Below are 56,208 nucleotides of genomic sequence, written 5' to 3'. Positions count from 1 at the left end.
GCGCGGGAAGCACGCATAATTTAGGCTGGAGGAGGCCGTCTTGAAAGCCTCGTTCCCCAACAATTCCGGAGAACGCCGTGTGAAATCTTTGAACGGCAATGGAACGGTTCATGCTCGGTCGGCAGGGCGGCCTCCGGTGTTGGCCGCATGGCTGCTGTTCGGCGAGGTGCTAGGCGCGATACAATGAAGCTGCTAACCATTGCCGCTTCGTTTGACGCAGGCATCACGGACCGAAGCATGGACAACCGCAGCGACATCTGGCGTGGCATCGACACGATCAAGGCGCGTTTCATCGACCTCAGCGACAAAGTCTGGGGCATGCCCGAGGTGTGCTACACCGAGGCGCGGTCAGCCGCAGAGCATCTCGCCGAGTTGCGTCATCAGGGCTTTCGCATCACCGAGAACGTCGCGGACATTCCGACCGCGGTGTTGGGCGAGTGGGGTGAGGGCGGACCGGTCATTGCCTTCATGGGGGAATATGACGCGCTGCCGGGCCTGAGCCAGGAGGCGGGCGTCGCGGAACATCGGCCAATTGAGACCGGTGGCCATGGCCATGGCTGCGGTCATAATCTGCTCGGCTCGGCGGCGCTGCTGGCCGCGACCGCGGTGAAGGACTGGCTCGCCGAGAACAAGTTGCCGGGCCGCGTGCGTTATTACGGCTGCCCGGCGGAAGAAGGCGGCGCAGCAAAAGCATTCATGGTCCGCTCCGGCGCGTTCGAGGACGCTGATGTCGCCATCACCTGGCACCCGAGCAGCTTATGGGAGGTGGCGGTGACGCCGTCCCTCGCTAACACGCGCGCCGATTTCATCTTCACCGGCCGTACCTCGCATGCGGCAGCCTCGCCGCATCTCGGCCGCTCCGCGCTCGACGCGGTGGAGCTGATGAATGTCGGCGTGAACTATATGCGCGAGCACATGCCGAGCGATGCTCGCGTCCACTACGCGGTGCTCGATACCGGCGGGATCGCGCCGAACGTGGTGCAGGCCCACGCGCGTGTGCGCTATTCGATCCGCGCCCGCGACCTGTCCGGCATGAACGAGCTGGTCGGGCGCGTGAACAAGATCGCGCAGGGCGCAGCTCTGATGACAGAGACCAAGATGGAGATGAAGATCATTTCCGCGGTCTCCAACATACTGCCCAATGCTCCCTTGGAGCAGGCGCTGCACCGGGTCATGGAAGAGCTCGGCCCGCCGCATTTCGACGACGCCGACAAGAACTTCGCGACCCAAATCCGCGCGACGCTGAGCGACAAGGACATCGCCGCGGTCTATTATGCGATCGGCATGGAGCCTACCGATCGGCCGCTGGCCGACTTTCTGGTGCCGCTCGATGCCAAGCGTAACCCGCAGGTCGGCTCGACCGATGTGGGTGATGTGAGCTGGGTGGTGCCGACCGTGCAGGTCCATTCACCCACGGTTGCAATCGGCACGCCTTTCCATACCTGGCAGGTGGTTGCGCAGGGCAAGAGCGCGCATGCGCACAAGGCCATGGTGCAGGCCGCCAAGGCGATGGCCGGCATCGGCATCAAGGCGTTGACGGAGCCGGAGCTGATCAAGGCCGCCAAGGCTGACCTCGAGAAGCGGACGGCCAAGACGCCTTACGTGTGTCCGCTGCCGGACCACGTCGCGCCGCCGCTCGACATGTCCGTGGCGTAGAATTTCGCCTCGATACTTCGTCTGATCCGGCGAACAAATTTTCTGCAGTGCAGCGCGGAATTCAGCTTGTTTTTTGGCGCTGGATTGCCGAACGGATGGGCTGCGGAATATGGTTTTGCCCAACAGACAGTCAGAAGACCGTTTGCATACACACGCTCGCTGTTGACGCGCACCCCATTCGGTGTGCCATCTACCGCCAGCCAAGCCCGGTGGTCGCCTCGCGCGACCGCCTGCATCCATACGGGAACCAGACGGGGGACAACCATGCTGGATAAAGAACTACGTTCGATGATCGGTGACGTGAAGGACGGGCGGATGGATCGCCGCGGCTTCATTCAGCGCCTGGCTGCCGTGGGTCTCACCGCGCCTCTGGCCAACCAGATTCTCGCGCTTGGCGGTGTCGCGATGGCTGAGGGCGTCTCGACCTACAAGCCGACCAAGCGCGGCGGCGGTGGTGCGCTCAAGCTGCTGTGGTGGCAGGGGCCGACCCTGCTCAATCCGCATTTTGCCACCGGCACCAAGGACCAGGACGGCGCGCGCCTGTTCTATGAGCCGCTCGCCTGTTGGGATCCCGACGGCAACATGAAGCTGGTTCTGGCCGCCGAAATTCCCTCGATCCAGAACGGCGGCCTCGCCGCCGACGGCAAGTCGGTGACCTGGAAGCTCAAACCCGGCGTCAAATGGCATGACGGCACGCCGTTCACAGCCGACGACGTCGTGTTCAACTGGGAATATGGCAAGGATCCGGCGACCTCCGCGCTGACGATCGGGACGCTCCGCGACATCACGGTCGAGAAGGTGGACGACCTCACGGTCCGCATCGTCTTCAACAAGCCGACGCCGTTCTGGGCCGACGCCTTTGTCGGGGCTCCCAATACCCTCATCCCGAAACATCTGTTCAAGGACTATATGGGGTCCAAATCGCGGGAGGCGCCGAGCAACCTCTCGCCGGTCGGCACCGGACCCTACAAGTTCGTCGAGTTCAAGCCGGGCGATGTTGTCCGCGGCGTGATCAATCCCGATTATCACATGGCGAACCGCCCCTATTTCGATTCGATCGAGATGAAGGGCGGCGGCGATGCCGTCTCTGCCGCACGCGCGGTGATCCAGACCGGCGAGTATGATTTCGGCTGGAACATTCAGGTCGAGGATGACGTGCTGCTGCGCCTGGAGAAGGGCGGCAAGGGAAAGACCGTCTACGCAGTCGGCGGCGACACTGAATTCATCGCACTGAACTTCACCGATCCCAACACCGAGGTCGATGGCGAACGCTCTTCGATGAAGACCAAGCACCCGCTGTTTTCCGATCCGGCGGTGCGCAAGGCGCTCTCGTTGCTGATCGATCGCGAGTCGGTCAAGAAGGCGATCTACGGCCGCGCCGGCCGCACCTCCGCCAACTTCCTCAACGGGCCGGAAAAATTCGTCTCCAAGAACACCTCATGGGAGTTCAGCGTGGAGAAGGCCTCGAAGATCCTCGACGATGCCGGCTGGAAGCCGGGCGCCGACGGCATCCGCGAGAAGGACGGCAAGAAGCTGAAGCTCGTCTACCAGACCTCGATCAACGGCCCGCGCCAGAAGACCCAGGCGATCGTCAAGCAGGCCTGCCAGAAGGCGGGCATCGACGTCGAGCTGAAATCTGTCGTCGCCTCCGTGTTCTTCTCCTCCGACGTCGGCAATCCCGATACCTACTCCAAGTTCTACGCCGACATGGAGATGTTCCAGATCCCGCTGAGCCAGCCCGATCCGTCGCAACACATGCGTCGCTACCTTTCGAACCTTGTCGCCACCAAGGAGAACAAGTGGCAGGGCACCAACTTCCCGCGCTGGGTCAACAAGGACTACGACGCGACCATCCAGGCCGCCGACGGCGAGATGGATCCGGTCAAGCGCGCGGCGCTCTACATCAAGGCCAATGACCTCATGTACCAGGACACCGTGTTCATCCCGGTGCAGCACCGCCTGAAGGTCGAGGCGGCCGCCACCAATCTGCGCCCGGTCATTTCCGGCTGGGCCAACGAGACCGACAATTTGTTCGACTGGTATCGCGAGGAATGATCACGCGCGCCTAGAGCGGGTCCTTCTCTCATGAGTCAGTATGTCCTGCGTCGCCTCCTGATCGCGATTCCGAGCCTGCTCGGAATTTCGCTCGTGCTCTTCGTCGTGCTCGCACTAGCGCCGGGCGATCCGTTCTCGGAACTGGCGACCAATCCGAACGTGCCGCCCGAAGTGCAAGCCGCGCTTCGGGCGAGGTTCGGCCTCGACGATCCGATCTACCTTCGTTACCTGCACTGGCTCAACGCCATGCTGCACGGCGACTGGGGTTTCTCCTTCGTCAGCCGGATGAACGTCGAAACGCTCATTCTCCAGCGACTGCCTACGACGCTTTACGTGATCGGCTCGGCGCAGATTCTGGCGCTCCTGATCGCGATCCCGGTCGGGGTCTATGCCGCGACGAAACCTTATTCGCTGTTCGACCAGGTCGCCAACACGCTCGCCTTTGTCGGCTTCTCGCTGCCGACCTTCTTCACCGGCATCCTGTTCATCCTGATCTTCTCGGTCACGCTGGACTGGCTGCCTTTCGTCTACACGACCGACATCAAGGGCACGGGGATTCACTGGGTGCTGGAGATGATCCGTCAGGCGATCATGCCGGTAGCGGTGCTCGGCCTGTTCCAGGCTGCGTCGATGACGCGCTTCGTGCGCTCGGCGATGCTCGACGTCATTCGGCTGGATTACGTCACCACCGCGCGCGCCAAGGGCATCGGCCAGCGACGGGTGATCGTCAAGCACGTGATGCGCAACGCGATGATCCCGGTCGTCACGCTTATCGCGTTACAAATCCCGGCGGTGTTCGGCGGCGCCATCGTCACCGAGCAGATTTTCCGCATCCCCGGCATCGGCTCGCTGCTGATCTCCTCCATCCTTTCAAACGACACGCCGGTGGTGATGGCCGTCACCTTCGTCTTTGCGTGCCTCGTCGTGCTGTTCAATCTCATCGCGGACGTTCTTTATGGCTGGCTTGACCCTCGCATCTCCCTCCGCTGAGCGGCGGGTCTACTCGCCCTGGCGCGAGACGTGGCGGCGCTATAGCCGCCACAAGCTTGCCGTGGTCAGTGCGTTCCTGCTCCTCATTCTGATCCTGGCGGTGGTGGCCGGCCCCTTTGTCTGGCGGGTCAAGATCGACGACATCGATATCGTGGCGGGCATGCAGGGGCCGTCGCTGGTCCATCCCTTCGGCACCGACGATCTCGGACAGGACATCCTCGCCCGCATGATCTATGGCGGGCGCATCTCGCTCGCGGTCGGCCTCGCCGCGATGCTGGTCTCGGTCTTTGTCGGTGTGCTGATCGGCTCGCTTGCCGGCATGTCGCGCGGTGCGCTCGGCCATGGGCTGATGTGGCTCACCGATCTCTTTTTGTCACTGCCGCAATTGCCCCTGCTGTTGTTGCTGATCTATCTGTTCCGCGACGGGCTAAAGGCCGCGTTCGGCCCGGAGGGCGGCATTTTCATCCTGATCGTGCTCGTGATCGGTGGCTTGCGCTGGATGCCGGTCGCCCGGCTCGTTCGCGCGCAGTTCCTGTCGATCCGTGAGAAGGAATTCGTCGAAGCCGCGCGCGCGCTCGGGGCGAGCCCGGTGCGGCAAGTGGTCCGCCACATCCTGCCCAATGCGCTCGGTCCGGTGATCATCGCCGGCACCATCGACGTCGCCGCCGCCATCATCGCGGAATCGACACTGTCCTTCCTCGGCCTCGGCTTCCCTCCGGATACACCGACCTGGGGTCGGCTGCTCTATGACGCCAAGGATTTCCTCGACATCGGGCCGCACTGGGCTCTGTTTCCGGGCGGCGCGATCTTCATCGCGGTGGTCGCCATCAACTTCATCGGCGATGGCCTGCGTGATGCGCTCGATGCGCGGCGGGTGATCTGATGGCGCCGCTGCTCGAGATCAAGGGACTGAAGACCCACTTCTCGACCGACGACGGCATCCTCCAGGCCGTCGACGGCGTCGACATCTCCATCAACAGGGGTGAGACGCTTTGTGTCGTCGGCGAATCCGGCTGCGGCAAGACCGTCACCGCGATGTCGATCCTGAAGCTGATCGCGATGCCGCCGGGCCGCATCGCTGCGGGCGAGATCATCTTCGAGGGCCGCGATCTGGTGCCGCTGACGAGCCGTCAGCTCGACGAGATCCGCGCCAAGGAAATCGGCTTCATCTTCCAGGAGCCGATGACTTCGCTCAATCCGGTGCTCACCATCGGCGAGCAGATCGCCGAGAGCCTGCGCCGCCACGAAGCGGTGACCAGGAAGCAGGCGCTCGAGCGCACCATCGAGATGTTGAAGCTGGTGCAGATTCCCAACGCCGAAGGCCGCGTGCACAACTATCCGCACCAGTTCTCCGGCGGCATGCGCCAGCGCGTGATGATCGCGATGGCGCTCGCCTGCAAGCCGAAGCTGATCATCGCCGACGAGCCCACCACGGCCCTCGACGTCACCATCCAGGCGCAGATCCTCGACCTGCTCCAGGACATGAAGGAACGCTTCGGCATGGCGGTGATGCTGATCACCCATGCGATGGGCGTCGTCGCCGAGACCGCGCAGCGGGTCGTCGTGATGTATGCCGGCAAGGTGGTGGAGGAGGCGCCTGTCGACGATCTCTTCAGCAATCCCGGCCATCCCTATACGCAAGGACTCATCCGCTCGATCCCGCGCATCGATCTCGACAGCGAGCACAAGACGCGCCTGGAGGCGATTGGCGGCTCGGTGCCGATCCTGATCAATCCGCCGGTCGGCTGCCGCTTCGCCCCGCGCTGCCGCCACGCCATGAACGTCTGCACCGAGAAGGAGCCGCTGCTGCGCCAGATCGCGCCCGGCCACCGCATGGCCTGTCATCTCGGCGATACGCAGTTGGAAGGTGCGGCATGAGCGAACCCTTGCTGCGCGTCAGCGGCCTGAAGAAATATTTCCCCGTACACGGCGGGCTGTTGTCGCGCCAGGTCGGCAGCGTCTACGCGGTCGACGGCGTCTCGTTCTCGGTCAATCGCGGCGAGACGCTCGGCCTCGTCGGCGAATCCGGCTGCGGCAAGTCGACGACGGGACGCTGCGTGCTGCGCCTGATCGAACCGACCGACGGCGAGGTGGTGTTCGACGGCCAGGACGTCCGCCAGCTCGGCGGCACTGATTTGCGCGCGATGCGGCGGAACATGCAGCTCGTGTTCCAGGATCCCTTCGCCTCACTCAACCCGCGCATGACGATCGGCGCGATCCTCGGCGAGGCGCTGATCATCCATAAGCTTGGCTCATCGGCCAAGGAGCGTGAGGATCGCGTCGCGAGCCTGCTGGTGAAGGTCGGGCTCAAAGCCGAGCATATGCGCCGCTATCCGCACGAATTCTCCGGCGGCCAGCGCCAGCGCATCGTGATCGCGCGTGCGCTCGCGGTCGAGCCGAAGCTGATCGTCTGCGACGAACCGGTGTCGGCGCTCGACGTGTCGATTCAGGCCCAGGTCATCAACCTGCTGGAAGATCTTCAGGCCGAGTTGAACCTCACCTATCTCTTCGTCGCGCATGATTTGTCGGTGGTCGAGCACATCTCCGACCGCGTCGCGGTGATGTATCTCGGCCGCATCGTCGAGCTTGCCAAGGCCAGCGACCTCTATCGTAACCCGCAGCATCCCTACACCAGGGCGCTGTTGTCCGCCGTGCCGGTGCCCGATCCCAGGCTCAAGCGCGAGCGCATCCGTCTCAAGGGCGACGTCCCGAGCCCGATGAAGCCGCCGTCAGGCTGCCACTTCCATACCCGCTGTCCGATCGCCCAGCCGCGCTGTTCGGAGAGCGCCCCTGAGCTGAGGGAAGGCGCAGGGGGGCATTTTGTGGCGTGCCATCTGGCGTGAGGCCGAGGAAAGCGAAGCGCGCATTCATGCATGAAGCAGGCCGTACTCCGAAAGGGCCAGCCTGAAAGTCTCCACCGAGGTGTGGTGATGCGCGAACAGACCCGCTTCGCGCGCGCCGGCGACATTGGCCACGAGATCGTCGACGAACAGAACGTTCTCCGGCCTCACGTCGAGCTCCGACAGACAGAGGCGGTAGCAGCGCGGGTCCGGCTTCGCCGTCTTGAACCGGGCCGACGTGTAGATTCGCGCGCCGAACAGCGGCGGCAATTCCGGCAGCAGCATATTGATATGGTCGGCGACCAGCGTGGTGTTGTTGGTCAGGACGGCAATGTCGACGGCTTTACATAAGCTGCCGGCAATCTCCAGCATCTCAGGATCGGCTTGCATTGAACGGCGTCGCGCCGCGATCCACTCGTCCAGTGACAGCGGATAGCCGATGCGCTCGCCGAAACCCCGCAAATAGTCCCCGGCATCGAGAGTGCCGGAATCTCCGAGCAGTTCGAAGCCGCTGTCCCAGATCGCCTTGTGGACGAATTCGCTCGTGGCCCCCGCAAGCTTCGCCAGCCATGCGACACGCTTTCCCCTGTCGTAGTCGCAGAGGACATTGTCCATGTCGAAGAGGACGAGTTTGATCCCACCAGTCACAGCAGCACGCTCGGATTGGCCGAACATCCGGCCGTGATCCTTAGTCATATCTTGCCCGAACCCAGGAGACAAATGCGAGACAGCGCCGGATTGCTGAGCGCCCAGAGTTCCGTCTTTATGGCCGCCGCGTGCGTCGCGAACGTCATCCGCAGCTGCGGCGGTCAGGACAGGGTGCACGACGCCTGGCGTTGCCGTGTATCATCCATCCAGCGTGAAGCCGACGCGCAGCGTGACCTGGTAGTGGCGCACGGCACCGTTCTCGATGTGGCCGCGCGTCTGCACCACCTCGAACCATTTCATCTCGCGAAGAGTCTTGGCGGCACGGCTGATCGCGTTCTTGATCGCATCCTCGATCGAGGTCTCCGACGATCCGACCAGTTCCAGGATTTTGTAGACGTGATCCGTCTCGCTTGTAGGCATAACGATTCTCCCCTTTTTGCTGTAGCGAGGCCGGAAATGTCTGTCGCGGACAGTCGGCGCTCGCAAGACATCCAGCCTCGACTCTGAACGGATGCCGGCGCTTCGGGTTCCGTCCCCCGGCGCTCGCCCCGCTAGACCCTGTCCATGGCCGTGGCTTCTTTTTTTAAGCGCACGGAAATGTGGGTCGCGCCTGCGCACTGCGCTCCCGAATTGGTGCACGGTCGCGGGGCTGCTCTTGCCCGTTCCGATGTACCGGGTCGATTTCGAAACGCAGGCGCGCGTGCCCAAACTCAGTGCGGCGTTCTATCGCGACGTGGTGGCAAGGAATGCGATCGGGGTGTGAGGCGCTGCCTCTGAACCCTACGGATCCAGCTCCGTGTCCCAGTAGAGATAATCCAGCCAGCTATCATGCAGATAGTTTGGCGGAAACAGCCGGCCGTTGCGGTGGAGCTGGTGCACGGTCGGCGCGAAGGCGTGCTGGCGCGGAAACATTTTTGCCTGGACCGGCGTGAGATTGCCCTTGCGCAAATTACAAGGCGAGCAGGCCGCGACCACGTTCTGCCAAGTGGTCTGGCCGCCTTTGCTGCGCGGGATGATGTGGTCGAAGGTGAGGTCTTCGCATTCGGGCGAGCCGCAATATTGGCAGTTGAAGCGATCGCGCAGGAAGACGTTGAACCGGGTGAAGGCGGGGTGGGTGGTCGGCTTGACGAAGGATTTGAGTGAGACGACGCTCGGCAGCTGCATTTGCAGCGTGGGACTATGCACCGCCTGATCGTAATGCGCGACGATGTTGACGCGGTCGAGGAACACCGCCTTGATCGCGTCCTGCCACGACCACAAAGACAGTGGATAGTAACTCAGCGGCCGGAAGTCCGCATTCAGCACCAACACCGGCCAATGACCTTGCGAGACATGTGCGTTCAAGTAACGCTCCTGGCCTCCAATGTACGCTGCGAAGCAGCATGTACTGACATACTACATGCAGCGTGACGGGATTGTGAAGCCCGTTGAGCGAGTTATTCCGGCGCAAAGCAATGCGGCCGGGGAGTGGCAAAGCGCTCAAAAACGCCGTGATTTGCGGGAATGAGGACGACGTCGGGGGAGCCGGCGTCGTCCTGACAGCGCGTCGCGGCGTTGCTGGGGCAGCTACTCCCGCACCCGCTCCAGCTTCTGCAAACATCGCGTCCCGCGCACCGCCGCCGGCATCTCCTCGTCCGGAAAGCTGGTCTTCCAGTCGGTGACGCCGACCTCGCCGACATAGATGTCGCCTCTAGAATCCAGCGCGATGCCGTGCGGGGCCAAGAACTTTCCGCTCGCAACGCCGGGGCCTTCCTCGCCGCCGAGCCGCGCGATGCGGTTGCCCTTCGCATCCACGATTGACAGCCGCGGGCCGAGATTGGGCACCTTGCGGTTGACGGCGAGGCCGGGGCCGAGTTCCCCGATGACGAAGGTCGGGGTTTTGCCGCCGCCGCAACAGCACAGCGCGCAGGGGCGGTGCAGATTGTTCCACTGCGTCTCGTACCTGCCGTTGCCGTCGAACACCTGCACGCGGTGGTTCTCACGGTCGGCGACATAGACAAAACCGTCGGAGTCGGTGGCGATGTTGTGCACGATGTTGAACTGGCCGGGATCGGTGCCGGGCTCACCCCAGCTCTTCATCAGCTTGCCATCGGGCGTGAACTTGTGCACGCGCGCATTGCCATAGCCGTCGGAGACATAGATTTCGCCCTTCGGCGACAGCGCGGTGTGGGTGCAGCGGTGGAAGGGATCGCCGCTCATGAACGGTGATGGTTTTTCGGGAATGCCGATCGTCAGGAGCACCTTGCCGTCGGTGGTGCATTTGCGCACGGTGTGGTCGCCGTCGTCGGTGCAATAGAGATTGTCGTCGGCATCGATGTGCAGGCCATGGGCGCGCGAGAACAGACCTTCGCCCCAACCGCCGAGAAAACTGCCCTCGCGGTCCAGTACGACCATCGGATGGGCCCCGCGATTGAAGACGTAGATGCGGTCCTTGCTGTCGACCGCGACCGAAGCGACGTCGGTGAGCTGCCATCCGTCGGGAAGTTTCGCGAAATTTTCGACGACGCGGTAGCGGTGTTCGCCGGTGCCGAGAATGGCTGGCATGGGTAGTCCCTTCCTATGGCTATTTCTGTCGTGCTCGTTTGCATCCGCAATGACGGAGAGGCTCAAGTTGCGCCCGCCTCACGCGCCAAAATCCCTTCCTCGATCGCCTTGATCTGGAGTGCGAGATATTTCGAGTTGATCCGGCATTGTGCGAGGCTGCCGGCGATGAACCAGAGGCCGGGCTGCCTGGTGCGCGCATACATGTTGCGCAGCTCGAGGCCGTCGCCAAAGCCCCAGATCGGGCCGACCCGGTCGGCGACGTCGTCGCCGAACAGTTTCCGCACCAGATATTCCTGCGTCTTGTAACCGGTCGAGAGCACGATCAAGTCGGCCGGAAGGGTCGTGCCGTCCTTCATTCGCGCGCCCTCGGTGACGAAACTCTCGATATCGGAAAACTGCCTGAGCTTGATCGCGCCTTCGGCGATCAGGTTGGAGCAGCCGACGTTGAAGTAATAGCCGCCGCCGCGGGTGAGGTATTTGAACTGCCAGCCGGTGCCGGCCTCGCCGAAATCGAGCCTGAAGCCGACGCGGGAGAGTCCGTCGAGCAGCTCCTTGTCGAGCTCCTTCGACTGCTCCGTCAGCATCACATGGGTCTTCTTCGCGAGCGGCGTCGGCATCGAGGTCGCGATCAGATCATTGTCCTCGAGCGTGCCTTCGTTGTAGGTGGCATAAGCAAGTTGGGCCGACGGCTCGATATTGGTGACGAGCGTGGGTGAACGCTGCACCAGCGTCACTTCCGCGCCACTGGAGTGGAGATCCTGCGCGATGTCGTGGCCGCTGTTGCCGGTGCCGATGACGATGGCGCGCCTGCCTGTCCAGTTCTCGCCGTCCTCGTAGCGGCTCGAATGCAGCAGCGTGCCCTTGAAGTTATCGAGGGTCGGAATAACAGGCACATTTGCGATGCCGCTGACGCCGGTCGCCATCACCACATGGCGCGGATGCATGATGCGCTTGCTGCCGTTGGCGTGCCGCAGTGTGACCGTCCAGTGGCCTTTTGCATCCGTCGTAGGCGCCGCCCTCGAATTCGGTGCCGGTCCAGAAGTTCAGCTCCATCGCATCGACGTAAGCTTCGAACCAGTTGGCGAGCTTGTCCTTGGGGATATAGGTCGGCCAGCTCGGCGGAAACGGCATGTAGGGCAAATGATTGACCTGCACCTGGTTATGCAGGGTCAGCGCGTGATAGCGCTTGCGCCAATTGTCCCCGATCCGCGCCTCGCGATCGACGATCAGGGTGTCGACCCCCAACTGCTTCAACCTTGCCGCAATCGCGAGCCCGGCCTGGCCGCCGCCGACCACCAGCACGATGGGATCGCGATTAGTGTAGTCACACGAGGCGTTGCGCAGGTCGAGCCAGTTCGGCCCGCGGAAGTCGCGCGAATAGGCCTGGCCGCGCGGCCGCGAGGTGCCGAGCTGTTCCTCGAACCCTTTGAGCTCGTCGAGCGCGGTGAGCAGCGTCCACGCTTTCAACCGGTCGCCGTCGGCAGCGTCGGGCATAAGCCTGACGATGCCGCTGCCGCGTCCCAGTACGGTTTCGAAATTGAAGATTGCTTCGATATTGCTGGTGCCGGCGCGCGTCACCCAGCGCGGCGGCGCACGGTTCGGCGCGATCTTGAAGCTGCCCGGCGCGACCTTTGCCGCAAGCGTTGTCAGCTCCCGCTTGATCGAGTCGCGGCCGGCGATAGTTTGTAAGTTCCAGCTCAGTGCCAGCACGTCGCGCCAATAGCTTTCGACCAGGAACAGCCCATCCAGCGTGCCGGCCTCACCCAGCGTGCGCTCGAACTGATCAAGCCAGGCTTGCGCAGATGCATAAATATCCTTGGTCTTGTCGAGCATGCGCGACCTCTTGCCGTCTTCGCGGCGTTTCCTCTGAGGTCGACGCTATACTGGATAAGCCTACGCCAAAAGCGCTTTACCCGAGCAGCGAGAGCATGTGGCCCTGCTCAGGCGGAATACGGCCCTTCAGCGTGTCGAGGTAGATTTGCCGCACCGCCTCGGGGCCGTGGCTATCGACCACGGTCAGGCTTCTCTCCAGGAGCGACGCAAAGCCGGACCATGCCGTACCAAAACGTTGCTCGATGCCGCCCGGGCCCCATTCCTTGGCGCGCTTGCGGATCTGGTCGGGCGCGAAGAACCAGCGCGGTTTGGCACCGGGTAATTCGCCTTCGTCGGCGTCAGTGGCGCGATGCGTCAATCCGACGCGCACCGAGCATTTCATCCGCTCACCGAAATGTCGGTGCAGTCCGGCGCGCAAGGCGCTGTTGCCGGCCATGTCGACAAAGGCGACGGGAACGTCCGGCGGCAGCGACGTCACGCGGTCATAGGTGACGATCTGGTCATAGCGGCCGAGCGACGTGACAAAGTCCGTGTTCCCGGCCGAGGTCAGTCCGATCACCCTACGGCCGCGCGTGTGCAGGAGATGTGCGAGCCCGAACGCGGTCTTGCTTGAAGCGCTCGACAGCAGCACGGTCCGCGCGCCGAAATCGTCGTTCTCGGCGAGAAAATCGTCGACCAGGAACGACAGCATGAATAGCGGCCGCAGCAGCACCTGAAGGTCGCCCTGATGGCCGGCAAAGGCAGGATCGCCCGTAACGCGGGAATAGAGATTGTAGACCGGCGACACCTGCTTGCGATGCTCGGCGCCGTCACGAAGAGCGCGCTTGTTGACGTCCGCGGCCTCAATGACGAGATGCGTCGCCATCGGGAAATAGCCGAACAGCCGCTCGCCCACGGCGACGTTCGGATGCCTGGAGGCAATCACCTCGCCAAAGCCCCACACCGGAATGTTGCCAAAACCGTTCGGCGCGGGAAAGAGCTGCCAGTATTTCAACTCGTCGCCCATCACCGCATAAGTAATGTTGTTGGCGGTGAAGGCGAAGCGCTCGACCTTCACGAGCAGGGCGTCAGGCGGCAGCGCATCCGCGCCGGGAAGCTCGGTCGCGATCACCTTGCACTGGTCGAGGTCATCTTTCGCAACGACGAAGTCGATCGATGTCATGGCTTTGATCCCGACTCTGTTCGTCGGCATCTCATCATTCACCGATGATGCTTTTGCAACAGCAACATAGTTTAAAACGCCGTTCGGCTGCTCAGGCCGTCAGCACGCCCTCGCGCTTTTTCACCGCGCGGTAGTAGCTCCACCACAGATGCGCGGCGGCGCCGCGCAGGGGACGCCAGGGTTCGGCGAGCGGCACCATCTGCTTCTCCGTCGGCCGCGCCGGCAAACCCAGCCCGATGCGGATGCCTTCCTGCACGGCGAGGTCGCCGGCCGGCCAGGCGTCGCCATGGCCGAGGCAGAACAGCAGATACACGTCTGCGGTCCAGGGGCCGATGCCGGGCAGCGAAATCAGCGTGTGATGCGCGGCGTCGGCATCTTCCTCCGCCAGCACGTCGAGGTTCACGCGCTCCGCGATGATCTCGCGCGCAAGATGTTTCAGCGTCTTGATCTTGGCGGCGGACAGACCGAGCCGCCCTAGCCGGTCGGTGCGGGCGCGGCGCACCGCCTCATGATCGAACGGATCAAACGCTGTGGACAGCCGCCCCCAGATCGCCCCGGCGCTCGCGGTCGAGAGCTGCTGCCCGCAGATGATATGCGCGATCCCGGCAAAACCCGGCTCGCGCCGCCGCAATGCCGGCATGCCGGCCGTCGCGAGCACCGGCTTGAGCCGCGGATCGCGCTTGATCAGCGCGTGGACGGCCTCTTCGAGATCGGACTGGGTTTCGAGGTGGATGGTCATTGCTTGCTCAACTCGTCATGCGCGGGCTTGACCCGCGCATCCATCTCCTATCGTAACAGAGTCTTGGAAGATGGATGATCGGGTAAGCCCGGCCATGACGAGATCTGTGCATATGTCGCCACCCGTTTTCCGATTTGCCCCCAGTCCGAACGGCTACCTGCACCTCGGCCACGCCTATTCGGCGCTGTTGAATTCCGACCGCGCGCGCGACGCCGGCGGGCGGCTGTTGCTGCGGATCGAGGATATCGATGCGACGCGCTGCCGGCCGGAGTTCGAGACGGCGATCTACGAGGACCTCGCCTGGCTCGACATCGCCTGGGAGACGCCGGTGCGGCGGCAGTCGGAGCATCTCGGCGAGTATCGCGCGGCGCTGGACAGGCTCTCGGCGCTCGGCGTGGTCTATCCCGCCTTCGAAAGCCGCGCCGAGATCGCAAGGCGGGTTGCGGCCCGCGAAGCGGATGGGCCATGGCCGCGCGATCCCGACGGCGCGCCGCTTTATCCCGGCGACGGAAAATCGCTGTCCGCCGGCGAGCGCGAGCGGCTCATCGACATCGGTGCGCCTTATGCGCTTCGGCTCGACATGGCGGCCGCCTGCCGCCGCGCCGCCGGCCTGACCTGGAACGAGCTGGGCGCGGGGCCCGATGGTGAGCGCGGCATCGTCCCGGCGCGGCCAGAAGCCTGGGGCGACGTCATTCTGGCCCGCAAGGAGACCCCGACCAGCTACCATCTGTCGGTGGTCGTCGACGACGCGCTCCAGGGCGTCAGCGAGATCGTACGGGGCCAGGACCTGTTTCAACCCACCTCGGTGCACCGCCTGCTTCAGATACTGCTCAGCCTGCCGGAGCCCGCCTACCACCATCACCGGCTGATTTGCGACGAGATGGGGCGGAAGCTGTCGAAATCGACCCGGGCGACCGGTCTGCGCGAGTTGCGCGCGGCAGACGTCACGCCGGCCGGTATCCGCCGGTTGGTGGGATTAGGTTAAGTTTCTCTGGGGGTTAGCCAAACGCCGCCGTGACTCCGGGCGTTCCGCCATGCCATGCTCGCGCGACGGCCCGGGGTTCGAAGGGGATACTTCGAAGGGGAGTTATGGCGGCGAAAACGCGCGCAGCGCGCACTACGCGGACGTCCAAGCGAGTGGCTCGGAAGCGGTCAGGGCCGGCCGCCCGGCTGCCTAAGCGCAGCACCAAGGCGGCCAAGCCGGACGTAGTCCAGGCCGCGCTTGCCGCCTTTGCCCATGAAGTCCGCACCCCCCTGACCGGTATTCTCGCGATCAGCGACCTGCTCGCGACCTCCGATCTCGGCGAGCGGGAACGGCGCTGGGCCGACACGATCAAGGCCGGTGCCGAGCATCTGGCGAGCCTTGCCACTCTGTTCGTGGATGCGGCCAGATCCAGCAAGGGGGCCGGCAAGGGGGTCGGGGGTGGAAGCACGCTGCGGCAGGATTTGTTCGACCTGCGGACGCTGGCCCGCAACGCCGGCGATTCGCTGGCCGGTCGCGCTGCGGCCAAGGGCCTCCATGCCGAGGTCGACATCTCCGAGAAGCTGCCGGGGCTGGTGGTCGGTGATCCCGTCCGCCTTCGGGCAGCGCTCGAGAATCTGATCGACAATGCCGTGAAATTCACCGAGCACGGCGGCGTGGCGCTCGCGGTCGCGCCTTGGCGTTCCGCCAAGAGCAAGGACAAGAGCAAGGACAAAGCAAAGCGCAAAGGCAGGGTCGGTGTCGTCTTCGCGGTGTCCGACAGCGGCATCGGCCTCACCATGGCCCGAGATCAAGCGACTGTTCCGCCCGTTCACCCAGGCCAATGTCACCATCGCCTCGCGCTTCGGCGGCGCCGGCTTGGGCCTGTCCTCGGTGAAGCAACTGGCGCGCGCGATGGGCGGCGACATCACCGTCGCCCCACGTCGCGGTGGCGGCGCCACCTTCACGCTGACATTGTCACTGGACGCGACGGGATCGGGCAAGCCCCGCGGCTCGAAGGGCGAAGCCGAGGCGGATGCGGTCGCGGCGCTGCGCGTGCTCAGCGTCGAGGACAATCCGTTCGGCCGCGTCGTGCTCAACACCATTTTGACAGAGCTCGGCCATCATGCCGAGTTCATCGGGCGCGGCGAAGACGCGGTGAACCGGCTCGCGCAGGGTGCGTTCGACGCGGTGCTGATGGATATGGTGTTGCCTGGCATCAATGGCGTCGAGGCGATCAGACGGATCCGCACCATGGCAACGCCGCTGGCTCAGATCCCCATCATCGGGGTGTCCGGTCGCGGCGAGGACGAAGTCGCCTCACGCGAGGCCGGCGCCGACGCTTTTCTGGTCAAGCCTGTGTCTCCGCGGGCTTTAGCGACTGCGCTGCTTGAAGCGACACGCCGTGAGGAAGCCGCGACTTGATGATCGCGGCGTTGAGCTCGCCGCCGAAAACGAAGATCGCGGCGATGAAGTACAGGAACACCAGCGCGATGATCACCGAGGCGAGCCCCGCATACATCGTCACGTAATTGTTGGCGAAGCGCGCCAGATATTGCCCGAACACGATGCCTGATATCAGCGACGCCACGATGGTGAACACGATGCCGGGCAGGATCTGGAGGAAGCCGCGCCGCCCCGCCGGCAGCCAGGCGTGCAGGATGAGCAGCGCCACCACCAGCGCGCCCACGGTGATGCCGTAGCGCAGCCAGGTGAGGATGCTCTCGTTGGACTCGACGAACAGCGGAATGTGGCGCCGCGCCGCCTCGATGAGGAGCGGGCCGAGCACGATCAGGAACGCCATGGCAAGTGCTGTGAAGGCGGCGACCAGCGTGTAGCCGATCGACTCCAGACGTAGCCAGTACCAGCGCCGCATCTCGACCACCGCATAGGCGCGGTTCAACGCGACCCTGAGTGCCTCGACGCCGTTCGACGCGAAGTAGACCGACAGCACTGCGCCGACGGTCAGTACGCCGGAGCGGGTCGTGGTGAGAACGTCGTGCACCTCGCCCGAGATCGAATCGGAGACTTGCTTGGGCCAGACCTGAAGCATCAGGCTTGCGGCCTGGTCCGCGAGTTCCTTGGAGCCGAAGAAGCCGGCCAGCGAGGTCAGCACGATCAGGAACGGGAACAGCGCCATCAGCGTCGACAGTGCGATGTGGCTCGCGATCGCCCAGCCATCGTCGGCCAGGAACGTGTAGAACGCGTCCATCACGACGACGTAGATGGTGCGGATCGCCTTCACGCGCCACCTACACTGCTGTTGCCACTTCTTCTTGCCGCGCGCGGGGAGCGCATTCCGGCCTCGCCCCGCAAGCGGGGATCGGCGAGGAGGATGGGCAATTCGCGCAAATCCAGATTCATCCAGCTAGCTTCTGATATTATTGGCTTAAAAGCCAGATCGGGAACGCCATGGCGGACCGGCGCGCAGGGTGTTATCTACCCTCGGATGGCATCCCTCCTGAGTACTTTCATCCTGCCGATCGCGGTCGGCGCCGTGGCGTTGGTGCTGCTGCTCGGTCTCATCAACATGATGCGCGGCGGCTCGCCCAACACCTCGCAGAAGCTGATGCGCTGGCGCGTGCTGCTTCAGTTCGTGGCGATCGTCATCGCGATGCTCGCCGTGTGGGCGATGGGGCGTTAACATGGTCGTGCTCAACCGCATCTATACGAAAACCGGTGACGACGGCACGACAGCGCTCGGCTCGGGCGAGCGCCGGCCGAAATACGATCTGCGCATCGAGGCCTATGGCACGGTCGACGAGACCAATGCTGCGATCGGCGTCGTTCGTCTGTACACAAAGGACGCGTCCGAGCTCGACGCGATGCTCGGGCGGATCCAGAACGATTTGTTCGATCTCGGCGCCGACCTTGCGGTCCCGGAGCGTGAAGGCAAAGCCGAGCGGCTGCGGGTGGTGGCGAGCCAGGTTGAGCGGCTGGAGCGCGACATCGACGCGCTCAACGACAAGCTGATGCCGCTGACTTCCTTCGTGCTGCCGGGCGGGACGCCGGTCGCCGCCTACCTACACGTGGCCCGCACGATTTGCCGCAGGGCGGAACGCGTGATGGTGGAACTGGCAGCCCGGCCCGGCGAGCCCGTCGGCGCGGCTGGCATCCAGTATATGAACCGTTTGTCCGACTTTCTGTTCGTGGCCAGCCGTGCTGCCAACCATGACGGCGCCGGCGACGTGCTCTGGGTTCCCGGGCAGAATCGCTGACCCATTGAGGGGCATACTTCTGGGGGCAAAATTAGCCCCCTTCGCGCGTTGACCGGGCCTGATCAGGCCTTTAGGTTCCGCGCCAGTTGATAACCCCCTCCTGAATTGAGTGAAAGAGGATCGATGAAGGTCTTGGTGCCGGTAAAGCGGGTGGTCGATTACAACGTCAAGGTTCGCGTCAAGAGCGATGGATCGGGCGTTGAACTCGCCAACGTCAAAATGTCGATGAACCCGTTCGACGAAATCGCAGTCGAGGAAGCGCTGCGCCTGAAGGAAGCCGGCAAGGCGACCGAAGTCGTGGTGGTCTCCATCGGACCGGCGCAGGCGTCGGAAACGATCCGCACTGGTCTCGCCATGGGCGCCGATCGGGGCATCCTGGTGAAGGCCGACGGCGCGGTCGAGCCGCTCGCGGTCGCCAAGATACTGAAGAAGATCGCTGACGAAGAGCAGCCGGGCCTGATCATTCTCGGCAAGCAGGCGATCGACGACGACAGCAATCAGACCGGCCAGATGCTGGCCGCGCTGCTCGGCTGGTCGCAGGCGACCTTTGCCTCGAAGCTCGAGGTCGATGGTTCGGACTTCAAGGTCACCCGCGAAGTCGACGGCGGCTTGCAGACAGTGAAGCTGAAGGGACCGGCGATCGTCACCACCGATCTCCGTCTCAACGAGCCGCGCTACGCCTCGCTGCCCAACATCATGAAGGCCAAGAAGAAGCCGATCGCGGACAAGAGCGTCGCCGACTACGGCGTCGACGTCACCGCACGCCTCGAAGTTCTCAAGACGACGGAGCCCGCGGGCCGCAAGGCCGGCGTCAAGGTCAAGGACGTCGCCGAGCTGGTGTCGAAGCTCAAGAACGAAGCCGGGGTGCTCTGATGACGACGTTGCTGATTGCCGAACACGAACACGAGGTCCTCAAGGACTCCACCAACAAGGCGCTGACCGCAGCTTCCCAGCTCGGCGGTGACGTCCACGTGCTGGTTGCCGGCGGCGGGCCGGGCACCAAGACTGCGGCGGATACTGCCGCGAAGCTTGCCGGTGTCGCCAAGGTGCTCGTCGCCGAGGGCGACCTCTACGCGCACGATCTTGCCGAGCCGCTGGCCGCTCTGATCGTCTCGCTGGCCCCGTCCTATGACGCGTTCGTCGCTCCCGCGACCTCGCGCTTCAAGAACGTGATGCCGCGCGTCGCCGCGCTGCTCGACGTCATGCAGGTCTCGGAGATCACCAAGGTGGTCGCCCCCGACACCTATGAGCGGCCGATCTATGCCGGCAACGCCATCCAGACGGTGAAGTCGAAGGACGCCAAGAAGGTCATCACGGTGCGCACCTCCACCTTCGCTGCGGCGGGTGAAGGCGGCAGCGCGTCGGTCGAAAGCGTCGCAGCGGCCGCCGATCCGGGCCTGTCGTCCTTCGTCGGCGAGGAAGTCGCCAAGAGCGACCGTCCGGAGCTGACCTCGGCCAAGATCATCGTTTCCGGTGGTCGTGCCATGCAGAGCCGTGAGAACTTCGCAAAGTACATCGAGCCGCTCGCCGACAAGCTCGGCGCCGGCGTCGGCGCTTCGCGGGCGGCGGTGGATGCCGGCTATGCGCCCGAACGACTGGCAGGTCGGCCAGACCGGCAAGGTCGTGGCCCCCGAGCTCTATGTCGCGATCGGCATTTCAGGCGCGATCCAGCATCTGGCCGGCATGAAAGACTCCAAGGTGATCGTCGCGATCAACAAGGACGAGGACGCGCCAATCTTCCAGGTTGCCGATTACGGCCTGGTCGCTGACCTCTACCAGGCGGTTCCGGAGCTGACGGCCGAACTCGGCAAGCTCGGCAAGTAAAACGCGTAAAAACACCGGCCGGAGGTATAAACTCCGGCCGGTGTTGCTTTTTGAGGCGTTTTCTTTGGCGTGGGGCACGCCTTCGAAGCGATCCAATCTAGGTTTCGAGGCAGGATTCTGATCTAATCGAGTTTCTGATTAAATCAGACTTCCCGGCTCAGGGGATAGGCAGGCGCGGTTAGCAGCGCGCCGTTCCGGTGGATGATATTATGGCGGCAGTAATCAAGAAGGTCGGCGTGATCGGCGCTGGGCAGATGGGCAGTGGCATCGCGCATGTCGCTGCGCTGGCCGGCTTCGACGTCGTGCTCAACGACATTTCGGCCGACCGCCTCAAGTCAGGCATGGCCACGATCAACGGCAATTTGGCGCGCCAGGTCTCCAAGAAGGCCGTCAGCGAGGACGACAAAGCCACGGCGATGGCGCTTATCGTGGCTGGCGAGAAGCTGGACGATCTCGCGGACTGCGATCTCGTGATCGAGACCGCGGTCGAGAAGGAAGAGGTCAAGCGCAAGATTTTCCACGAGCTCTGTGCGGTGTTGAAGCCGGAGGCGATCGTCGCCTCCGATACCTCCTCGATCTCGATCACGCGGCTTGCCGCCGCCACCGACCGGCCCGAGCGCTTCATCGGCATTCACTTCATGAATCCGGTGCCGCTGATGGAGCTGGTGGAGCTGATCCGCGGCATCGCCACCGACGACCACACCTTCGAGGCGTCCAAGGAATTCGTCGCCAAGCTCGGCAAGCAGGTCGCGGTCTCCGAAGATTTCCCGGCCTTCATCGTCAACCGCATCCTGCTGCCGATGATCAACGAGGCGATCTACACGCTGTACGAAGGCGTGGGTAACGTCGAGGCGATCGACGCGGCGATGAAGCTCGGGGCGCACCATCCGATGGGCCCGCTGGAGCTCGCCGATTTCATCGGCCTCGATACCTGTCTGTCCATCATGCAGGTGCTGCATGAGGGCCTCGCCGACTCCAAATACCGTCCTTGCCCGCTGCTGGTGAAATACGTCGAGGCGGGCTGGCTCGGCCGCAAGACCCAGCGCGGCTTCTACGACTACCGCGGCGCTAAGCCGGTTCCGACAAGGTAGAGGGGTCTTGTGCCCTGGACGCAGCGCGAAGCGCTGCAGGCCGGGAGCCCAGAGGCCGCGTGCAGGCTGAAGCATGGATCCCGGCTCTGCGTCGCGTCATAGCATGCCGCGCCGCGTCCGGGACACGGGCACCGCCCATCCTGCCTGCATCCGCTTCGTGACAATTCATGTCGCGTTAACCGCTCGCCTCTAGGTTACGCCCAGTACGAGGGTTCGCGTAATGGACATGATGGCAATGGTCAGCAGCATGCTGGCCGCTCAGCAAGGCGCGCTGCAGTCGAATATCTCGGCGACGCTGATGAAGCAGAGCGCGGATGCAGAGAAATCCACCGTCCTGACGCTGCTCGGCGCCGGACAACCTTCGCTCGCCAATGTCGGTGCCGGCGTCGGCGGCAATCTCAATATTTCCGCCTAGAATGCCGCGGCCGCCTTGCCCGTCGCTGCCCGGATCAGCTTGAGCGCGTCCTCGCTTGCCCATTCCGCCGGTCCCGCGATCGTCGCGATCTCGCAACCTTGCGGGTCGACCAACACCGAGGTTGGCATGCCCAGCGCCCGGCCTATCGCCTTAAGATCCTGAAAAACCTTGGCTTTCTGATCGTTGAAATAGCCGAGCCGGGTCAGGCTGGCCTCCTTCAGGAAGGTCTTGGGCTTCTCGGAGTCGCGGGTGTCGATATTGATCGCCACCACCTCGAAATTGGGGCCCGAAAGCTTACCCTGAAGCTCGTCCAGCGCCGGCATCTCCTTGCGGCAGGGCACACACCAGGTGGCCCAGAGATTTACCAGAAGCGTCTTGCCGCGGAAGTCGGACAGCTTCTTCGGCTTGCCGTCGGCGTCTTCGAAGGCGAGGTCCGGCAGTTTCAACGGCGCGCTCGCCATGGTCAGGGCCGCCAGCTCGCCATGGGCGAGGGGGGCGATCCTCGAGGCCGTCGCCACGGCCGCCCGACAGGCCGGATCGCCGGATGGAGCCCGGCTCAGGCCCAGCCCGTACAGCGCAGCAAAGCCTGCCAGGCCCCCGACCACCACGGTGGCGATGACGACGGGGATCCGGCGCGTGGCTAACCGCGCTTTCCTTGAGTCGAGCATGTCGTTGGGGTCGAGCATATCGTTTGTCATCCGGTCGCAGATATGGCTATCAGAGGCCTCTTAATACGGCTGGCAGCAGTCAGCAAACGTGCGGCGGCGACAGGCAAGGCGTGAGCAGGCGATCATGAGCAACAAGATGTGGGGCGGCCGGTTCTCGGAACGTCCCGACGAGATCATGGAAGAGATCAACGTCTCCATAGACGTCGATCGTCACCTCTTTGCCCAGGACATTGCCGCGTCCAAGGCCCACGCCGCGATGCTTGCCGCACAGGGCATCATCACGGCCTCTGATGCGAAAAATATCGGCAAGGGTCTAGACACGATTTTGTCAGAGATCGGCAAGGGCAGCTTCGAATTCAAGCGTGCGCTCGAGGACATTCACATGAATGTCGAGAGCCGCCTGTCCGAGCTGATTGGCCCGGCCGCCGGCCGTCTCCACACCGCGCGCTCGCGCAACGATCAGGTCGCGACTGATTTCCGTCTCTATGTCCGCGATGTTCTCGATGCGACCGACGCCGCGCTCGCCGCGTTCCAACAGGCGCTGGTGGAGCGCGCGCTGGAGCATGCCGGAACGGTCATGCCCGGCTTCACTCATCTGCAGACCGCGCAGCCCGTGACCTTCGGTCATCATCTGCTCGCTTATGTCGAGATGGCCGCGCGCGATCGCGGCCGTTTCCAGGATGCGCGCAAGCGGCTCAACGAATCTCCGCTCGGAGCTGCCGCGCTCGCCGGCACCTCATTCCCGATCGATCGGCACGCCACGGCGAAGGCGCTCGGTTTTGATCGTCCGATGGCGAATTCGCTCGATGCGGTTTCCGATCGCGACTTCGTGCTGGAGACGCTGTCGGCGGCCTCGATCTGCGCCGTGCACATGTCGCGCTTTGCCGAGGAGATCGTGATCTGGACCTCGCCGCTGGTGGGCATGATCCGCCTCAGCGACAAGTTCACCACCGGATCTTCGATCATGCCGCAGAAGCGGAATCCTGACGCCGCCGAGCTGGTGCGCGCCAAGACCGGCCGCGTCATCGGCGCGCTCAACGGCCTGCTGATCGTGATGAAGGGTCTGCCGCTCGCCTATCAAAAGGACATGGCAGGAGGACAAGCAAGGCGCCATGGAAGGCTTCGCCGCGCTGTCGCTCGCGATCCGCGCCATGACCGGCATGGTCCGCGATCTCGTCCCCGATGAAGCGAAGATGAAGCTTGCTGCAGGCGAAGGCTACGCCACCGCGACCGACCTTGCCGACTGGCTGGTGCGGACGCTGAAGATGCCGTTCCGCGAGGCCCACCACGTCACCGGCCGCATCGTCGCGAAAGCCGCCGAGGGCGGCGTGGCGCTGCACGAACTGCCGCTGAGGGAGATGCAGGCGATCGAACCTGACATCACGAAAGACGTGCTCGGCGTGCTCTCGGTCGAATCGTCGGTGAAGAGCCGGACCAGCTTTGGCGGCACCGCGCCGAAGAACGTGGCATCGCAGGCCAAGGCCTGGCTGAAGCGGTTGGAAAAAGAGCGAAAATTGGACTGAGGGGCAAAATTTCGCTTATGTTTCATGGTCATCCGGCTCTCGCCAGAGCGCGCCAATCTCTGTATGGTGCGCCGCATAGTGGGGATTTCGTCGTGACGTCAAAGTTTCGCCCGGCCGGCTCGGGGTGGGCCATCATTGTCTTGAGCCTGACGGCGCTCGCGCTTGCCGGCTGTGGCCGCAAGGGCCCGCTGGATCTGCCGCCGACCGCCTCCAGCGCGTCCACGGCCAACGTCGCGCCGCCGACCGACACCGAGACCGAAGCCCAGAAGACGCCGAGCGTGTTCAATCCCACCTACGGCGCGGACGCCGCGCCGGCGGCGACCAAGGGCAAAAAGAGACCGTTCATCCTCGACCCGCTCCTGGACGAAAGACCCAGCCGATAGGCTGGAGCAACCGAGCCAACGCCATGAACCATTTCGACTATCGCAACGGCGTGCTGCACGCCGAGGCGGTGAACCTGTCCGAGCTGGCTGCAACCGTCGGCACGCCGTTCTATTGCTATTCGACCGCAACGCTTGAGCGGCACTATCGCGTCTTCACCGACGCCTTCGCCGGCGAGAAGGTGCTGGTCTGTTACGCCATGAAGGCGAACTCCAACCAGTCGGTGCTGCGCACGCTGGCCAAGCTGGGGGCCGGCGCGGACGTGGTCTCCGGCGGCGAATTGAAGCGCGCGCTGGCCGCCGGCATCCCGGCAAGCAAGATCCTGTTCTCCGGCGTCGGCAAGACGGAAGACGAGCTGCGAGCGGCGCTGGCCGCCAACATCCTCTGCCTCAACGTCGAATCCGAGCCCGAGCTCGAGCTGCTGTCGCGGCTCGCGACCGAGGCGGGCAAGACCGCGCGCATCTCGATCCGCGTCAATCCTGATGTCGATGCCGGCACGCACGCAAAGATTTCGACCGGCAAGTCCGAGAACAAGTTCGGCATCCCCATCGCCTATGCCCGCGAGGTCTATGCGCGCGCCGCGAAGCTGCCGGGCATCGAGGTCACAGGCACCGACGTGCATATCGGCAGCCAGATCACCGACCTCTCCAAGATGGAGATCGCGTTCCGCATCCTCTCCGAATTCGTGCAGACGCTGCGCGCAGACGGCCACAACATCTCGCATGTCGATTTCGGCGGCGGTCTCGGCATTCCTTATTACATGGATCGCGAGGCGCCGCCGGCGCCGGACGTCTATGCCGCCATGGTCAAGCGCGTCAGCCACAATCTCGGCTGCACGCTGATGTTCGAGCCGGGCCGGATGATCGTCGGCAATGCCGGCATCCTCGTCGCCAAGGTCATTTATGTGAAGCACGGTGACGGCAAGAACTTCGTCATCATCGACGCCGCCATGAACGATTTGATCCGTCCGACGCTGTATGAAGCCCATCACGACATTTTGCCGGTGACACAGCCGGCGAAGGGCGCGGCCACGATCGCGGCTGACGTCGTCGGCCCGGTCTGTGAGACCGGCGACTACATCGCCCTCGATCGCACTTTGCCGACGCCGAAGCCTGGCGATCTCCTCGCCATCATGACCGCAGGCGCCTACGGCGCGGTGCAGGCCGGCACCTACAACACGCGGCCGCCTGGTGCCCGAGGTGCTGGTGAAGGGCGATCAATTCGCCGTCGTGCGTCCGCGCATCGAGGTCGAGCAGCTGATCGCGATGGATACGCCGGCGCCGTGGCTGTGAGCATCACGTCGGCGCCTTGCGCCCGATGAACGCGGACACCGTCCGCGCTCATCCAGCCGGTCGGGTGTCCGGCCTATTTCTTGAACTTGTCCCTGATCGAGGCGAGGCCGGAATCGTAGACGCCGCTCAGGGCGTCGATCGCGTCCTTCTCCTTGCCGGGAACGGGCGTATAGATTCCGGTCCAGGTCACCACCGATACCGCCTCGCCCCTCGCGGTGACTTTGATGGTCGACTTGTACTGGCTCACCGGCAACGGGCTGGTCAGGAATGCGTAGGAATAGCTGTAGCTTCTGTCGTCGCGCCCGGTCTGCGCCTCGACGAACGCGGCCTTTCCGTCCTTGGTCACGAGCGTTCGGGTCGGCGGCGATTTGCCGTCCTCGATGCACATGCCGACCCGGCGGCAGCCAGTCCTTGATCGCGCAGAATGGACCGATGACAGACCACACCTCGGCCGCTGCGCCGCTGACCTCAATGCTGCGCGTCAGGTTGGCTGCGGAAGCCGGCATCACGGCGGCGCTAAGGCCGATCACGCAAATCGCCGCCTTGCTTAGCGAGGCAAGGGGTCTGAACGCCGCTGAAACGTGCTTCTTCATATCAATCTCCGTTGTCTGATGGACCGCGACGGCGGCCGGTCTGGATTGCAATGCCGGTCGGATAGACGATGCCCGCCGTCCGCGGCCAGTTCAGCAAATGAACCGAGCGCAATACAGAATCTGAACTAGGAAGCCGCGCGCATCGGCCCTAAGGTTCCGCTCTCGCTTGTCACGGAGGCCCGCATGACCATCGGCAGCTACAGGCAGTTCTGTCCGGTCGCGATGGCGGCCGAGATATTATGCACGCGCTGGACCGTCGTGCTGCTACGTGAGCTCGTCGCCGGCTCGACCCGGTTCAACGAGTTGCGCCGCGGCGTTCCGCGCATGTCGCCTGCGCTGCTTTCGCAGCGCCTGAAGGAGCTCGAAGCCGCAGGCATCGTCATCCGCCAGCCGTCGGCTTCCGAGCGCGGCGTGATCGAGTATCAGCTGACCGCCGCCGGACGCGAACTCGGTCCCATCGTCGAGGCGTTCGGCATCTGGGGGCAGCGCCGCATCGAATCGGATCTGTCGCTTCAGCATCTCGATGTCCAGCTGCTGATGTGGGACATGCGGCGGAATCTGAACACGACTCCGATGCCGAGCCGCCGCAGCGTGCTGCAGTTCGCCTATCCGGAATTGCCCTCAACGCAGCGATTGTGGTGGCTGATTGTCGATCCCGACGACAGCGTCGACCTCTGCTCGATTGATCCCGGTTTCGACGTCGATCTTTACGTGTCGGTTGATCTGCGCACCATGACGGCGATCTGGATGGGGCTCGATACCGTGCGCGCGGCCATCGCCAGCCGGCGGATGCTGCTTACCGGGCGAACGGCAGCTTGCCGCAGCCATGCAAAGCTGGCTGGGCCTCAGCCCGTTCGCCAAGGAACGCAAGCTGGCGAGCTGATGCAGGGCGGCTCGATTCAGTATTTGTATCGCCCCGCTACAGTTCCCGTACTGGCGAGCCGCCGCCGTGTTCTGGCACCCAAGTCATGCCCGCCCCTATCAAGGCGGAGCTGAACTCGAGCCAGGAGACACGACATGACAGCGTATCTGATCGCGGACATTAAAGTGACTGACGGAAAGTGGGTGCCGGATTACGCTGCGTCCGTCCACGAACTGGTGCACAAGCACGGCGGCAAATATCTTTCCCGCAGCGGCAACGTGAAAACCCTCGAAGGTGCTCCCCTCGACACCTCCCTGATTGCCATCATGTCGTTTCCCACGGCGAAGGCAGCGGAATCCTTCGTGACCGATCCGGCCTATGGCCGCTTCGCCGCGGCGCGCCGGGGCGGCAGCGAGAGCCGCTTCCAGCTGATCGACGACACCGATCTGGCCGGCACGATTCCCTACCTCGCCAAGGCTTGAACCGCATCTTCGTAAGATATCGGACCCGGGCGCAGGCGCACACTATGCCCGGCCCACACATAGGCTTCCTTCCACGCTCGATCGACCGAGCCAAGCAGCGCAGCGCAGTGCCAGTCACCAGCGCTGCGCTTGCGCCGGCGCTAGCTGCGGGCAATTGTCCCGCCAACCACAACACCCGCCTTCTTCTCGATCGGCTTGATCGCCGCGGTGAAATCGGACTCGGCGCCTTCGGCGCTGATCACGGTCTCCCACAACCGGCCGACCGCATCCGCGACCTCCATCGACAGGCCGAGCTGCTTCATCTCCTCCAGCGCCAGCCGCACGTCCTTCACCATCAGTCCGGTGGCGAAACCGAAGTCGAACGTTCGCGGCAGCACCGCGCGCGGAAATTTGTCGCGGCTCGCGGTGTTCATGCCGGACCCGGCATTGATGACGTCGATCATCACGGCGGGATCGAGCCCCGGCTTTCACGCCCATCACAACGGCTTCCGACGTCGCCACCATCGCGGTTGCCGATAGGAAGTTGTTGGCGAGCTTCATGGTCTGCGCCGCGCCTGGCTTCTCGCCGATGAAGAACACCTTCCCGATGACGTCGAGCGCGGGCTTGAGCAGTTCGAAGTCTGCTTTCGGCCCCGAGACCATCACCGCCAGCGTGCCCTTCTCGGCACCACCGACGCCGCCGGAGACAGGGCAGTCGATCTGCACGATGTCATGCTTGGCGAGCAGGCCGTGAATCTTCGCCGCCATCTGCGAGCCGACGGTGGAGAGATCGATGAAGCGTTTTGCGCGGCTTCCCTCGATCACGCCGTTCGGCCCCGTCGCAACCGCGAGCGAAGCCTGCAGCGAGGGCAGGCTTGCCATGACTGTCTCGACCTGGTCGGCCACGTCTTTCGGTGATGTCGCAGCGCTGGCGCCGCGCGCCACCAGCTTGTCGAGGACCTCTTGGCGCGTGTCGAACACGATCAGCTTGTGTCCCGCCTCGATCAGCCGCCGCGCCATCGGGAAACCCATGTTTCCGAGGCCGATGAATCCGATGTCCATGGTGTTTTCCTTCCCGTCGTCATTGCGAGGAGCGAAGCGACGAAGCTTCGCTTCGCTCGCAACGACGGAGCAATAGAGTTGAGAGCGGTTTAGTCTAGCTCACGCCTTCCCGTCGATCTCCGCGAACACCTCGCGCGCGATGCGAAAACTGTCGACCGCCGCCGGCATGCCGCCATAGATTGCGACCTGCATCAGAATCTCGCGGATCTCGTCCCGGCTGACGCCGTTGGTCAGTGCGCCCTTCAGATGCGCGCGGAATTCGTGCTGGCGGTTGAGGATCGCGATCATCGCGATGTTGAGCATGCTGCGGGTCTTGCGCGGCAGCTCCTCGCGGCCCCACACCGTGCCCCAGCAATATTCGTTGAGCATCTCCTGGAACGGACGGTTGAAATCATCGACGCTCTTCAGGGCGTTGTTGACATAGGCCTCGCCCAGCACCGCTTTGCGGACTTCCAGGCCCTTGTCGTGCATCTTCTTGTCCATGGCGTTTCCTTCGGTTTCCTTGGATGGCGGCGCGGAAATTAGGGGGTTGCGGCGGGGCAGTCACGTCCTCGTGTTATGCGGGAAAAGGGGTGTCTCCCGCACAGGAACGGATGCCTCAGTGCTGCCGTTGTGGTAGCTTCTCTACCGGGCAACCTGGAGAGTTGATTGAACGGCGTCATCCCCGAGCCGTCAGACCCGATCCGCGATGGCGACGCTCTGTCGCGGCTGAAGCTGGCGCAGGCCCTGAAGCGGGCCACTTATGCCATCGCGTGGGAGCGTGGCTGGCCGAATCTGGCACGGCTTCTCACCGTCGTCGGCCTGTTCCTGGTGGTGTCCTGGGCCGGCCTCTGGATGGTGCTGCCGTTCGTTGCCCGCGCTATCGGTCTCGTCGTTTTCGCCGGAATGGCGATTGCCGTCCTGTTCCCGGTGCGTCGCTTTCCGCTGGCCGAGCCGCGAGGAGGCGCTTGCCCGGCTCGACCGCGGCTCCGGCATCCGTCATCGGCCGGCCACCACCCTCACGGACACGTTGAGCTCGCGGGATCCGGTTGCGCAGGCGTTGTGGCAGGCACAGCGCGAGCGCACGCTGGCTTCGATCAAGCGCATCCGCGCCGGTCTGCCGAACCCGCGGCTCGCTCTGCATGATCCCTGGGCGCTCCGCGCGCTGGTCATGGTGATGCTGGTAGCGACCTTCTTCGCCGCCGGCGACGAGCGTGCGATGCGGCTGGGCGCAGCCTTCGACTGGAACGGCGTGCTGGCGCCGACCAACGTTCGCGTTGACGCCTGGGTCACGCCGCCGCTCTACACCGGCAAGCCGCCGGTCATCCTGTCGGCCGCCAACAAGGAGGCCGCGGCGCTGCCCGCCAGCGGCCCGCTTGCCGTTCCCGCCGGCTCGACCCTGATCGTGCGCTCCTCCGGCGGCAGCCTCGATGTCGTGATCTCCGGCGGCCTCAAGGAGGTCGCCCCCGCTGAAGCCACGCCCAAGGGCACCAACGAGAAGCATTTTGCCATCACCGGTGACGGCACCGCGCATGTCCGCGCGCCCTCCGGCAAGCCGCAATGGGCGTTTGCGGCAACGCCGGACCGCGCGCCGACGATCGCCCTTGCGAAGGATCCCGAGCGTCAGGCCCGCGGTGGGCTCCAGCTCTCCTACAAGATCGAGGACGATTACGGCGTCACCGGCGCCGCCGCGCAAATCGGCCTGCGCCCCGCCGAAGCCAAAGACGGTAGCAGGGATGCCGACACCAAGGATGCCGACACCAAGGTCGCCGCACGGCCGCTATTCCAGCCGCCCCAATTCCCGCTCGTACTGCCGAATGCGCGCACCCGCAACGGCGTCGGCCAGACGGTGAAGGACCTCAGCGAGGACCCCTATGCCGGCGCCGACGTCACGCTGACCCTCACCGCCAAGGACGAGGCCGGCAACGAGGCCAAAAGCGAACCCTTCAACATGCGCCTGCCCGAGCGGCTGTTCACCAACTCGCTCGCGCGCGCGCTGATCGAGCAGCGCCGCATCCTCGCGCTCGACGCCAACAAGAACTCGGACGTCTATGCCGCGCTCGACGCGCTGATGATCGCGCCTGAATTGTTCACGCCGGATGCAGGCTGCTATCTCGGCCTGCGCAGCCTGGCGCTCCAGGTGGAAGCCGCCCGCACCGACGACGCGCTGCGCGAGGTGGTGGGAAGCATGTGGGCGTTCGCGGTCACGATCGAGGACGACGGTGTCGCCGGCAGCGTCAACGCCGCGCTGCGCTCGGCGCAGGACGCGCTCAAGCGGGCGCTGGAACGCGGCGCCAGCGAGGAGGAGATCAAGGCGCTGACGCAAAAGCTGCGCGAGGCGATGGCCGGCAAGGTGCGGGATCTCGCGCGGCGCGCCGAGCAGAATCCGCTTGGACCCCGGCAGCCGTTCCCCGCAGAGGTTCAGCTCATTCTCGACAAGTCGGTCGAGCTGCGACAAAAGACCCAGCATGCCACGCCCGAGCAGCTCGAAGAGCTGGCGCAGCAGCAGGACGTCTTGCGCCAGCAGCTGCAGGCCTATCGGAAGTCGGCGGGCAGCCGGGCGAAGGGGGGCGAGGACGGGGCCAATCAGTTTACGCGGGACCGGAAATGCGGAAGCTAGCGCGCGTGCCAGCCTTGAAGGCGATGTCGATCGCCTGTCTCGCCCTCCTCCTGGGAGGCTTTCCCGCTGCGGTCTCGGCGCAGCAGGATCAGGATCCCGACGCGCTGCTCGACAGCGCGGAAAAGGCGATGCAGGAGTCCGGCGACAGTCTCAGGCAAAAGGAGTCCGGACGCAGCCTGAACAACCAATCCGATGCGATTCAGAAGCTCGAGGACTACAAGCGCGCGACGGAAAAAAGCCAATCCTCCAATCGCGATCGTTCCGTCATCACGCAACGCGACCTGGACGAGCTCTTGAAACAGATCGAGAAGGCAGCGCGCGAAGGCAATCGCGAGGCGGCCCAGCGCATGCTCGAGCAGCTCGCGCAGATCATGGAAAATCTCCAGATGGCGCAGCCCGGGCAATCCGGCGACAGCGACATGGAGCAGGCGCTGAACGAGCTCAGCGACATGATCCGCAAGCAGCAGCAATTGCGCGACAAGACTTTCAAGCAGGGCCAGGACTCCCGGCGTGAGCGCTCGCGCGGCAAGCAGCAGGGCGACCAGTCGATGTCGGACCTCCAGCAGGATCAGCAGTCGCTGCGCGACCGCCTGAAGAAGCTGCAGGACGAGCTCGCCAAGCGCGGCCTCGCGCAGAAGGGGCAAAAGGGTCAGAATCAGAAAGGCCAGAAGGGTCAGCAAGGTGAGCAGGGACAGCCGGGCCAGGATGGCGATCAGGACGGCGACCAGGGTGATGACGACGGCAGTCTGGACGCCGCCGACGGGGCCATGGGCGATGCCGGCTCGCAGCTCGGCGAGGGCAATTCCGACGGTGCCGTGGACGCGCAAGGGAAAGCTCTCGACGCCTTGCGCAAGGGCGCGCAGAAGATGGCCGAGGCGATGCAGCAGGGCGATGGCGACGGGCAGGGCGATGGTCCCGGCAATCGTGCCGGTCGCCAGCAGAGCGGCGGCAATCAGACCGATCCGCTCGGCCGCCCCCTTCACGGCCGCGATCTGAGCGACGACTACACGGTCAAGATCCCCGGCGAGATCGACGCCCAGCGCGTCCGCCGCATCCTCGAAGAGCTCCGCCGCCGCTTAGGGGATAGCTCGCGCCCGCAGATCGAGCTCGACTATATCGAGCGGCTGCTGAAGGATTTTTAGAGGCTGCCGCAGCTTTCGTCGCCCGGATGAGCGCAGCGATATCCGGGGCCGCCGGTCCCGCATGTCGCCGCGCTCATGCGGGCTACAATCCTGCCCGCCGCTATGCTTTCTTCGCCGCCAGCGCATCTGCCACCGCCGTGCGGATGTCGGCGACCGAGAACGGCTTGGTCACGACGTCGTGCACCAGCGCGTTGAGGTTCGAGGCGCGCTCGCGCTGGTCGGCAAAGCCGGTCATCAGCAGAATGGTCAGGTCGGGGAAATCGCGTGCGACGGAAAGCGCCAACGCGATGCCGTCCATCACCGGCATCTGGATGTCGGTGAGCAGCAGGTCGAATGCGCCGTCCGCGCGGGTCAGGATTTCAAGCGCCTCGGCGCCGTCCTGCGCGGTGACGATCTCATGGCCGTCCATGGCGATGGCGCGCGCCACCAGCTGGCGCATCGAATCCTCGTCGTCGGCGATCAGGATTTTGGGCATGAGACCAACCTTGAGAGCAACCTCGCGACCAGCTTTTCCTGCGAGAGCTGCGAAATCGATTATACGCTGCCGCCGGTGATGTCGCGCCGGTTGAAGAAGCGAACGTCGATATTGCGGCCCTCCGGCGGCGGCGAGGCCAGGCGCGAGCGGAAGAAGGCGCGCTCACCGGGCTGTAGCACGGTCTGCTCCAGAACCGTGTTCCAAGGCGTAGATCTCCGCGCCCTGCGCGTCGCGCACCGCGAAGCGCAGCCTGGGAATGTCGAGCGCCTTCTTGCCCTGGCCCACGATCACGCCCTCGATCACCAGCACCTGCTTACCGTCCACGGTCTCGCTGGAGAGCTTGACGTCCTTGAAGGCCAGGCCGCGCAGGTTAATCTCGAGGCCGACCATCTTGTAGAATGCGGCCGTCTGCGGCAGCAGCCGCACCATGTCGCCGCGCCAGATGATCAGCGCCAGCACCAGCGCGCCCATGGCGGCGCAGGCTGTCGGCAGGCCGAAATGGGATTTTCGCGGCGCCGTGACGGCGACCGGACGGCTCACCCGCGCGCCGCGCCGGCGGCCGAACAGGCCGCGGAACCAGGATTGGTGCTGTTCGCCGACGACTTCCTCCTCGGCGGACCGGGCCGCAGCCGACCATTCGTCCTCGGTGTCCCTGGCCTCCTCGTCCGGCCAGTCACTGGCGATCGAGGGGCTGTCGACAACGGGCGCATCGGCGGCGCCGTCGTCCCGGGCATAGGAGTTCCACTGCTCGGCGAGATCGGACTGGTCGTCGGCCTGGCTGGCCGCGGCCATTGCCGGGATGGACGCCTCCTCGATGGCATCCTCGGCATGGGCAACCCAGGTCTCCTTGCAACGGGAGCAGCGGACCGTCCGTCCGTTCGCCCCGAGGCTCGCAAGCTTGATGGCGTAGGATGTCGTACAATGAGGGCAGACGATATGCATGGACGAGCCTTGATGCATGGACGGGACTTGACGATGACACGGTCGCGGAGAACCGAGGGGCAGGAATGCTGCCAATTATGCTACAGGGCGACCGTTAACGAACCGGAAACCATAACGGTCGCAAAACCCGTTGATCGCGTGTGGCGGAGCACAGCCGTGCGGCCCGCGCCCTCTCTCGAACGGAGCTGAACTTGGTTCGGTTCGAAAATGTCGGACTGCGTTACGGCCTGGGGCCCGAGGTCCTGCGCGACCTCAGCTTCCATATCCCGGCGCATTCCTTTCAATTTCTCACCGGCCCGTCCGGCGCCGGCAAAACCTCGCTGCTGCGCCTGTTGTTCCTCTCGCATCGACCGACGCGCGGCCTCGTCAATCTGTTCGGCCACGACATCTCGCAACTCGGCAAGGACGAGGTCGCGGATCTGCGCAAGCGCATCGGCATCGTGCTCCAGGATTTCCGCTTGCTCGACCACATGACGACATATGAGAACGTCGCGCTGCCGTTCCGCGTCATGGGCCGCAGCGAATCGAGCTACCGCAAGGAGGTCATCGACCTCCTGAAATGGGTCGGGCTTGGCGAGCGCATGGACGCGCTGCCGCCGATCCTGTCCGGCGGCGAGAAGCAGCGCGCGGCGATCGCGCGCGCCGTGATCTCGCGGCCGCAGCTGCTGCTGGCAGACGAGCCGACCGGCAGCGTCGATCCGACGCTCGGCCGCCGCCTGCTGCGGCTGTTCATCGAGCTCAACAAATCGGGCACCGCCGTCATCATCGCCACCCACGATATCGCCCTGATGGACCAGTACGAGGCGCGCCGCTTCGTGCTGCACCAGGGACGGCTGCACGTCTATGAGTAGGCCCGACGAGCGCGGCGTGCTGGTCGACCTCGGACAGGAGCGTCCGCAGCTGCCGGCCAAGGCGCGCAACATGTCGCCGATCGTGCCGCGCGCCTCGATCCATGGCCGCGCGCTGGTCGCCGTCGTCGCCATCATGACCTTCCTGGCGTCGATGACGACCGGCACGGTGCTGCTGGTGAGCGCCTCCGCCGCCGAATGGCAGTCGGACGTTGCGAGCGAAATCACCATCCAGGTCCGGCCGCAGACGGGACGCGATCTCGAACGCGACACCGCGGCGGTGACCGAGGCCATGCGCGCGCAAGCCGGCATCGTCGAGGTCAAGCCGTTCACCAAGGACGAGAGCGGCAAGTTGCTCGAGCCCTGGCTCGGCACCGGCCTGTCGCTGGACGATCTGCCGGTGCCGCGCATGATCATCGCGCGCGTGCAACCCGGCACGCCGCTCGATCTCGGCGCCTTGCGCGCCCGCGTGACCCAGGTGGCGCCAAGCGCCAGCGTCGACGATCACCGCGCCTGGATCGAGCGCATGCGCTCGATGACCAACGCCACCGTGCTCGCCGGCCTCGGCATCCTCGCGCTCGTCATCATCGCCACCATCATCTCGGTGTCGTTCGCGACCCGCGGCGCCATGGCGGCGAACCGTCCGATCGTCGAGGTGCTGCATTTCGTCGGTGCCGGCGACCGTTATATCGCCAACCGCTTCCTGCGCCATTTCCTCAGGCTGGGCCTTGAGGGCGGCGTCATCGGAGGCGGCGCCGCCATGCTGGTGTTCGGTTTCTCCGAGTCGATTGCAGGGTGGTTTTCCGGCACCCCCGTCGGCGATCAGTTCGCCGCGCTGCTCGGCACCTTCTCGCTACGACCGTCGGGCTACATCGTGCTCGCGGTGCAGGCCGTGCTGATCGGCGCCATCACCGCAGTCGCCTCGCGCCAGACACTGTTCGCGACACTGAACGATGTCGATTGAGGCCGATAAACCGGACTCCACTTCGCCTCAAAACGTCCTAAAATCATCCGGGGAAGGGACCACCGACATCGCATGACCGCGCCGACCGACGATCGATCGCCGAAACTGCCGCGCGGTTGGCTGCGCGCGGCCGTGATGTCGACGATTGCGCTCGCCTTCGTCGGCGCGGCGGCGGGCTTCATCGCGTTCCTGTCGCAATTGCGCGGCGCCGAGATCGCGCCGGACCGCAAGGCGGACGGCATCGTGGTGCTGACCGGCGGCTCCTCGCGGGTCTCCGATGCGATGGAGCTGCTCGCTGCCGGCTACGGCAGGAGGCTCCTGATCTCCGGCGTGCACCCGACCTCGACGGCGAGCGACATCTCCCGGACGTTGCCGGAGAGCCAGTCCTTCATGCGTTGCTGCGTCGATCTCGACCGCAGCGCGGTCTCGACCCGCGGCAATGCCGCGGAAGCGCGGCGCTGGGCCGAGGGGCGCGGCTTCAAATCGCTGATCGTGGTCACCTCGAACTATCACATGCCCCGCGCGCTGGTGGAATTCTCGCATGCGATGCCGGAGACTACATTGATCCCGTTCGTGGTGGTCGGCGAAAAATGGCGCGAGGAGCCGTGGTGGACCTCGGCGTCCACCTTGCGGCTGCTGCTGTCCGAATATGTCAAGTACATCGCGGCCGAGCTCAGGGTGCGGCTGGAGGATTTCGGGATTGACCTTTCGCCCGAGATGTCGGAGCAGCCTCCCGGGCTGCAGCCGAAGCGTCCCGCCACCGCACAGGCCAATTGATCGGCAATTGATTGGATCGTCGATGTTCTTGATTTTCCTGCGATCGCTCGTGTTCAACGTGCTGTTCTACACCGTGCTGGTGTGCCTCGCGATCGTTGCGCTGCCGACCTTCGCATTGCCGCCGCGCGCCATGCTCACGGTCGCGCAATGGTGGGCGAAGGCGACGCTGTTCCCTGATGCGGGCGGTCTGCAACATCAAGGTGGAATTCCGCGGCGTCGAGAAGATCCCGACGGGGCCATTGGTGATCGTCGCGAAGCACCAGTCGTTCTGGGAGACGTTCGTCTTGCCCGGCTTCTTCGATCGCCCGATCTTCATCCTCAAGCGTCAGCTCATGCAGATCCCGGTGTTCGGCCAGTTCCTGGTCAAGACCGGGATGATCGCGATCGACCGCAACGCCGGCGTCAAGGCGCTGCTGGACATGACGCGGCGGGCGCGCGAGGCGGTGCGCAGCGGCGCGCAGCTCGTGATCTTTCCCGAAGGCACGCGCCGCGCACCGGGCGCGCCACCGGACTACAAGACCGGCTTTGCGCAGATCTATTCGTCCTGCGGCGCGCAGTGCCTGCCGATCGCGCTCAATTCAGGCCTGTTCTGGCCGCGCCGCACCTTCATGCGCTATCCCGGCACGCTGGTGGTGGAGTTCCTCGATCCGCTGCCGCCGGGCCTGCGGAAGGACGAATTTCTCTCCCGCGTGCAAACGGCGATCGAAGACGCGACCGGCCGCCTCGTCGAAGCGGGCCGCAAGGAGCAGGAGCAATTGATGGGCAATTCGCCGAGCTATGCGCCGTCGGAGAATTAGCGGTTCTCTCGATCTTCTGTGGGAGCCGGCGCGTGCGGGGAATGCGCATCACCATGCAGCATGGTCGCGAGCTGATGCAGCTGCGTGTCGCGAAAGCCTTCGGCCTCAATGGCTTTCACCGTCGCGGTCACGTAGTCGCGGTTGGCGCCGGACTGGCCGTGGCCCTGGAGCACGTGGCGATGCTGGTCGGTGAGCGACAGCCGACCGGCATATTGCACGTGGCCGCGGTCGACGACATAGGCGAGCGCGGAGACGCGCTGCCGCGCGTCGTTCTCCAGCCACACCGAGCGCATGACTTCGCGATAGACCGACGTCACCTGCTCGCGCGCGCGCAAATAGGCGACCACATCGACGCGGTTCTTCGCGGCAACACGGAAGGCGATGCCGCGGCAGGCGCCGCCGCGGTCGAGCCCAAGCACCAGACCCGGCTTTTCGGGCGTACCACGGTGCACGAAGGAATAGACGCAGAGCGCGCGATGCTCGCCGACCAGCCGCGCCGGGACGCGTTCCTCGAATTCGAAGCCCGGCCGCCATATTAGCGAGCCGTAGCCGAACACCCAGAGATCGCCTTTGGCTGCGGTGACGGAGGGAAGGGTGATTTCCGACATTTCGGGCACGGCTACCAGAACGGCGCTCGCAAGCGAAGCGAATTCTCCGTCTTTCGTCGTGGCTGTACCTCGCTTACATTTGACAAAATCAGGGGTCAAAGGGATCGCCGCATGTCCGATATGACCGTTGCCGCAGGCCGGCGCTCCCGTTGGGGCCTTTTCATCGCCCCCGTTATCCTCCTGATCCTCGCCGTCGCGTGGAGCGGCTTCTGGTTCTATGCCGCGTCGCAGGCCGAAATCGCCGCCGACGCCTGGCGCGCGCAGGAGGCCAAATCCGGCCGCATCTATGATTGCGCCAAGCGCTCGATCGCAGGCTTCCCGTTCCGCTTCGAGGTCCAGTGTTCCGGCGCCAGCGTCGCTCTGGTATCGCAGAACGCCAGCAAGACGCCGTTCACGGCGAAGCTCGACAACATCCTGATCGTCGCCCAGGTCTACGATCCCAAGCGCGTCATCGCCGAATTCTCCGCGCCGGCAACGCTCACCGACGGCGTCACGCAAAGCACTTTCGTGGTGAACTGGAGCAAGGGCCGCAGCAGCGTGGTCGGCCTGCCCGCCGTGCCCGAGCGCGCCTCCGTCGTGTTCGAGGATCCCACCGTCAACCGGCTCGACGGCACGGTGCAGGTGCCGCTCGCGCGCGCAAAACAGGTCGAGCTGCATGGACGCCTCGCGGACGGATCGCCGTCCGATCATCCCGTGATCGAGACCGTGTTTCAGATCGCGCAGGGCAGCATCCAGGGCGTTCATCCGCTGCTCGCCGAGCCGTTCGAGGCCGACACGCGGGCGAAGATCACCGGTCTGTCCGACCTCACGCCAAAGCCGTGGCCGCAGCGCTTCCGCGAGATCCAGGCCGCCGGGGGCCATATCGAGATCGTGCAGTCGCGGATCCAGCAGGGCGAGATGATCGCGGTCGCGGCGGGCACGCTCGGGCTCTCGGCCAATGGCCGACTCGACGGTGAATTGCAGATGACGGTGACGGGCCTCGAGCGCGTGATCCCCGCGCTCGGCATCGAGAAGATGCTGGAGGAGGGGGTGCCGCAGGCCACCCTCGATCGCGTCGCCCCCGGCGTGAAGTCGCAGGACCTCAACAATCTGTTCGGTGCACTCGACCGTGCCGTTCCCGGGCTCGGCAAGGTCATCAAGCAGAACGCCAATGCCGGCGTTGCCGCCGGCATCAATTCGATCGGCACCGAGAGCACGCTGGAAGGCAAGAAGGCCCGCAGCTTCCCGCTGAAATTCGTCGACGGCGCTGTGCTGCTCGGCCCGATCAAGGTCGGCCAGATCCCGCCGCTGTATTGATTCCTCCGTCATTGCGAGCGAAGCGAAGCAATCCAGACTTTCTCCTCGGAAACAGTCTGGATTGCGCTGCGCTCCTCGCAATAAGGAGGTGAGAGCGTGGCTACGGCTTTTTCAGCGCCGCATGCGGCCGGCCGAAGTCGGGCGCCGCCGAATCCTGGCCAATTTCGACGATGCCGCGGCGGATGGCGCGGGTGCGGGTGAAATGGTCGAACAGCGCCTCGCCGTCGCCGCGGCGGATTGCACGCGTCAGCTTGGCTAGGTCCTCGGTGAAGGTGCCGAGCATCTCCAGCACGGCTTCCTTGTTGGCGAGGAACACGTCGCGCCACATCGTCGGATCGGACGCGGCGATGCGCGTGAAATCGCGAAAGCCGCCGGCGGAGAACTTGATGACCTCGGACTCCGTCACCTGCTGGAGCTCGTCGGCGGTGCCGACGATGGTGTAGGCGATCAGATGCGGCAGATGGCTGGTGATCGCAAGCACGAGATCATGATGATCTGGCGTCATGACCTCGACCTTGGCACCCATCGCCGTCCAGAACGCGCGCAGGCGATCGGTGGCAGCGGCATCAACGCCTTCCGGCGGCGTCAGGATGCACCAGCGATTGATGAAGAGCTCGGCGAAGCCTGAATCGGGGCCCGAATGCTCGGTGCCTGCGACGGGATGCGCCGGCACGAAATGGATGCCTTTCGGCAAATGCGGCGCCATGTCCCTGACGATGGCGCCCTTGACCGAGCCGACGTCGGAGATGATCGCGCCGGGCTTGAGATGCGCGGCGATCTCCTGCGCCACCGGCCCGCAGGCGCCGACGGGAATGCAAAGGATGACCAGATCGGCGTCCTTCACCGCTTCCGCATTGGTCGCAACGACCTGGTCGACGATGCCGAGCTCCATCACGCGTGCACGCGTCTTCTCCGAGCGCGCGGTGGTGACGATTTCGCCGGCCAGGCCCTGGAGCTTCGCAGCGCGGGCGATCGAGCCGCCGATCAGGCCGAAGCCGATCAGCGCGACGCGCTGGAAGTGCGGGATCGCGCTCATCTGCCGGCCATGAAGTCGCGCAGGCCCTCGACGACGAGACGATTGGCCTCCTCGGTGCCGATGGTCATGCGCAGCGAATGCGGCAGGCCGTAGTTCTTTAACCCGCGCAGCACCAGCCCGCGCTTGGTGAGGAAGGCGTCGGCGGCGTCCGAGGTCTTGCCCTCGGTCGGGAAGTGGATCAGCACGAAATTGGCGACGCTCGGCGTCACCTTCAGCCCGAGCTTGCCAATCTCCTCGGTTAGCCAGTTGCGCCAGGTCTCGGTGAATTGCTTCGACATGGCTTGGTGACCGGTGTCCTCGATCGCAGCAACGGCAGCGTACATCGCCGGCGTCGACACGTTGAAGGGCCCGCGGATGCGGTTGACCGCGTCGATGATGTGCTCGGGGCCGAACATCCAGCCGATGCGCAGCGCCGCAAGACCATGGATCTTGGAGAAGGTGTGCGTCACGACCGTGTTCTCGGTGGTGGCGACGAGCTCGATCCCCATCTCGTAATCATTGCGCGAGACGTAGTCGCAATAGGCTGCGTCCAGCACCAGCAGCACGTGCGAGGGCAGGCCGGCGCGCAGGCGCTTGACCTCGTCGAACGGGAGATAGGTGCCGGTCGGGTTGTTGGGGTTGGCGAGCCAGACCAGTTTTGTCCGCGGCGTCACGGCCTTGAGAATGGCGTCGACGTCGGAGGTGAGGTTCTTCTCCGCTGCAACGACGTTCCTGGCGCCGACCGCCATGGTCGCGATCGGGTAGACCAGAAAGCCGTGCGTGGTGGAGATCGCCTCGTCGCCTTGGCTGAGATAGGTGTGGGCGAGCAGATTGAGGATCTCGTCCGAGCCGGCGCCGCAGATGATGCGATTGGGATCGAGCCCGAAGGTGCGCCCGATCGCTTCGCGCAGCACGCGCGAGGTTCCTTCCGGATAGTCTTCCAGATGATCCGCAACGTTCTTGAACGCCTCGATCGCCTTCGGCGAGGGCCCGAACGGCGTCTCGTTGGCCGAGAGCTTGAACACCTTGCGGCCCGGCTCCGCCACCGGACTCTTGCCGGGTGTGTAGGGCGCAATATCGAGAATGCCGGGATTCGGCATGGGGCGGGACATCTTCAACTCCGGAGTGGCTTAGGCGGTTCGCGACTTACGATTTCGACCCGGTCGGGGGCACCGTATAGCGCGTTGCGTGGCTGCCGACGAGGGCCGTGGAGCGCACCGAGGCCCCCGCTTCGATCAGGGCAGTCTTGATTTTGTCGAGGCTGCTCGTCGCGGTGACCGAGACCAGCAGCGCGGCGCCGTCGAAGGCGGTATCGGGCACGGCCACGATCTCGGCGAGCGGCGACAGGGCGCGCGCGACCTCGGCGTTCCACCCCGACACGCGCACGCTGAAGGTCTCGACCTCCGTCACCAGGGCGCTGTCGGCGACGCGCGAGACCGCAAACACGGGCAACGCCGCCGGATGGTCCGCGCGCTCGACGAAGGGCAGCCGCGCGATGATCTTTGGCGCACCGGCTTCTTCCAGCGACAGCCACCATGGCGTGCGGCTCGAGGTCGCCGAGACCAGTCCCAGATCGCCCTTGGACTTCGCGACGGCCTCGACCGCCGCCTGCGCGCTGAAATGCGCGACGTAAGGCACGGTGAAGCCGAAATGGAATCGCGCGGAATCGCGCATGGCCGGCTCGCTTGCCGAGATGTCGGCGTGCACCGAGAACGGCGCCTGGACATAGGTAAAGGTCGCGATGATGACGCGCCAGATGCTCTCGACCGTGTCGAGCGGCAGGATGCCGCGATGACGCTGGACGAGGTCACGCATCATGGAAGCCTCGCGCGCCGGACGGAACGCCGAGCCGACCTCCTGGGTCTGCTTCACCTGGATCAGGCGATCGATGATGTCGCCGCGCTGCATCAACAGACGGTGCATGCCCTCGTCGATCGCGTCGATCTCCTTGCGCAATTCCTGGAGAGATGGTGGCGCGGGCGGACGTTGGGACATGTCTGACAGGCGTTGTTGAGGGCGTTCCAATGCGGATCAGTCGAGCCGACACCGCTGCTACCCGTCCTGATTAGGCAGTCAGGGCCGCGAAAGCAAAGAGAAATGCAAAAGGAAATGGGACCCGTTCCGCCGATGGCGCGACAGCCGAATTTGGTTGATCCGGGCCGCGACTTGACGAAAACCGTCCAAGACAGTACCTTTTGCCTGTTCCGTGGTCATTTGAGCCGGCCGGCTTGCAGCCACGTTAAAAAACTCGCTAAACAGGCCGGGGACCCCTTCGATCCCGGCCGAACCTATCGTTCAGGCCGGGTTTTTTATGGCCTGATGTCAATGCGGTCACCACTACGATCGCAAACGAGGTCGATGGTCAGATGGTTGGCGTCCAGTCAATTCCGAGTCCCGCGATCACTGCCGACGAGCGGTCGCACGAGGTGGATCATCCGAGCTCGCAGGTCGCGCAGTTCGGCACGGAGCAGCCGCTGCGGCTCGATTGCGGTGTCGATCTCAGCCCGTTCCAGATCGCCTATCAAACCTATGGCGTGCTCAATGCCGATCGCTCCAACGCTGTTCTGCTCTGCCATGCGCTGACCGGCGACCAGCATGTTGCCAACGTGCATCCCGTCACCGGCAAACCCGGCTGGTGGGACACCTTGGTCGGCCCCGGCCGACCGATCGATCCTCAACACTACTTCATCATCTGCTCCAACGTGATCGGCGGCTGCATGGGCTCGACCGGTCCGGCTTCGATCAATCCCGCGACCGGCAAGGTCTGGGGCCTCGAATTTCCTGTCATCACCATCCCCGACATGGTGCGCGCGCAGGCCATGCTGATTGACCGGCTCGGCATCGACACGTTGTTCGCGGTGGTCGGCGGCTCGATGGGTGGCATGCAAGTGCTGCAATGGACCGCGGCATATCCGAGCCGCGTGTTCTCCGCGCTGGCGATTGCCTGCTCGACGCGGCACTCGGCGCAGAACATCGCGTTCCACGAGCTTGGCCGGCAGGCCGTGATGGCCGATCCCGATTGGCACAGCGGCGGCTATGCCGAGCACGGCCTCCATCCGCATCGCGGCCTCGCTGTGGCGCGGATGGCGGCGCACATCACCTATCTCTCGGACGCCGCGCTGCATCGCAAATTCGGCCGGCGCATGCAGGACCGCGAACTGCCGACCTTCTCGTTCGATGCCGACTTCCAGGTCGAGTCCTATCTGCGTTACCAGGGCTCGTCCTTCGTCGAGCGCTTCGACGCCAATTCCTATCTTTATCTGACGCGGGCGATGGATTATTTCGACATCGCCGGCGACCATGGCGGCGTGCTGGCGAAGGCGTTCGCGGCAATCCAGACCCGCTTCTGCGTGGTCTCCTTCACCAGCGACTGGCTGTTCCCGACCTCGGAATCGCGCGCGCTGGTACATGCGCTGAACGCATCGAGCGCGCGGGTGTCGTTCGCCGAGATCGAGACCGATCGCGGCCACGACGCCTTCTTGCTCGACGTGCCCGAATTCCTTGATATCTCCCGCGCCTTCCTGCAATCGGCAGGCAAGGCCCGCGGACTCACCCTCAGGGACGGATAGCCATGTCTGTACAGGAAGCGTTGCCGCTGGGAGGCCTTGCCACCGCGCAATCCGGTCAGTTTCGCGCCGACCATCTGCTGGTCGCGGAGATGGTCAAGCCGGGCTCGAAGGTGCTCGACGTCGGTTGCGGCGAGGGTGACCTGCTGCAGCTGCTGGAGACCCGCGGCATCGACGGACGCGGCATCGAGCTGTCGCGCGAGGGCGTCAACCGCTGCGTCGCCAAGGGGCTCGCGGTGGTGCAGGGCGATGCCGACACCGACCTCATCAATTATCCCGACGACGCCTTCGACTACGTGATCCTGTCGCAGACGCTGCAGGCGACGCGGCAGCCCAAGGTCGTGCTGGAGAACCTCCTGCGCATCGGCCGCCGCGCCATCGTGTCGTTCCCGAATTTCGGCTTCTGGAAGATGCGGCTCCAGCTCCTGATTGGAGGCCACATGCCGCGCACGGAAAATCTGCCCGCAAGCTGGTATGACACCGCCAACATTCATTTCTGCACCATCAAGGATTTCGTCGAGCTCTGCGACGCGATCGACGTCAAGATGGAACGTGCCGAGGCGCTCGACCTCTACGGCCGCCCGCTGCGGCTGCGGATGCCGTGGTGGGTGTGGAATCTGTTCGGCGAGCAGGGCGTGTTTCTGCTGACGCGGGGCGGCGGGAAGTAGTTTTTCGTCATTGCGAGCGTAGCGAAGCAATCCAGGGTCTTCCCGCGGAGGGATTCTGGATTGCTTCGCCTGCGCTCGCAATGACGGAGCGTGTGGTGACGCTCTTGCTCTAATGCGCGGCCAGCGACCTCGGATCGCGCGCCGGCCATCTTCCCGTTTCCACCAGCGTGACGAACCGTTCCACCGTTTCGTTGAACAGCGCCGGCTCTTCGAGATTGAGCACGTGGCCGGACTTCGGAAACATCGCGAGCCCTGCCGCAGGCAGATGCTTCTTCAGGAACAGGCTCGGCGCGATGCACGGATCGTCCTCGTCGCCGCAGATGATGAGTGCCGGCGTCGCGGCGCCTCTGATCGCGTCCGTCATCGCAAAGATCGAGGGGCGGCCGCCCTGGAAGCCGCGCATCGTGCGCGCCGATCCCTTGGCGTCGTGGCGTGCCAGTGCGGCGTAGAAATCGGCGTGGCCGCGCGGGTCCTTCACCAGGAAGGGAAACCGGCTCGGCGCTTCGCGCGTGACTTTTGCGACTTCCGCGGAGCCGAGCGTCTCGAATTGCTCCGCGTTGGCGCGGCACTGCTTGCGCCAGGCGTCGAGGTTCTCGACCTCCGAGCCGGAGCCGACGCCGGCGAGTGTCATCGATAGCGCGCGCTGCGGTGCGTTCAGCCCGATCTGGAGCGACGAATAGGCGCCCATCGACAGTCCCACGAGGTGCGCGCGTTCGATCTTGAGATGATCGAGCACCGCGAGCGCATCGGTGTAGAAATGCATGTAGCTGTAGACTTCGCCATCAGGCACGTCCGATGGCGTGTAGCCGCGCGCCGAATAGGTGATGCAGCGATGGCCGCGCGAGAAGTAGCGCATCTGCGGCTCCCAATTGGTATAGTCGGCCGCGAATTCGTGCAGAAAAATAATCGGCGTGCCCGCGCCTGCTTCTTCGAAATAGAGACGGTGGTTGTCCTTCGTGAGGGCGTACGGCATCCGGTTTTCTCCCTGAGGTGGCTGCGGCATTGGAATGCCGCTCTGCGGTCAGCGCATGCACCCTAACACTCGTTAATCATCGTCCAAAATCTTCGCGACCCCGTCTTGTTCTCGCCACATCGGGATACTGATACAGCCGGCGGATGTCGGCCACCGCACAGGCCGATTGGGAAGTGGGGTGTCAAAAGGATGAAGAATGTTCGAGTTGTTTGCGTCTCGCCTGTCGCGTTGTGTCGTCGCGCTGGCTGTTTTCTTCGCGGCGGTCGCCGCGTTCTCCTCTCCGGCGTCAGCACGGTCTCATCGTCATAGCGCAGAGCGGCACGCTTACGCGCATCACGCCAGCGGACATCATCATTATCGGTATCATGCACGCAGCTCGCGCTTCGAGCGCGGCGCGGCGCAATTGCAGGCGAGCGGCTTCGGCAACGCCTTCGCCAGCTATGATCCAAATGCCAACAGCGGCGGCATTGCCATGAGCGGTGATGGTGGAATGGCCATGAGCGGTGGCGGTGGAACGACCCCGCGCGTTAGCCGTCGGATGGCCATGAGCCGTAGCGGTGGAGTGGCCGCGAGCGGCGAAGGCGTGGCGATGAGCAGCGGCGGCTTCAGCGGCGGGTCGGGCCTCGTGTCCGAGGCACGCCGCTATGTCGGCGGCAATCCGACCGGCCGCGGCAGCCTGTGGTGCGCGCGTTTCATGAACATGGTGCTCGAGCATACTGGCCATCGCGGCACGGGCTCCGACATGGCGAGTTCGTTTGCGCGCTATGGCACGCGCGTCTCGGGCCCGCAGGTCGGCGCCATCGCGGTCATGTCGCGCGGTCGCGGCGGCGGCCATGTCGGCATCATCACCGGCGTCGATGCGCAGGGAAATCCGATCATGATCTCCGGCAACAACGGCAACCGCGTCCGCGAAGCGCCGATCTCGCGCGGCCGGATCTATGCCTATGTGATGCCGAACTGAGGTTCTGCCCCGTCATTGCGAGGAGCAAAGCGACGAAGCAATCCAGACTGCCTCAACAGATAGATATTTGGATTGCTTCGCTGCGCTCGCAATGACGGAGTACGTGGAGCCGGCGCCGCGTCATACCAGCTTCGGCTCTTCCACCGCGATCTGATCGCCGACGCCGATCTCGCCGTCGGCGATCACCTCGGCATAGATGCCGCAGTCCATGTGGCCGAGATTGCTTGAGAGCGTGGCCGGGATTTCGAGATCGCGCCTTGCGGTATCAGGGTCGACATTGGTGGCCGGGCCAGCGCTTGATGCGCTTGACCACTTCCAGCCGGGCCCGCCCGATCGCGAGCGTCTGGCCGACGAGGTCGAGCTCGGACCAGGCCGGCCAGCCCTTCGCGTAGAGATTGGCGCGGAAACGCAGAGGGTGGACCGCGGCGCCGCCGAGCATAGTCTCGAGCGCGCGGACGCTGTCGAGATTGATGATGGACACGACCTTGCGAGCGACGTCGGAAAAGCTGTGGTCGCGGCCGGACAGGACCTTGGGCGGGCCCTTCAACTCCGGCTGAAAGTTCTCGCTGAAATAGCCCTCGATGGCGGCGCGCCCGGCCGCGGTCTCGAGATCGCCGCTGGCGACGATTTGGCCGTCCTTGCGGATAGTCAGGCGGTTGGTCGCGTCCTCGAAACGGCTGTCGAGGGAAGCCAGCCGCTCATTGCGCGCCAGCATCAGGAACTGGATTTTCGGCTTCCATTGGGGCGCATCAGGGTCGAACCCGCTCGGGCCGTTCTCGATGGCGTAGCGGCGGTCGGCGGGCAGGGTCTGGCCGGATCGCAGTGAGATCCGGGGCAGGGACTCCGGCGTCAGGCCTTTGATCGGATAACGGTAGAGGCCGGTGATCTCGGCGGTCTGGTTGGCTGTCATTGCGCTAGGTGTCATGCCGCTACTTAGGGGATTCGACCCACCGGCGCCAAGCTGGCAGATCCGCGCACGAAATTGTGAACTCGCCTCTTCCGGTCCAAGGGCACGCTTCCCACATCTGGGTCAGGCCGGCGCCAGCGCCAGCTGATAACGACCGTTACCGGTTGAGAAACGTCAATGCGGTCATCGGAAACCCAATGAAGATGCCGTTTGGAGTGCCTTAGAGGGCTCCTGGGGCAGGCCGAGGGAAGAAGACAAATGAACATCGACAAATATACCGAACGCTCCAGAGGCTTCGTCCAGTCCGCGCAGTCGCTTGCGGTGCGCGAAGGGCACCAGCAGTTTTCGACCCTGCACCTGCTGAAGGTGCTGCTGGACGACAATGAAGGCCTCGCTGCCGGCCTGATCGACCGTGCCGGCGGCAATTCCCGCGCAATTCTGAAGGCGACCGAGGACGCCCTTAACAAGGTGCCGAAGGTCTCTGGCGGCGGCGCCGGCCAGATCTATCTGGCGCCTGAGCTCGCCCGCACCTTCGACGCCGCCGAAAAGGCCGGCGAGAAGGCCGGCGACAGCTTTGTCACCGTCGAGCGGCTGCTGCTTGGCCTCACGCTGGAGAAGACCAGCGAGGCCGGCGCGATCCTCGCCAAGGGCGGCGTCACTCCGCAAAACCTCAATGCGGCGATCGAGGCGCTGCGCAAGGGCCGGACCGCGGATTCCGCGACCGCCGAGAACGCCTATGACGCGCTGAAGAAATATGCGCGCGACCTGACCCAGGCGGCGCGCGACGGCAAGCTCGATCCGGTCATCGGCCGCGACGAGGAGATCCGCCGTACGATCCAGGTGCTGTCGCGCCGGACCAAGAACAATCCCGTTCTGATCGGCGAGCCCGGCGTCGGCAAAACCGCCATCGCCGAGGGCCTGGCGCTGCGCATTGTCAATGGCGATGTGCCGGAGAGCCTGAAGGACAAGAAGCTGCTGTCGCTGGACCTCGGTTCGCTGATCGCCGGCGCGAAATATCGCGGCGAGTTCGAGGAGCGGTTGAAGGCCGTGCTTCAGGAGGTGACCGCGAGCGACGGCAATTTCGTCCTGTTCATTGACGAGATGCACACGCTGATTGGCGCGGGCAAGGGCGATGGCGCGATGGACGCATCGAACCTGCTCAAGCCCGCGCTTGCGCGCGGCGAGCTGCATTGCATCGGCGCGACCACGCTTGACGAGTATCGCAAGCATGTCGAGAAGGATGCGGCACTGGCGCGGCGCTTCCAGCCGATCTTCGTCAGCGAGCCCACGGTCGAGGATACGATCTCGATCCTGCGCGGGCTGAAGGACAAATACGAGCAGCACCATGGTGTGCGGATCGCCGATTCCGCACTCGTGGCGGCGACGACGCTGTCCAACCGCTACATCACCGACCGCTTCCTCCCGGACAAGGCCATCGACCTCATGGACGAGGCGGCCGCGCGGCTGAAGATGCAGGTCGATTCCAAGCCGGAAGAGCTGGATTCGCTCGACCGCGAGATCATCCGGCTCAAGATCGAGCAGGAAGCGCTCAAGAAGGAAAGCGACCTCGGCTCCAAGTCCCGTCTCGAGACGCTCCAGAAGGAGCTGGCCGAGCTTGAGGAGAAATCTGCGTCGCTGACCGCGCGCTGGAGCGCGGAGAAGAACAAGCTCTCCAACGCCCAGAAACTGAAGGCTGAACTCGACAGCTTGCGTGTCGATCTCGCCGACGCCCAGCGGCGCGGCGAATTCCAGCGCGCCGGTGAGCTGGCCTATGGCCGGATTCCGGAGCTCGAGAGGCAGCTTGCGGATATCGAGGCCAAGGAAAATACAACGCAGAGCTCCGGCGAGATGATGGAGGAGGCGGTTACCGCCAACCACATCGCGCAGGTGGTCTCGCGCTGGACCGGCGTGCCTGTCGACAAGATGCTGGAAGGCGAAAAAGAAAAGCTCCTGAGGATGGAGGCGCAGCTCGGACAACGCGTCGTCGGGCAGGCTGAGGCCGTGCGTGCGGTCGCGACCGCCGTGCGCCGCTCGCGCGCAGGCCTTCAGGATCCGAACCGGCCGATGGGCTCGTTCATGTTCTTGGGTCCGACCGGCGTCGGCAAGACCGAGCTGACCAAGGCGCTCGCGGAGTATCTCTTCAACGACGAGACCGCGATGGTCCGCCTCGACATGTCCGAATACATGGAGAAGCATTCGGTGTCGCGGCTGATCGGCGCGCCCCCGGGCTATGTCGGCTACGACGAGGGCGGCGCACTCACCGAAGCGGTGCGGCGCCGGCCTTACCAGGTGGTGCTGTTCGACGAAGTCGAGAAGGCGCATCCGGATGTGTTCAACGTCCTGTTGCAGGTGCTCGACGACGGCCGCCTGACCGACGGCCAGGGCCGTACCGTCGATTTCCGCAACACGCTGATCGTCATGACCTCGAACCTCGGTTCGGAGTTTCTGGTGAATCAACCGGAGGGCGAGGATACCTCCGCCGTGCGTGAGCACGTGATGGCGACGGTGCGCGGACATTTCCGCCCCGAATTCCTCAACCGCGTCGACGAAATCATCCTGTTCCATCGTTTGCAGAAGAGCGAGATGGGCCGGATCGTCGAGATCCAGTTCGCGCGGCTCCAGAACCTGTTGACCGATCGCAAGATCGTGTTGACGCTGGACGGCAAGGCGCGCGATTGGCTCGCGGAAAAGGGCTGGGATCCCGCCTATGGCGCCAGGCCGCTGAAGCGGGTGATCCAGCGCTACATCCAGGATCCGCTCGCCGAGATGATCCTCGGCGGCGACGTCAGGGACGGCGATGCGGTTGCGATTTCATCGGCAGGCAACGTGCTGACCTTCAACGGCAGGGCGGCGCAGACTGCGGAAATCGCCCAGTTCGACGCGCCGGTGTCGAAGCGCAAGCTCAACTGAACCTAGCGCTCACCGCAAAATGAAAAACGTCCCGGAAGGCGATGCCTCTCCGGGGCGAAATGTTTGGTCAACTCGGTCGGCTTCCTAACTGACTGCGGGCGCAGAGCCGGGATCGGCCGGACCTTCCTCGTCGCCTTCCTGTTCAAGCTCCGAAAGGATATCCACGAGCTCGCGCACCCGGCCCTGCGCCAGTGGACGGAGGTCGTTGATCATGGGTTCGTCGTTGGCGAGCCATGCCTGGGCCTCGGCAAGCTCCTCGACTGTCGCGCCGGTTCCGATGATCTGTGCAATCGTGACGTCGTCAGCTCCGCTGACGGCCTTGATCACGTCGTCACGTGAGAGGCGCTGCATGGATTGTCCTCCTCTTGACTGAACAGGCAGGAAACCGCCACCAAAACCAATCTTGGTGGCCATTGGTTGGTTCCGCCAACAGAAGCATCTCGCCCGCTCTGGCTCGAGTTGGGGATATTTAATGAAACTGCTGCGACCGGGCCAGGTTGCCCCACATGGATCCGTCGGTTGGACGCACCAATCCGGCGTCGGAGTTGACCGACGTCGCGTCCGATAGTTCCTGTCGGCTGCTAAGGCACTTGCCATGGGTTCCCGGCGAATCCCGCAAATGTGGGGTATCGCCATGAACAAGGATCTTGTCTCCTGCAACCGACCGGCCTTCGACGAGCTTCATCCAAAGATCTATGGTGCCGCGGTCGTCCTTGTCGCCTGGTTCGCGCTGATGGCCTGGGTACTGTTCGATCGCAGCAGTGATGTCAGCCTGTTGCTTGCGTTTGTCAGCCTGTTGTTCCTGGTCGCGGCGGGCATTCCGTGGATATTGTCGCGGGTCTGGAGGCACCACGTGTCCGATGAGCCGCATCCACAGCAGCCCTCATTGCATGATTGGGAAGCCGGCGACTTCAAGGTTTGGGGTGCAACGCTTCACGGCACCGATGCCGCGATCGATGTCCTGCTGCCGCTCATGGCCGTCTCGTTTGGTCTTACGGCGATCGGGATCGTCTTCGTGATCGTGCGCGCAACTGCGTTGCCGTAGCGCCGCTCCAATCGTGGCCCCGCCCGTGCGTGGGGCGGGGCGCAGTCTACTAGCGGCCTGCGGTCAGCCGCGGCGGGTTTTGTGACATGATCCAGAGCTCGATGGCGGCAAGCACGGCGACTGCGATGCCGACCACGACGTGGATCGTCATCGCCGTCTTGGCCCCTTCGAATCCGAGGACCCAAGGCGCAATGAGCGTCCACAGGCCGACGATCAGGTTCAGCCATTCTTCCCATACTGCGAAGGCGGCAAGCGCCGCGATGGCCAAAATTGCGATCACGATGCCCGCGATATGTGCGTTCTGGGAAGGCCTTCCGGCGTCGAAGCCGAATATCCACGGCGAGAAGAACAGGAATGCGCCGAGGATCAGGTTGGCGACGTCGCACAGCTTTGCGTTCGTCCAATTGTCCATAACATCCTCCATTCAGCCCCTGCCTAGTGGGAAACCAACCGGTTCGCGCCCCAGCCGGTTCCAACCAAATCGGATGCAGAACGCGAATCGGATGCAGAACGGAAGGTTCTGGAGCCGACGCCCGACGGGCGCCGGTCGGTTCTCTGACGATTGGCGACGACTGTGGGCTACCGGTTGGTGACCTGGAGCGGCCCGCCGGTTGCGTCCGACATCCTTGCGATGGCGCCGGCGCGGCCGCTCATCATGCCGTCGAGCCGGTCGCGCTCCTTCTCGAAGCCGGCCAGCATCGGGCCTTCCAGCGAACGGCCGCGCGGCAACTTTACGCGCAGCGGATCGACGAAGCGGCCGTTGACGAGGATTTCGTAGTGGACGTGAGGGCCTGTCGACGCGCCGGTCGAACCGACGAAGCCGATCACTTGGCCCTGCCGCACCTTCTTGCCGGGCTCCATGCCCTTGGCGAAGGCCGACATGTGGCCGTAGGCGGTCTCGTAGCCGTTGTTATGCTTGATCCGGATGTACTTGCCGTAACCGCCCTCGGGGCCGGCCTTCTCGATCACGCCGTTGCCGGAGGCGAAGATCGGGGTTCCGTAAGAGGTGGCCCAGTCGACGCCGGTGTGCATCTTCACATAGCCGAGGATCGGGTGGCGGCGGCCGCCGAAGCCGGAGCGCATGATGGCGTTGTTGACGGGCTTGCGCACCAGGAATTTCTTCGCGCTCTTGCCGGTCTCGTCGTAGTAGTCGACGACGCCGTCGTCAGGGCTCTGGTAGCGGTAGTATTTCTTGGTCTCGCCACCGAGCGTGAGCGAAGCGAACAGCACGTCGTTCTTTTCGCTCACGGTCACGCCCTCGTCTTCGCCGGCGTAGAACACGTCGAATGAATCGCCTGGCGCCACCTTGCGCTGGAAATCGACGTCGTAGGAGTAGATCTTGATCATGTCTTCGATGACGGGCATCGGCACTTTGTTGCGCATCGCGGTCTCGTAGATGCTCTGGTAGAGCCGCACGCCAGTGCCGTCATCGTCGTCATCGTCGTCGCTGTTGGCGTTGGCCCCAGCGTCGGCGACGGTGTTCATGCTGGAGACGTCGACCGCGACGTATTTGCCGAGATCGGACAGCGCCGCGATCGCCTCGACCATGGTCTCGTTGGCGATGACCACGCGGTAGGGTTGCAGACGGGCGCCAGGGCTTGCAGGCGCCATCAGGATGCGCAGCTTCTCGCCTTCCTTCAGGCCGCCGTCGCGGCCGCGGGGCCCGAGCGTCGCGGCAATCGCCTTGATCTCGTCGGCCGTGGCGCCGAGATCGCGCAGCACGCCAGCGACGCTGTCGCCCTTCTTGACCATGTGGACGCGTTCGCCGTTGGGATTGCCCCCGGTGATCTGCTCCTTGGTCTTCGGCAGCAGCGTGACGTTTTCCGGCACCACGCGCGTCTCGAAGCCGGCATAGGGATCGGACGGCGACACTTCGGTGGCGTAGGCGCTTCTGATGTCGGACGGGCCGGTCGCGCCGGAGACGTCGGTGGCGGCATTGGCGAGCGTGGCGTAGCGCACCCCGCCATTGCCGCGCCAGTTGGCGGCATCGCGCACCCGCATCAGGATGTCATCGAGCGCCACCACTGCGGAAATCTTGGCCTTCGGCAGCACCGGCGACAGGTCCTTGGTGACGAAGGAGACCTCGGCGTCGGGTTCGACCGCTTCCGGATTGTTGGGATCGTCGGATGCGGTCTTCGGATCGGAGCCGACATCGGTGAGAAGGCGCTGGGCGTTGAACGGCGGGATCTTCGCCGACAGGTCGCTCGTCGTCATCGACAGATTGCCGGCAATCCGGATGAAGGGGCGCACCCGCATCACGTCGCGGCTGCCGACGCGGGCGACGGTCGAGACGCGCACGATGTTGCGCGAGGCCGTGGATTCGTTGGGCGGTGGCAGGCGGTCGCTCTTGTGCAGCGTGGCGGCGCGGTCAGCCGCACCGAATGCGCCGCGCAGCGCGCCTTCGACCCGCTCCGGCACCTTGGCGAAGGTCATTTCGCCGTCGAGCGATGCGAAAACGGCGCCGCCGATCAGGGCTGCGCCGCAGAGTCCGGTCAAGATCGTCCCGCTGAACCATTGCACCGAGACACGGCGGCGATCGATGACCGCGGCTTCCGAACCATCAACGGACAGCGGCGGCTCGTGGCCGAGATCGATGATCCCGGTCTCACGCCCGTAAGCGCCGCGTGACGTCCTTTGGTTCAACCCAAATCCCCCAATCAACGACCCAAGAGCCGGTTTCGAGCCCCTTCTTACGCCGCCCTCTTCAGGGGCACCGCTCGAAAAGGGCAAGCCGCATAGGCGTCCGCGGTCAGAAGGCCCTGATGACGGGCCGGCCGAAACTACGAACAGCTAAGCGGAAAAAAGATCTCTCGATGTCTCGCGAACGTCTGAAGAAGGCCGCTTCATCGTATGATCGCCTTCCTCTGACCCCAAGCAAACCGCCGGCAGCCCCCACTGGCATTCCTGCGATTCAAGCTCTGTCTGTACCAGAACGCCGCGGGAATGTGGCTCAAGTACGGCGCCTAATATGGAAAAGTTTCCTGAACGGCCCGGCGCGAGGGACCTGTCTGGAGGGGCGCTGCAGCCAGCCTCCAGAAGCCCCCGCAGGCCAAACTTTTTTTGGGTTTTTTCGCCGCGCCGATCCAAACCGTCCGCTCCACGCTTCTCTAACCACATGGAATCACGCGATTTTTTAGAACAATCCACCGTGCGACGATTTTCTGACAATGGTCGTTGACAACTCCGATGGGTGGGGCCTATAACCCGACCACTGAGCGCGGCGCCGCCGGGTCACTGACCAAGGCGAGCGAACGCGCCACTGATGCTCCTCACCTTGTTGAGTGACACAACAGTCGACGTAAGTCGATTGGAGTTCATTCATCGTCGGTAAGGGTGTCGGAACCCTTCCTCTCTGGAAGGTTGGGGCCACATCGGTCCCGGGCTGTTTGACAAGTGAAGATGAAGAAAGAGAAACGTGGACGGCGGAGTCCTTGCGGGTCTCGCATTTAAAGAGCTTCGGCTTTTTGGATCGGGACCGGACGAAAGACTTCGGCGGTACACGTTTTAAGGTTACACCATCGTTGCCAGCGATGTGAATCGCGGGCAGCTCATCGACTTCGGTCGATGAAAAATGGTGGGACCTCGTCAAAACGTTGTGATCAGCCGGTTCAAAGTTCAAGTCCAACTTGAGAGTTTGATCCTGGCTCAGAGCGAACGCTGGCGGCAGGCTTAACACATGCAAGTCGAGCGGGCGTAGCAATACGTCAGCGGCAGACGGGTGAGTAACGCGTGGGAACATACCTTTTGGTTCGGAACAACACAGGGAAACTTGTGCTAATACCGGATAAGCCCTTACGGGGAAAGATTTATCGCCGAAAGATTGGCCCGCGTCTGATTAGCTAGTTGGTGAGGTAATGGCTCACCAAGGCGACGATCAGTAGCTGGTCTGAGAGGATGATCAGCCACATTGGGACTGAGACACGGCCCAAACTCCTACGGGAGGCAGCAGTGGGGAATATTGGACAATGGGGGCAACCCTGATCCAGCCATGCCGCGTGAGTGATGAAGGCCCTAGGGTTGTAAAGCTCTTTTGTGCGGGAAGATAATGACGGTACCGCAAGAATAAGCCCCGGCTAACTTCGTGCCAGCAGCCGCGGTAATACGAAGGGGGCTAGCGTTGCTCGGAATCACTGGGCGTAAAGGGTGCGTAGGCGGGTCTTTAAGTCAGGGGTGAAATCCTGGAGCTCAACTCCAGAACTGCCTTTGATACTGAGGATCTTGAGTTCGGGAGAGGTGAGTGGAACTGCGAGTGTAGAGGTGAAATTCGTAGATATTCGCAAGAACACCAGTGGCGAAGGCGGCTCACTGGCCCGATACTGACGCTGAGGCACGAAAGCGTGGGGAGCAAACAGGATTAGATACCCTGGTAGTCCACGCCGTAAACGATGAATGCCAGCCGTTAGTGGGTTTACTCACTAGTGGCGCAGCTAACGCTTTAAGCATTCCGCCTGGGGAGTACGGTCGCAAGATTAAAACTCAAAGGAATTGACGGGGGCCCGCACAAGCGGTGGAGCATGTGGTTTAATTCGACGCAACGCGCAGAACCTTACCAGCCCTTGACATGTCCAGGACCGGTCGCAGAGATGTGACCTTCTCTTCGGAGCCTGGAACACAGGTGCTGCATGGCTGTCGTCAGCTCGTGTCGTGAGATGTTGGGTTAAGTCCCGCAACGAGCGCAACCCCCGTCCTTAGTTGCTACCATTTAGTTGAGCACTCTAGGGAGACTGCCGGTGATAAGCCGCGAGGAAGGTGGGGATGACGTCAAGTCCTCATGGCCCTTACGGGCTGGGCTACACACGTGCTACAATGGCGGTGACAATGGGACGCTAAGGGGCAACCCTTCGCAAATCTCAAAAAGCCGTCTCAGTTCGGATTGGGCTCTGCAACTCGAGCCCAT

General features: G+C 64.1%; 43 protein-coding genes, 1 rRNA gene, 11 pseudogenes and 1 riboswitch (1 of these 56 only partly in view). Of the genes and pseudogenes, 32 read left to right on the top strand and 23 right to left on the bottom strand.

Annotated elements, in window-relative coordinates:
- The first annotated feature begins 237 nt into the window (after window positions 1–237).
- The 6 genes from ACVWW3_RS27180 to ACVWW3_RS27155 all read left to right on the top strand — a co-directional run bounded on the left by ACVWW3_RS27180 (window position 238) and on the right by ACVWW3_RS27155 (window position 7,544).
- On the top strand, window positions 238–1,656 hold the full coding sequence (locus tag ACVWW3_RS27180) for a M20 family metallopeptidase (protein ID WP_456648085.1): 1,419 nt from the start codon (window positions 238–240) through the stop codon (window positions 1,654–1,656).
- 264 nt (window positions 1,657–1,920) lie between these two features.
- On the top strand, window positions 1,921–3,711 hold the full coding sequence (locus tag ACVWW3_RS27175) for a peptide ABC transporter substrate-binding protein (protein WP_456672189.1): 1,791 nt from the start codon (window positions 1,921–1,923) through the stop codon (window positions 3,709–3,711).
- 30 nt (window positions 3,712–3,741) lie between these two features.
- On the top strand, window positions 3,742–4,701 hold the full coding sequence (locus tag ACVWW3_RS27170; protein WP_456648086.1) for an ABC transporter permease: 960 nt from the start codon (window positions 3,742–3,744) through the stop codon (window positions 4,699–4,701).
- Window positions 4,667–5,584, top strand: a complete 918-nt coding sequence (locus ACVWW3_RS27165) for an ABC transporter permease (RefSeq protein ID WP_247445183.1) — start codon at window positions 4,667–4,669, stop codon at window positions 5,582–5,584. The genes ACVWW3_RS27170 and ACVWW3_RS27165 overlap by 35 nt, the downstream gene beginning before the upstream one ends.
- Window positions 5,584–6,579: an ABC transporter ATP-binding protein gene (locus tag ACVWW3_RS27160; protein ID WP_247339882.1), complete on the top strand. Its 996-nt coding sequence runs from the start codon at window positions 5,584–5,586 to the stop codon at window positions 6,577–6,579. Before ACVWW3_RS27165 ends, ACVWW3_RS27160 begins: the two co-directional genes overlap by 1 nt.
- Window positions 6,576–7,544 carry an ABC transporter ATP-binding protein gene (locus ACVWW3_RS27155; RefSeq protein ID WP_247339884.1) on the top strand — a complete coding sequence of 323 codons (969 nt, stop codon included), beginning with the start codon at window positions 6,576–6,578 and terminating at the stop codon, window positions 7,542–7,544. The genes ACVWW3_RS27160 and ACVWW3_RS27155 overlap by 4 nt, the downstream gene beginning before the upstream one ends.
- 24 nt (window positions 7,545–7,568) lie before the next feature.
- On the opposite strand, the gene ACVWW3_RS27150 is transcribed toward ACVWW3_RS27155, so the two are convergent.
- The 7 genes and pseudogenes from ACVWW3_RS27150 to ACVWW3_RS27120 all read right to left on the bottom strand — a co-directional run bounded on the left by ACVWW3_RS27150 (window position 7,569) and on the right by ACVWW3_RS27120 (window position 14,467).
- Window positions 7,569–8,216: an HAD family hydrolase gene (locus tag ACVWW3_RS27150; protein WP_456649743.1), complete on the bottom strand. Its 648-nt coding sequence runs from the start codon at window positions 8,214–8,216 to the stop codon at window positions 7,569–7,571.
- A 171-nt stretch (window positions 8,217–8,387) separates the two neighbouring features.
- Window positions 8,388–8,609 (bottom strand): dodecin, encoded by a 222-nt coding sequence (locus tag ACVWW3_RS27145; RefSeq protein ID WP_247339886.1) that lies wholly within the window; start codon window positions 8,607–8,609, stop codon window positions 8,388–8,390.
- 360 nt (window positions 8,610–8,969) lie between these two features.
- Window positions 8,970–9,533, bottom strand: coding sequence for an HNH endonuclease (locus tag ACVWW3_RS27140; protein WP_456672188.1), 564 nt, complete (start codon window positions 9,531–9,533; stop codon window positions 8,970–8,972).
- Between the two features lie 222 nt (window positions 9,534–9,755).
- Window positions 9,756–10,733 (bottom strand): peptidyl-alpha-hydroxyglycine alpha-amidating lyase family protein, encoded by a 978-nt coding sequence (locus ACVWW3_RS27135; RefSeq protein ID WP_456648088.1) that lies wholly within the window; start codon window positions 10,731–10,733, stop codon window positions 9,756–9,758.
- A gap of 62 nt (window positions 10,734–10,795) precedes the next feature.
- A pseudogene (locus ACVWW3_RS27130) lies at window positions 10,796–12,566 on the bottom strand (flavin-containing monooxygenase).
- A gap of 76 nt (window positions 12,567–12,642) precedes the next feature.
- Entirely contained in the window at window positions 12,643–13,728 is a 1,086-nt protein-coding gene (locus tag ACVWW3_RS27125) for a DUF2855 family protein (protein ID WP_456648090.1), read from the bottom strand.
- A gap of 91 nt (window positions 13,729–13,819) precedes the next feature.
- A complete protein-coding gene (locus ACVWW3_RS27120; protein WP_247339893.1) occupies window positions 13,820–14,467 on the bottom strand; it encodes a DNA-3-methyladenine glycosylase family protein in 648 nt (215 codons plus the stop codon).
- 112 nt (window positions 14,468–14,579) lie between these two features.
- Between ACVWW3_RS27120 and gluQRS the strand changes: the two genes are divergently transcribed.
- A complete protein-coding gene (gene gluQRS / locus ACVWW3_RS27115; protein WP_456648091.1) occupies window positions 14,580–15,452 on the top strand; it encodes a tRNA glutamyl-Q(34) synthetase GluQRS in 873 nt (290 codons plus the stop codon).
- A gap of 104 nt (window positions 15,453–15,556) precedes the next feature.
- Window positions 15,557–16,853: pseudogene (locus ACVWW3_RS27110) on the top strand (ATP-binding protein).
- Here ACVWW3_RS27110 and ACVWW3_RS27105 read toward each other — a convergent pair.
- A complete protein-coding gene (locus ACVWW3_RS27105) occupies window positions 16,780–17,673 on the bottom strand; it encodes a YihY/virulence factor BrkB family protein (RefSeq protein WP_247339897.1) in 894 nt (297 codons plus the stop codon). The pseudogene ACVWW3_RS27110 and the gene ACVWW3_RS27105 sit on opposite strands and share 74 nt — an antisense overlap.
- A gap of 204 nt (window positions 17,674–17,877) precedes the next feature.
- Between ACVWW3_RS27105 and ACVWW3_RS27100 the strand changes: the two genes are divergently transcribed.
- The 6 genes and pseudogenes from ACVWW3_RS27100 to ACVWW3_RS27075 all read left to right on the top strand — a co-directional run bounded on the left by ACVWW3_RS27100 (window position 17,878) and on the right by ACVWW3_RS27075 (window position 21,976).
- On the top strand, window positions 17,878–18,072 hold the full coding sequence (locus tag ACVWW3_RS27100; protein ID WP_247339988.1) for a twin transmembrane helix small protein: 195 nt from the start codon (window positions 17,878–17,880) through the stop codon (window positions 18,070–18,072).
- A gap of 1 nt (window position 18,073) precedes the next feature.
- A complete protein-coding gene (locus tag ACVWW3_RS27095) occupies window positions 18,074–18,646 on the top strand; it encodes a cob(I)yrinic acid a,c-diamide adenosyltransferase (RefSeq protein WP_247339901.1) in 573 nt (190 codons plus the stop codon).
- A gap of 123 nt (window positions 18,647–18,769) precedes the next feature.
- Window positions 18,770–19,519, top strand: coding sequence for an electron transfer flavoprotein subunit beta/FixA family protein (locus ACVWW3_RS27090; RefSeq protein WP_247339903.1), 750 nt, complete (start codon window positions 18,770–18,772; stop codon window positions 19,517–19,519).
- Window positions 19,519–20,470 (top strand): annotated as a pseudogene (locus ACVWW3_RS27085) (electron transfer flavoprotein subunit alpha/FixB family protein). The gene ACVWW3_RS27090 and the pseudogene ACVWW3_RS27085 overlap by 1 nt, the downstream one beginning before the upstream one ends.
- Before the next feature lie 209 nt (window positions 20,471–20,679).
- Window positions 20,680–21,561: a 3-hydroxybutyryl-CoA dehydrogenase gene (locus tag ACVWW3_RS27080; RefSeq protein ID WP_456648094.1), complete on the top strand. Its 882-nt coding sequence runs from the start codon at window positions 20,680–20,682 to the stop codon at window positions 21,559–21,561.
- A 220-nt stretch (window positions 21,562–21,781) separates the two neighbouring features.
- The gene (locus ACVWW3_RS27075) at window positions 21,782–21,976 is read left to right on the top strand and encodes a hypothetical protein (protein WP_247339907.1); all 195 of its coding nucleotides are present in this window, start codon (window positions 21,782–21,784) and stop codon (window positions 21,974–21,976) included.
- Here the strand turns inward: ACVWW3_RS27075 and tlpA are convergent.
- Window positions 21,973–22,662, bottom strand: a complete 690-nt coding sequence (tlpA, locus tag ACVWW3_RS27070; RefSeq protein ID WP_456664391.1) for a thiol:disulfide interchange protein TlpA — start codon at window positions 22,660–22,662, stop codon at window positions 21,973–21,975. The genes ACVWW3_RS27075 and tlpA overlap by 4 nt on opposite strands.
- A gap of 106 nt (window positions 22,663–22,768) precedes the next feature.
- Here tlpA and argH point away from each other — a divergent pair.
- From argH to lysA, 3 genes and pseudogenes are all read left to right on the top strand, one after another.
- A pseudogene (gene argH / locus ACVWW3_RS27065) lies at window positions 22,769–24,167 on the top strand (argininosuccinate lyase).
- A gap of 92 nt (window positions 24,168–24,259) precedes the next feature.
- Window positions 24,260–24,550 carry an LPS translocon maturation chaperone LptM gene (lptM, locus tag ACVWW3_RS27060; protein WP_247323420.1) on the top strand — a complete coding sequence of 97 codons (291 nt, stop codon included), beginning with the start codon at window positions 24,260–24,262 and terminating at the stop codon, window positions 24,548–24,550.
- Between the two features lie 23 nt (window positions 24,551–24,573).
- Window positions 24,574–25,840, top strand: a pseudogene (lysA, locus tag ACVWW3_RS27055) (diaminopimelate decarboxylase).
- Window positions 25,841–25,913: 73 nt separating this feature from the next.
- Here lysA and ACVWW3_RS27050 read toward each other — a convergent pair.
- Complete coding sequence (locus ACVWW3_RS27050) at window positions 25,914–26,228, bottom strand: SRPBCC family protein (protein ID WP_456672187.1); 315 nt, start codon at window positions 26,226–26,228, stop codon at window positions 25,914–25,916.
- 388 nt (window positions 26,229–26,616) lie between these two features.
- Between ACVWW3_RS27050 and ACVWW3_RS27045 the strand changes: the two are divergent.
- Together ACVWW3_RS27045 and ACVWW3_RS27040 are read left to right on the top strand one after the other, a co-directional pair.
- Window positions 26,617–27,316, top strand: a pseudogene (locus ACVWW3_RS27045) (winged helix-turn-helix transcriptional regulator).
- A gap of 134 nt (window positions 27,317–27,450) precedes the next feature.
- Entirely contained in the window at window positions 27,451–27,777 is a 327-nt protein-coding gene (locus ACVWW3_RS27040; protein ID WP_018453248.1) for a DUF1330 domain-containing protein, read from the top strand.
- Window positions 27,778–27,917: 140 nt separating this feature from the next.
- Here ACVWW3_RS27040 and ACVWW3_RS27035 read toward each other — a convergent pair.
- Together ACVWW3_RS27035 and ACVWW3_RS27030 are read right to left on the bottom strand one after the other, a co-directional pair.
- Window positions 27,918–28,818 (bottom strand): annotated as a pseudogene (locus ACVWW3_RS27035) (NAD(P)-dependent oxidoreductase).
- Window positions 28,819–28,917: 99 nt separating this feature from the next.
- Window positions 28,918–29,301: a carboxymuconolactone decarboxylase family protein gene (locus ACVWW3_RS27030; RefSeq protein WP_027514149.1), complete on the bottom strand. Its 384-nt coding sequence runs from the start codon at window positions 29,299–29,301 to the stop codon at window positions 28,918–28,920.
- Window positions 29,302–29,466: 165 nt separating this feature from the next.
- Here ACVWW3_RS27030 and ACVWW3_RS27025 point away from each other — a divergent pair.
- Window positions 29,467–31,417: pseudogene (locus tag ACVWW3_RS27025) on the top strand (TIGR02302 family protein).
- Window positions 31,405–32,559 (top strand): DUF4175 family protein, encoded by a 1,155-nt coding sequence (locus ACVWW3_RS27020; protein WP_456648097.1) that lies wholly within the window; start codon window positions 31,405–31,407, stop codon window positions 32,557–32,559. Before ACVWW3_RS27025 ends, ACVWW3_RS27020 begins: the two are co-directional and overlap by 13 nt.
- A 100-nt stretch (window positions 32,560–32,659) precedes the next feature.
- Here ACVWW3_RS27020 and ACVWW3_RS27015 read toward each other — a convergent pair whose 3' ends face one another.
- Window positions 32,660–33,034, bottom strand: a complete 375-nt coding sequence (locus ACVWW3_RS27015) for a response regulator (protein ID WP_211381237.1) — start codon at window positions 33,032–33,034, stop codon at window positions 32,660–32,662.
- Window positions 33,035–33,093: 59 nt separating this feature from the next.
- Window positions 33,094–33,976: pseudogene (locus tag ACVWW3_RS27010) on the bottom strand (MJ0042-type zinc finger domain-containing protein).
- A gap of 191 nt (window positions 33,977–34,167) precedes the next feature.
- Here ACVWW3_RS27010 and ftsE point away from each other — a divergent pair.
- The 4 genes and pseudogenes from ftsE (at window position 34,168) to ACVWW3_RS26990 (ending at window position 37,362) form a co-directional block, all read left to right on the top strand.
- A complete protein-coding gene (gene ftsE, locus ACVWW3_RS27005) occupies window positions 34,168–34,827 on the top strand; it encodes a cell division ATP-binding protein FtsE (RefSeq protein ID WP_247339925.1) in 660 nt (219 codons plus the stop codon).
- Window positions 34,820–35,788, top strand: coding sequence for a cell division protein FtsX (locus tag ACVWW3_RS27000; protein ID WP_354050305.1), 969 nt, complete (start codon window positions 34,820–34,822; stop codon window positions 35,786–35,788). The genes ftsE and ACVWW3_RS27000 overlap by 8 nt, the downstream gene beginning before the upstream one ends.
- Before the next feature lie 72 nt (window positions 35,789–35,860).
- Window positions 35,861–36,565: a YdcF family protein gene (locus tag ACVWW3_RS26995; RefSeq protein WP_247339927.1), complete on the top strand. Its 705-nt coding sequence runs from the start codon at window positions 35,861–35,863 to the stop codon at window positions 36,563–36,565.
- A 22-nt stretch (window positions 36,566–36,587) separates the two neighbouring features.
- Window positions 36,588–37,362: pseudogene (locus tag ACVWW3_RS26990) on the top strand (lysophospholipid acyltransferase family protein).
- On the opposite strand, the gene ACVWW3_RS26985 reads toward ACVWW3_RS26990, so the two are convergent.
- Window positions 37,359–37,970, bottom strand: coding sequence for a gamma-glutamylcyclotransferase (locus ACVWW3_RS26985; RefSeq protein WP_456648099.1), 612 nt, complete (start codon window positions 37,968–37,970; stop codon window positions 37,359–37,361). The pseudogene ACVWW3_RS26990 and the gene ACVWW3_RS26985 sit on opposite strands and share 4 nt — an antisense overlap.
- A 111-nt stretch (window positions 37,971–38,081) precedes the next feature.
- Here ACVWW3_RS26985 and ACVWW3_RS26980 point away from each other — a divergent pair, with 111 nt between their 5' ends.
- Complete coding sequence (locus ACVWW3_RS26980; protein ID WP_354104446.1) at window positions 38,082–39,266, top strand: DUF2125 domain-containing protein; 1,185 nt, start codon at window positions 38,082–38,084, stop codon at window positions 39,264–39,266.
- 100 nt (window positions 39,267–39,366) lie between these two features.
- Here ACVWW3_RS26980 and ACVWW3_RS26975 read toward each other — a convergent pair whose 3' ends face one another.
- From ACVWW3_RS26975 to ACVWW3_RS26965, 3 genes are read right to left on the bottom strand one after another with little or no spacing between them, the layout of a single operon-like run.
- Entirely contained in the window at window positions 39,367–40,302 is a 936-nt protein-coding gene (locus tag ACVWW3_RS26975; RefSeq protein ID WP_354104447.1) for a prephenate/arogenate dehydrogenase family protein, read from the bottom strand.
- Entirely contained in the window at window positions 40,299–41,393 is a 1,095-nt protein-coding gene (gene hisC, locus ACVWW3_RS26970) for a histidinol-phosphate transaminase (RefSeq protein WP_456648100.1), read from the bottom strand. The genes ACVWW3_RS26975 and hisC overlap by 4 nt, the downstream gene beginning before the upstream one ends.
- Window positions 41,394–41,427: 34 nt before the next feature.
- The gene (locus ACVWW3_RS26965; RefSeq protein WP_247339951.1) at window positions 41,428–42,276 is read right to left on the bottom strand and encodes a chorismate mutase; all 849 of its coding nucleotides are present in this window, start codon (window positions 42,274–42,276) and stop codon (window positions 41,428–41,430) included.
- A gap of 201 nt (window positions 42,277–42,477) precedes the next feature.
- Window positions 42,478–42,557: riboswitch (SAM riboswitch) on the top strand.
- Between the two features lie 90 nt (window positions 42,558–42,647).
- On the opposite strand from ACVWW3_RS26965, the gene metX reads away from it, so the two are divergent.
- Window positions 42,648–43,850: a homoserine O-acetyltransferase MetX gene (gene metX / locus ACVWW3_RS26960; protein WP_354104450.1), complete on the top strand. Its 1,203-nt coding sequence runs from the start codon at window positions 42,648–42,650 to the stop codon at window positions 43,848–43,850.
- A gap of 2 nt (window positions 43,851–43,852) precedes the next feature.
- Window positions 43,853–44,515: a methionine biosynthesis protein MetW gene (gene metW, locus ACVWW3_RS26955; RefSeq protein WP_456648101.1), complete on the top strand. Its 663-nt coding sequence runs from the start codon at window positions 43,853–43,855 to the stop codon at window positions 44,513–44,515.
- Between the two features lie 109 nt (window positions 44,516–44,624).
- On the opposite strand, the gene ACVWW3_RS26950 is transcribed toward metW, so the two are convergent.
- The gene (locus ACVWW3_RS26950; RefSeq protein ID WP_456648102.1) at window positions 44,625–45,488 is read right to left on the bottom strand and encodes an alpha/beta fold hydrolase; all 864 of its coding nucleotides are present in this window, start codon (window positions 45,486–45,488) and stop codon (window positions 44,625–44,627) included.
- Window positions 45,489–45,684: 196 nt separating this feature from the next.
- On the opposite strand from ACVWW3_RS26950, the gene ACVWW3_RS26945 reads away from it, so the two are divergent.
- Complete coding sequence (locus tag ACVWW3_RS26945; protein WP_456648103.1) at window positions 45,685–46,449, top strand: TIGR02594 family protein; 765 nt, start codon at window positions 45,685–45,687, stop codon at window positions 46,447–46,449.
- Window positions 46,450–46,569: 120 nt separating this feature from the next.
- On the opposite strand, the pseudogene ACVWW3_RS26940 reads toward ACVWW3_RS26945, so the two are convergent.
- A pseudogene (locus ACVWW3_RS26940) lies at window positions 46,570–47,359 on the bottom strand (MOSC domain-containing protein).
- A 255-nt stretch (window positions 47,360–47,614) separates the two neighbouring features.
- Between ACVWW3_RS26940 and clpB the strand changes: the two are divergent.
- A complete protein-coding gene (gene clpB / locus ACVWW3_RS26935; RefSeq protein WP_456648105.1) occupies window positions 47,615–50,266 on the top strand; it encodes an ATP-dependent chaperone ClpB in 2,652 nt (883 codons plus the stop codon).
- A gap of 84 nt (window positions 50,267–50,350) precedes the next feature.
- Here clpB and ACVWW3_RS26930 read toward each other — a convergent pair whose 3' ends face one another.
- Window positions 50,351–50,680: a hypothetical protein gene (locus ACVWW3_RS26930; RefSeq protein WP_456648106.1), complete on the bottom strand. Its 330-nt coding sequence runs from the start codon at window positions 50,678–50,680 to the stop codon at window positions 50,351–50,353.
- A 220-nt stretch (window positions 50,681–50,900) separates the two neighbouring features.
- Between ACVWW3_RS26930 and ACVWW3_RS26925 the strand changes: the two genes are divergently transcribed.
- Entirely contained in the window at window positions 50,901–51,311 is a 411-nt protein-coding gene (locus ACVWW3_RS26925) for a hypothetical protein (RefSeq protein WP_456648107.1), read from the top strand.
- 49 nt (window positions 51,312–51,360) lie between these two features.
- Here the strand turns inward: ACVWW3_RS26925 and ACVWW3_RS26920 are convergent, their stop codons facing one another.
- Window positions 51,361–51,723, bottom strand: a complete 363-nt coding sequence (locus ACVWW3_RS26920; RefSeq protein WP_247445152.1) for an SPW repeat protein — start codon at window positions 51,721–51,723, stop codon at window positions 51,361–51,363.
- 167 nt (window positions 51,724–51,890) lie between these two features.
- Window positions 51,891–53,954, bottom strand: coding sequence for a M23 family metallopeptidase (locus ACVWW3_RS26915; RefSeq protein ID WP_456648108.1), 2,064 nt, complete (start codon window positions 53,952–53,954; stop codon window positions 51,891–51,893).
- 979 nt (window positions 53,955–54,933) lie between these two features.
- Between ACVWW3_RS26915 and ACVWW3_RS26910 the strand changes: the two genes are divergently transcribed.
- Window positions 54,934–56,208, top strand: a 16S ribosomal RNA gene (locus tag ACVWW3_RS26910) (it continues 214 nt past the right edge of the window).

This window comes from Bradyrhizobium sp. LM2.9 (assembly GCF_054056555.1).
Note: the sequence above shows the minus strand (reverse complement) of the source record. Positions and strands in the feature narration are given on the sequence as shown.

What these genes read in the sequence shown, in the direction of transcription:
- ACVWW3_RS27040 (WP_018453248.1), top strand. Translation starts at nt 27,451, where the DNA reads ATGACAGCGTATCTGATCGCGGACATTAAAGTGACTGACGGAAAGTGG.
- ACVWW3_RS27150 (WP_456649743.1), bottom strand. Translation starts at nt 8,216, where the DNA reads ATGTTCGGCCAATCCGAGCGTGCTGCTGTGACTGGTGGGATCAAACTC.
- ACVWW3_RS27075 (WP_247339907.1), top strand. Translation starts at nt 21,782, where the DNA reads ATGGACATGATGGCAATGGTCAGCAGCATGCTGGCCGCTCAGCAAGGC.
- ACVWW3_RS26925 (WP_456648107.1), top strand. Translation starts at nt 50,901, where the DNA reads ATGAACAAGGATCTTGTCTCCTGCAACCGACCGGCCTTCGACGAGCTT.
- metW (WP_456648101.1), top strand. Translation starts at nt 43,853, where the DNA reads ATGTCTGTACAGGAAGCGTTGCCGCTGGGAGGCCTTGCCACCGCGCAA.
- ACVWW3_RS27080 (WP_456648094.1), top strand. Translation starts at nt 20,680, where the DNA reads ATGGCGGCAGTAATCAAGAAGGTCGGCGTGATCGGCGCTGGGCAGATG.
- ACVWW3_RS27090 (WP_247339903.1), top strand. Translation starts at nt 18,770, where the DNA reads ATGAAGGTCTTGGTGCCGGTAAAGCGGGTGGTCGATTACAACGTCAAG.
- ACVWW3_RS27135 (WP_456648088.1), bottom strand. Translation starts at nt 10,733, where the DNA reads ATGCCAGCCATTCTCGGCACCGGCGAACACCGCTACCGCGTCGTCGAA.
- ACVWW3_RS26945 (WP_456648103.1), top strand. Translation starts at nt 45,685, where the DNA reads ATGTTCGAGTTGTTTGCGTCTCGCCTGTCGCGTTGTGTCGTCGCGCTG.
- ACVWW3_RS27050 (WP_456672187.1), bottom strand. Translation starts at nt 26,228, where the DNA reads ATGTGCATCGAGGACGGCAAATCGCCGCCGACCCGAACGCTCGTGACC.
- ACVWW3_RS27015 (WP_211381237.1), bottom strand. Translation starts at nt 33,034, where the DNA reads ATGCCCAAAATCCTGATCGCCGACGACGAGGATTCGATGCGCCAGCTG.
- ACVWW3_RS27120 (WP_247339893.1), bottom strand. Translation starts at nt 14,467, where the DNA reads ATGACCATCCACCTCGAAACCCAGTCCGATCTCGAAGAGGCCGTCCAC.
- ACVWW3_RS26920 (WP_247445152.1), bottom strand. Translation starts at nt 51,723, where the DNA reads ATGGACAATTGGACGAACGCAAAGCTGTGCGACGTCGCCAACCTGATC.
- ACVWW3_RS26950 (WP_456648102.1), bottom strand. Translation starts at nt 45,488, where the DNA reads ATGCCGTACGCCCTCACGAAGGACAACCACCGTCTCTATTTCGAAGAA.
- ACVWW3_RS27170 (WP_456648086.1), top strand. Translation starts at nt 3,742, where the DNA reads ATGAGTCAGTATGTCCTGCGTCGCCTCCTGATCGCGATTCCGAGCCTG.
- ACVWW3_RS27000 (WP_354050305.1), top strand. Translation starts at nt 34,820, where the DNA reads ATGAGTAGGCCCGACGAGCGCGGCGTGCTGGTCGACCTCGGACAGGAG.
- ACVWW3_RS26965 (WP_247339951.1), bottom strand. Translation starts at nt 42,276, where the DNA reads ATGTCCCAACGTCCGCCCGCGCCACCATCTCTCCAGGAATTGCGCAAG.
- metX (WP_354104450.1), top strand. Translation starts at nt 42,648, where the DNA reads ATGGTTGGCGTCCAGTCAATTCCGAGTCCCGCGATCACTGCCGACGAG.
- ACVWW3_RS26930 (WP_456648106.1), bottom strand. Translation starts at nt 50,680, where the DNA reads ATGGCCACCAAGATTGGTTTTGGTGGCGGTTTCCTGCCTGTTCAGTCA.
- clpB (WP_456648105.1), top strand. Translation starts at nt 47,615, where the DNA reads ATGAACATCGACAAATATACCGAACGCTCCAGAGGCTTCGTCCAGTCC.
- ACVWW3_RS27180 (WP_456648085.1), top strand. Translation starts at nt 238, where the DNA reads ATGGACAACCGCAGCGACATCTGGCGTGGCATCGACACGATCAAGGCG.
- ACVWW3_RS26985 (WP_456648099.1), bottom strand. Translation starts at nt 37,970, where the DNA reads ATGTCGGAAATCACCCTTCCCTCCGTCACCGCAGCCAAAGGCGATCTC.
- ACVWW3_RS27155 (WP_247339884.1), top strand. Translation starts at nt 6,576, where the DNA reads ATGAGCGAACCCTTGCTGCGCGTCAGCGGCCTGAAGAAATATTTCCCC.
- ACVWW3_RS27160 (WP_247339882.1), top strand. Translation starts at nt 5,584, where the DNA reads ATGGCGCCGCTGCTCGAGATCAAGGGACTGAAGACCCACTTCTCGACC.
- ACVWW3_RS27020 (WP_456648097.1), top strand. Translation starts at nt 31,405, where the DNA reads ATGCGGAAGCTAGCGCGCGTGCCAGCCTTGAAGGCGATGTCGATCGCC.
- gluQRS (WP_456648091.1), top strand. Translation starts at nt 14,580, where the DNA reads ATGTCGCCACCCGTTTTCCGATTTGCCCCCAGTCCGAACGGCTACCTG.
- ACVWW3_RS27100 (WP_247339988.1), top strand. Translation starts at nt 17,878, where the DNA reads ATGGCATCCCTCCTGAGTACTTTCATCCTGCCGATCGCGGTCGGCGCC.
- tlpA (WP_456664391.1), bottom strand. Translation starts at nt 22,662, where the DNA reads ATGCTCGACCCCAACGACATGCTCGACTCAAGGAAAGCGCGGTTAGCC.
- ACVWW3_RS27030 (WP_027514149.1), bottom strand. Translation starts at nt 29,301, where the DNA reads ATGGACAAGAAGATGCACGACAAGGGCCTGGAAGTCCGCAAAGCGGTG.
- ACVWW3_RS26980 (WP_354104446.1), top strand. Translation starts at nt 38,082, where the DNA reads ATGTCCGATATGACCGTTGCCGCAGGCCGGCGCTCCCGTTGGGGCCTT.
- ACVWW3_RS27175 (WP_456672189.1), top strand. Translation starts at nt 1,921, where the DNA reads ATGCTGGATAAAGAACTACGTTCGATGATCGGTGACGTGAAGGACGGG.
- ACVWW3_RS27165 (WP_247445183.1), top strand. Translation starts at nt 4,667, where the DNA reads ATGGCTGGCTTGACCCTCGCATCTCCCTCCGCTGAGCGGCGGGTCTAC.
- hisC (WP_456648100.1), bottom strand. Translation starts at nt 41,393, where the DNA reads ATGTCCCGCCCCATGCCGAATCCCGGCATTCTCGATATTGCGCCCTAC.
- ACVWW3_RS27145 (WP_247339886.1), bottom strand. Translation starts at nt 8,609, where the DNA reads ATGCCTACAAGCGAGACGGATCACGTCTACAAAATCCTGGAACTGGTC.
- ACVWW3_RS26995 (WP_247339927.1), top strand. Translation starts at nt 35,861, where the DNA reads ATGACCGCGCCGACCGACGATCGATCGCCGAAACTGCCGCGCGGTTGG.
- ACVWW3_RS26975 (WP_354104447.1), bottom strand. Translation starts at nt 40,302, where the DNA reads ATGAGCGCGATCCCGCACTTCCAGCGCGTCGCGCTGATCGGCTTCGGC.
- ACVWW3_RS27125 (WP_456648090.1), bottom strand. Translation starts at nt 13,728, where the DNA reads ATGACATCGATCGACTTCGTCGTTGCGAAAGATGACCTCGACCAGTGC.
- ACVWW3_RS27095 (WP_247339901.1), top strand. Translation starts at nt 18,074, where the DNA reads ATGGTCGTGCTCAACCGCATCTATACGAAAACCGGTGACGACGGCACG.